General features: G+C 49.1%; 52 protein-coding genes and 1 pseudogene (1 of these 53 running past the window's edge). 18 read left to right on the top strand and 35 right to left on the bottom strand.

Annotation, left to right across the window (positions count from 1 at the left end; translation table 11 throughout):
* The 6 genes from MJ611_RS20040 to MJ611_RS20015 all read right to left on the bottom strand — a co-directional run.
* Positions 1 to 731, bottom strand: the start of a protein-coding gene (locus MJ611_RS20040) for a complex I subunit 4 family protein (RefSeq protein ID WP_262921729.1). 1,018 nt of this gene lie to the left of the window's left edge; the window shows 731 of its 1,749 coding nt (coding positions 1-731); its start codon is at positions 729 to 731; its stop codon lies beyond the left edge, outside the window.
* Positions 732 to 788: 57 nt separating this feature from the next.
* Positions 789 to 2,969, bottom strand: a complete 2,181-nt coding sequence (gene nuoL, locus MJ611_RS20035) for an NADH-quinone oxidoreductase subunit L (protein WP_250432232.1) — start codon at positions 2,967 to 2,969, stop codon at positions 789 to 791.
* A gap of 888 nt (positions 2,970 to 3,857) precedes the next feature.
* On the bottom strand, positions 3,858 to 4,172 hold the full coding sequence (nuoK, locus tag MJ611_RS20030; protein ID WP_262921728.1) for an NADH-quinone oxidoreductase subunit NuoK: 315 nt from the start codon (positions 4,170 to 4,172) through the stop codon (positions 3,858 to 3,860).
* Positions 4,173 to 4,174: 2 nt separating this feature from the next.
* Positions 4,175 to 4,687 (bottom strand): NADH-quinone oxidoreductase subunit J family protein, encoded by a 513-nt coding sequence (locus MJ611_RS20025; RefSeq protein WP_250432231.1) that lies wholly within the window; start codon positions 4,685 to 4,687, stop codon positions 4,175 to 4,177.
* A gap of 46 nt (positions 4,688 to 4,733) precedes the next feature.
* Entirely contained in the window at positions 4,734 to 5,339 is a 606-nt protein-coding gene (locus MJ611_RS20020; RefSeq protein ID WP_250432230.1) for a NuoI/complex I 23 kDa subunit family protein, read from the bottom strand.
* 102 nt (positions 5,340 to 5,441) lie between these two features.
* Positions 5,442 to 6,545, bottom strand: coding sequence for a complex I subunit 1/NuoH family protein (locus MJ611_RS20015; protein ID WP_250432229.1), 1,104 nt, complete (start codon positions 6,543 to 6,545; stop codon positions 5,442 to 5,444).
* A gap of 311 nt (positions 6,546 to 6,856) precedes the next feature.
* On the opposite strand from MJ611_RS20015, the gene MJ611_RS20010 reads away from it, so the two are divergent.
* Complete coding sequence (locus tag MJ611_RS20010; RefSeq protein WP_250432228.1) at positions 6,857 to 9,166, top strand: patatin-like phospholipase family protein; 2,310 nt, start codon at positions 6,857 to 6,859, stop codon at positions 9,164 to 9,166.
* Positions 9,167 to 9,205: 39 nt separating this feature from the next.
* On the opposite strand, the gene map is transcribed toward MJ611_RS20010, so the two are convergent.
* The 4 genes from map to murI all read right to left on the bottom strand — a co-directional run bounded on the left by map (position 9,206) and on the right by murI (position 13,252).
* Entirely contained in the window at positions 9,206 to 9,964 is a 759-nt protein-coding gene (gene map / locus MJ611_RS20005; RefSeq protein WP_250432227.1) for a type I methionyl aminopeptidase, read from the bottom strand.
* Between the two features lie 24 nt (positions 9,965 to 9,988).
* On the bottom strand, positions 9,989 to 11,176 hold the full coding sequence (locus MJ611_RS20000) for a glutathionylspermidine synthase family protein (protein ID WP_250432226.1): 1,188 nt from the start codon (positions 11,174 to 11,176) through the stop codon (positions 9,989 to 9,991).
* Positions 11,177 to 11,199: 23 nt separating this feature from the next.
* Positions 11,200 to 11,763, bottom strand: a complete 564-nt coding sequence (locus tag MJ611_RS19995; protein ID WP_250432225.1) for a hypothetical protein — start codon at positions 11,761 to 11,763, stop codon at positions 11,200 to 11,202.
* Between the two features lie 673 nt (positions 11,764 to 12,436).
* Complete coding sequence (murI, locus tag MJ611_RS19990; protein ID WP_250432224.1) at positions 12,437 to 13,252, bottom strand: glutamate racemase; 816 nt, start codon at positions 13,250 to 13,252, stop codon at positions 12,437 to 12,439.
* A 336-nt stretch (positions 13,253 to 13,588) separates the two neighbouring features.
* On the opposite strand from murI, the gene MJ611_RS19985 reads away from it, so the two are divergent.
* The 5 genes from MJ611_RS19985 (at position 13,589) to MJ611_RS19965 (ending at position 17,870) form a co-directional block, all read left to right on the top strand.
* Entirely contained in the window at positions 13,589 to 14,104 is a 516-nt protein-coding gene (locus MJ611_RS19985) for an RDD family protein (RefSeq protein ID WP_250432223.1), read from the top strand.
* A gap of 71 nt (positions 14,105 to 14,175) precedes the next feature.
* Positions 14,176 to 14,565: an SPW repeat protein gene (locus tag MJ611_RS19980; protein WP_262921727.1), complete on the top strand. Its 390-nt coding sequence runs from the start codon at positions 14,176 to 14,178 to the stop codon at positions 14,563 to 14,565.
* Positions 14,566 to 14,662: 97 nt separating this feature from the next.
* Positions 14,663 to 16,546, top strand: a complete 1,884-nt coding sequence (locus tag MJ611_RS19975) for an ABC transporter ATP-binding protein (RefSeq protein WP_250432221.1) — start codon at positions 14,663 to 14,665, stop codon at positions 16,544 to 16,546.
* Between the two features lie 85 nt (positions 16,547 to 16,631).
* Positions 16,632 to 17,378, top strand: coding sequence for a DUF6882 domain-containing protein (locus MJ611_RS19970; protein ID WP_250432220.1), 747 nt, complete (start codon positions 16,632 to 16,634; stop codon positions 17,376 to 17,378).
* A gap of 66 nt (positions 17,379 to 17,444) precedes the next feature.
* Entirely contained in the window at positions 17,445 to 17,870 is a 426-nt protein-coding gene (locus MJ611_RS19965; protein WP_250432219.1) for a hypothetical protein, read from the top strand.
* A 51-nt stretch (positions 17,871 to 17,921) separates the two neighbouring features.
* On the opposite strand, the gene MJ611_RS19960 is transcribed toward MJ611_RS19965, so the two are convergent.
* Together MJ611_RS19960 and MJ611_RS19955 are read right to left on the bottom strand one after the other, a co-directional pair.
* Positions 17,922 to 19,043 carry a hypothetical protein gene (locus MJ611_RS19960; RefSeq protein WP_250432218.1) on the bottom strand — a complete coding sequence of 374 codons (1,122 nt, stop codon included), beginning with the start codon at positions 19,041 to 19,043 and terminating at the stop codon, positions 17,922 to 17,924.
* 65 nt (positions 19,044 to 19,108) lie between these two features.
* The gene (locus MJ611_RS19955; protein ID WP_250432217.1) at positions 19,109 to 20,122 is read right to left on the bottom strand and encodes a sulfatase-like hydrolase/transferase; all 1,014 of its coding nucleotides are present in this window, start codon (positions 20,120 to 20,122) and stop codon (positions 19,109 to 19,111) included.
* A gap of 527 nt (positions 20,123 to 20,649) precedes the next feature.
* Between MJ611_RS19955 and MJ611_RS19950 the strand changes: the two genes are divergently transcribed.
* Positions 20,650 to 21,393: a phenylalanine 4-monooxygenase gene (locus MJ611_RS19950; protein WP_250432216.1), complete on the top strand. Its 744-nt coding sequence runs from the start codon at positions 20,650 to 20,652 to the stop codon at positions 21,391 to 21,393.
* A gap of 57 nt (positions 21,394 to 21,450) precedes the next feature.
* Here MJ611_RS19950 and MJ611_RS19945 read toward each other — a convergent pair whose 3' ends face one another.
* The 3 genes from MJ611_RS19945 to MJ611_RS19935 all read right to left on the bottom strand — a co-directional run bounded on the left by MJ611_RS19945 (position 21,451) and on the right by MJ611_RS19935 (position 24,279).
* The gene (locus MJ611_RS19945; RefSeq protein ID WP_250432215.1) at positions 21,451 to 22,122 is read right to left on the bottom strand and encodes a hypothetical protein; all 672 of its coding nucleotides are present in this window, start codon (positions 22,120 to 22,122) and stop codon (positions 21,451 to 21,453) included.
* An 88-nt stretch (positions 22,123 to 22,210) separates the two neighbouring features.
* On the bottom strand, positions 22,211 to 23,416 hold the full coding sequence (locus MJ611_RS19940) for a CaiB/BaiF CoA transferase family protein (RefSeq protein ID WP_250432214.1): 1,206 nt from the start codon (positions 23,414 to 23,416) through the stop codon (positions 22,211 to 22,213).
* A 107-nt stretch (positions 23,417 to 23,523) separates the two neighbouring features.
* Positions 23,524 to 24,279, bottom strand: a complete 756-nt coding sequence (locus MJ611_RS19935; protein WP_250432213.1) for a YebC/PmpR family DNA-binding transcriptional regulator — start codon at positions 24,277 to 24,279, stop codon at positions 23,524 to 23,526.
* A gap of 695 nt (positions 24,280 to 24,974) precedes the next feature.
* On the opposite strand from MJ611_RS19935, the gene MJ611_RS19930 reads away from it, so the two are divergent.
* From MJ611_RS19930 to pncA, 3 genes are all read left to right on the top strand, one after another.
* Positions 24,975 to 26,378, top strand: coding sequence for a DEAD/DEAH box helicase (locus tag MJ611_RS19930; RefSeq protein WP_250432320.1), 1,404 nt, complete (start codon positions 24,975 to 24,977; stop codon positions 26,376 to 26,378).
* Positions 26,379 to 26,579: 201 nt separating this feature from the next.
* A complete protein-coding gene (locus tag MJ611_RS19925; RefSeq protein ID WP_250432212.1) occupies positions 26,580 to 27,128 on the top strand; it encodes a hypothetical protein in 549 nt (182 codons plus the stop codon).
* 218 nt (positions 27,129 to 27,346) lie between these two features.
* Complete coding sequence (gene pncA, locus MJ611_RS19920; RefSeq protein WP_250432211.1) at positions 27,347 to 27,967, top strand: bifunctional nicotinamidase/pyrazinamidase; 621 nt, start codon at positions 27,347 to 27,349, stop codon at positions 27,965 to 27,967.
* A gap of 307 nt (positions 27,968 to 28,274) precedes the next feature.
* On the opposite strand, the gene MJ611_RS19915 is transcribed toward pncA, so the two are convergent.
* The 6 genes from MJ611_RS19915 to rocF all read right to left on the bottom strand — a co-directional run bounded on the left by MJ611_RS19915 (position 28,275) and on the right by rocF (position 34,251).
* Positions 28,275 to 29,225 (bottom strand): aldo/keto reductase, encoded by a 951-nt coding sequence (locus MJ611_RS19915; protein WP_250432210.1) that lies wholly within the window; start codon positions 29,223 to 29,225, stop codon positions 28,275 to 28,277.
* A gap of 77 nt (positions 29,226 to 29,302) precedes the next feature.
* Positions 29,303 to 30,235: a 1,4-dihydroxy-2-naphthoate polyprenyltransferase gene (locus tag MJ611_RS19910; protein ID WP_250432209.1), complete on the bottom strand. Its 933-nt coding sequence runs from the start codon at positions 30,233 to 30,235 to the stop codon at positions 29,303 to 29,305.
* A 24-nt stretch (positions 30,236 to 30,259) separates the two neighbouring features.
* Entirely contained in the window at positions 30,260 to 30,847 is a 588-nt protein-coding gene (locus tag MJ611_RS19905; protein ID WP_377496622.1) for a glutathione peroxidase, read from the bottom strand.
* Between the two features lie 113 nt (positions 30,848 to 30,960).
* A complete protein-coding gene (locus tag MJ611_RS19900) occupies positions 30,961 to 31,326 on the bottom strand; it encodes an endonuclease domain-containing protein (RefSeq protein WP_250432208.1) in 366 nt (121 codons plus the stop codon).
* 162 nt (positions 31,327 to 31,488) lie between these two features.
* Positions 31,489 to 33,279 (bottom strand): arginine--tRNA ligase, encoded by a 1,791-nt coding sequence (gene argS / locus MJ611_RS19895; protein WP_250432207.1) that lies wholly within the window; start codon positions 33,277 to 33,279, stop codon positions 31,489 to 31,491.
* Positions 33,280 to 34,251: an arginase gene (rocF, locus tag MJ611_RS19890; protein ID WP_250432206.1), complete on the bottom strand. Its 972-nt coding sequence runs from the start codon at positions 34,249 to 34,251 to the stop codon at positions 33,280 to 33,282.
* Positions 34,252 to 34,332: 81 nt separating this feature from the next.
* Between rocF and MJ611_RS19885 the strand changes: the two genes are divergently transcribed.
* Positions 34,333 to 35,727, top strand: a complete 1,395-nt coding sequence (locus MJ611_RS19885; RefSeq protein WP_250432205.1) for a type III PLP-dependent enzyme domain-containing protein — start codon at positions 34,333 to 34,335, stop codon at positions 35,725 to 35,727.
* A 92-nt stretch (positions 35,728 to 35,819) separates the two neighbouring features.
* Positions 35,820 to 35,978, top strand: coding sequence for a hypothetical protein (locus MJ611_RS19880; RefSeq protein WP_250432204.1), 159 nt, complete (start codon positions 35,820 to 35,822; stop codon positions 35,976 to 35,978).
* A gap of 139 nt (positions 35,979 to 36,117) precedes the next feature.
* On the opposite strand, the gene MJ611_RS19875 is transcribed toward MJ611_RS19880, so the two are convergent.
* From MJ611_RS19875 to MJ611_RS19860, 4 genes are all read right to left on the bottom strand, one after another.
* A complete protein-coding gene (locus MJ611_RS19875) occupies positions 36,118 to 37,131 on the bottom strand; it encodes a hypothetical protein (protein WP_250432203.1) in 1,014 nt (337 codons plus the stop codon).
* A 79-nt stretch (positions 37,132 to 37,210) separates the two neighbouring features.
* Entirely contained in the window at positions 37,211 to 37,600 is a 390-nt protein-coding gene (locus MJ611_RS19870) for an ankyrin repeat domain-containing protein (protein ID WP_250432202.1), read from the bottom strand.
* A 98-nt stretch (positions 37,601 to 37,698) separates the two neighbouring features.
* On the bottom strand, positions 37,699 to 38,268 hold the full coding sequence (locus tag MJ611_RS19865; protein ID WP_250432201.1) for a hypothetical protein: 570 nt from the start codon (positions 38,266 to 38,268) through the stop codon (positions 37,699 to 37,701).
* 133 nt (positions 38,269 to 38,401) lie between these two features.
* Positions 38,402 to 38,926 (bottom strand): D-glycero-alpha-D-manno-heptose-1,7-bisphosphate 7-phosphatase, encoded by a 525-nt coding sequence (locus MJ611_RS19860; protein WP_250432200.1) that lies wholly within the window; start codon positions 38,924 to 38,926, stop codon positions 38,402 to 38,404.
* Between the two features lie 132 nt (positions 38,927 to 39,058).
* Here MJ611_RS19860 and hemG point away from each other — a divergent pair, with 132 nt between their 5' ends.
* The 5 genes from hemG to MJ611_RS19835 all read left to right on the top strand — a co-directional run bounded on the left by hemG (position 39,059) and on the right by MJ611_RS19835 (position 44,169).
* The gene (gene hemG / locus MJ611_RS19855; protein ID WP_250432199.1) at positions 39,059 to 40,405 is read left to right on the top strand and encodes a protoporphyrinogen oxidase; all 1,347 of its coding nucleotides are present in this window, start codon (positions 39,059 to 39,061) and stop codon (positions 40,403 to 40,405) included.
* A gap of 13 nt (positions 40,406 to 40,418) precedes the next feature.
* Complete coding sequence (locus MJ611_RS19850) at positions 40,419 to 41,153, top strand: polyprenol monophosphomannose synthase (protein ID WP_250432198.1); 735 nt, start codon at positions 40,419 to 40,421, stop codon at positions 41,151 to 41,153.
* 173 nt (positions 41,154 to 41,326) lie between these two features.
* Positions 41,327 to 42,286 carry a TerC family protein gene (locus tag MJ611_RS19845; RefSeq protein WP_250432197.1) on the top strand — a complete coding sequence of 320 codons (960 nt, stop codon included), beginning with the start codon at positions 41,327 to 41,329 and terminating at the stop codon, positions 42,284 to 42,286.
* A gap of 298 nt (positions 42,287 to 42,584) precedes the next feature.
* A complete protein-coding gene (locus MJ611_RS19840) occupies positions 42,585 to 43,682 on the top strand; it encodes a bifunctional 3-deoxy-7-phosphoheptulonate synthase/chorismate mutase type II (RefSeq protein WP_250432196.1) in 1,098 nt (365 codons plus the stop codon).
* 154 nt (positions 43,683 to 43,836) lie between these two features.
* The gene (locus MJ611_RS19835; RefSeq protein ID WP_317233158.1) at positions 43,837 to 44,169 is read left to right on the top strand and encodes a DUF3817 domain-containing protein; all 333 of its coding nucleotides are present in this window, start codon (positions 43,837 to 43,839) and stop codon (positions 44,167 to 44,169) included.
* Positions 44,170 to 45,078: 909 nt separating this feature from the next.
* On the opposite strand, the gene MJ611_RS19830 is transcribed toward MJ611_RS19835, so the two are convergent.
* Positions 45,079 to 46,113, bottom strand: coding sequence for a bile acid:sodium symporter family protein (locus MJ611_RS19830; protein ID WP_250432195.1), 1,035 nt, complete (start codon positions 46,111 to 46,113; stop codon positions 45,079 to 45,081).
* Positions 46,114 to 46,230: 117 nt separating this feature from the next.
* Positions 46,231 to 48,204 carry a biosynthetic peptidoglycan transglycosylase gene (locus MJ611_RS19825; RefSeq protein ID WP_250432194.1) on the bottom strand — a complete coding sequence of 658 codons (1,974 nt, stop codon included), beginning with the start codon at positions 48,202 to 48,204 and terminating at the stop codon, positions 46,231 to 46,233.
* Between the two features lie 373 nt (positions 48,205 to 48,577).
* Here MJ611_RS19825 and purB point away from each other — a divergent pair, with 373 nt between their 5' ends.
* Positions 48,578 to 49,930, top strand: a complete 1,353-nt coding sequence (purB, locus tag MJ611_RS19820) for an adenylosuccinate lyase (RefSeq protein WP_250432193.1) — start codon at positions 48,578 to 48,580, stop codon at positions 49,928 to 49,930.
* 83 nt (positions 49,931 to 50,013) lie between these two features.
* Here the strand turns inward: purB and MJ611_RS19815 are convergent, their stop codons facing one another.
* From MJ611_RS19815 to MJ611_RS20705, 8 genes and pseudogenes are all read right to left on the bottom strand, one after another.
* A complete protein-coding gene (locus tag MJ611_RS19815; RefSeq protein WP_250432192.1) occupies positions 50,014 to 50,802 on the bottom strand; it encodes an NAD(P)H-binding protein in 789 nt (262 codons plus the stop codon).
* 93 nt (positions 50,803 to 50,895) lie between these two features.
* Positions 50,896 to 52,044 (bottom strand): glycosyltransferase, encoded by a 1,149-nt coding sequence (locus MJ611_RS19810; protein ID WP_250432191.1) that lies wholly within the window; start codon positions 52,042 to 52,044, stop codon positions 50,896 to 50,898.
* The gene (locus MJ611_RS19805; RefSeq protein WP_250432190.1) at positions 52,044 to 53,018 is read right to left on the bottom strand and encodes a glycosyltransferase family 2 protein; all 975 of its coding nucleotides are present in this window, start codon (positions 53,016 to 53,018) and stop codon (positions 52,044 to 52,046) included. Before MJ611_RS19805 ends, MJ611_RS19810 begins: the two co-directional genes overlap by 1 nt.
* A 4-nt stretch (positions 53,019 to 53,022) precedes the next feature.
* Positions 53,023 to 53,541, bottom strand: a complete 519-nt coding sequence (locus tag MJ611_RS19800; RefSeq protein ID WP_250432189.1) for a DUF4199 domain-containing protein — start codon at positions 53,539 to 53,541, stop codon at positions 53,023 to 53,025.
* Between the two features lie 26 nt (positions 53,542 to 53,567).
* Complete coding sequence (locus MJ611_RS19795) at positions 53,568 to 54,077, bottom strand: DUF4199 domain-containing protein (protein WP_250432188.1); 510 nt, start codon at positions 54,075 to 54,077, stop codon at positions 53,568 to 53,570.
* Between the two features lie 57 nt (positions 54,078 to 54,134).
* Positions 54,135 to 55,406 carry a dihydroorotase gene (locus MJ611_RS19790; RefSeq protein WP_250432187.1) on the bottom strand — a complete coding sequence of 424 codons (1,272 nt, stop codon included), beginning with the start codon at positions 55,404 to 55,406 and terminating at the stop codon, positions 54,135 to 54,137.
* A 1-nt stretch (position 55,407) separates the two neighbouring features.
* Positions 55,408 to 57,117 carry a hypothetical protein gene (locus tag MJ611_RS19785; RefSeq protein ID WP_250432186.1) on the bottom strand — a complete coding sequence of 570 codons (1,710 nt, stop codon included), beginning with the start codon at positions 57,115 to 57,117 and terminating at the stop codon, positions 55,408 to 55,410.
* Between the two features lie 75 nt (positions 57,118 to 57,192).
* A pseudogene (locus MJ611_RS20705) lies at positions 57,193 to 57,420 on the bottom strand (BatA domain-containing protein); the annotation flags it as partial.
* Between the last annotated feature and the right edge of the window lie 251 nt (positions 57,421 to 57,671).

Here is a 57,671-nt window from a genome sequence, read left to right as displayed (position 1 = left end):
AAGGTGCGCACCATTTCGGCGCTGTTGATGGTATTCTGCTGCAGCAGTTGCTGTACCTGTGCGATCGCATTGGCATTTATAGCCGTTCCTTTTTCAAGCAAGCCTAACTGTGCAGCCGTCGCCGCCGGATCGATCACCGAAGTATACAGCCCGATCATCACGATCAGTATGAAGAGCGAACCTACTAAAGTATAAATGAAGAACTTAATAGCTGCGTATTCGCGTTTCGGGCCGCCCCAGATACCGATCAGGAAATACATTGGCAGGAGCATGAACTCGAAGAACAGGTAGAACAGGAAGAAATCCAGTGCCAGGAAACAACCCATCACGCTCGTCATGAGCAGCAGGTAGAGCAGGAAATATCCTTTTACATTCTTTTTGATGGTCCAGGAAGAGATAACGCCGATAACCCCGATAATGCCCGTGAGCAGCACCATACTGATGCTTACACCATCCACCCCTACAAAATACTCGATCTGAAACCGCCCCAGCGTGCCCAGCGAAAAATTGATCCAGTTTAGCTTCTCCACAAACTGGTAGCCCTGCTGCCCGTTGGAAAGCGCAGCGCCATCGAACCGGAAGTATAAAAGTATGGCCAGCCCCATTTGCACCAGCGTACCCAGCAGCGCCACCGCCTTCATCGGCTTTTGCAGGCGTATGGGCATCAGCAGCACAACAAGCGCCGCCAGCAAAGGTGTAAAAATAAGGCCAGAGAGTATAAAGTCGTTCAAGAGTTCTGAGTTACGAATTACGAGTTCTTTTTCTGTAACACCCTGCGAAATTAACTATCAAAACAGGACGATGTATAGGATAATCAAAATAAATCCGAAAAGGGAATAGGCGTAGTAGCTCTGCACTTTGCCGTTCTGCAGGTTGCGGCCAAACCGCCCGATCACCTTTGCCAGTGCCCCGATCAACCACACCGTTCCGTCTACCACCAGCCTGTCGAACCAGCCTATGATCTTCGAGAGCACGACCAGCCACTTGCTCCCGTAGTTCAGGGTAAAGTCGATCACCCGCTTGTCCACACGGTAAAGCGTAGTGGCCGTCCACAGGGCTGGCTTTACAAATATCGTGTTAAAGAAAGTATCGAGGTAAAAGTGGTTGAAAGAGATCCTGCCAAAAGCACCGCGCGGTTCTTCATGCAGCAGCGCTTCCGCAGGCTTGTTTTTATACTTGCCCACTGCCAAACCTACACCTGCTACTCCAAGTAAGGCTGAAAGAACACCGATCATCAGATGTGCGGTATGATTGACCTCGTCCCGCGCGGCTACAGCCTGCAATAACTTGTCGGAGAGCAGAGCACCTTGCGTGGCCAACGCCTCTAATCCAACGCCACGCATCACCCAACTACTGTTAAAGCTAAGCGGGTTGAGCGAGAAGAAAATTCCTAAAGAAAGTATAGCCAGCAGAACCACCGGCACCGCCATCACGCTTTCTATCTCTTTTTTAGCGGATACCCGTACGGCCTGCGCCTCGAAAGGAGCCCGGAAGCTGCCGAAGAACATAAACCACATGTGGCGGCCCATGTAAAAAGCCGTAAGCAACACCACTGTAAAACCTGTAAGTGGAACAGCAAAGTATAAACTGTTGCCGTTGGCACTCATGGTCTGCGCCCAGGCCCAGCTGCCGGAAAGGATGGCATCTTTGGAAAGGAACCCGGAAAACAAGGGCAAACCTACGAGCGCGGCTGCCGCCAGCAGGTACGTATAAAAGGTAAGCGGCATCACCTTGCGCAGCCCACCCATATTGCGGATGTCCTGCGGATTGACGTAGTCGTGCCCGTGGGTGTGGTGTGCCGCGTGATGCATGGCATGTATGATGATACCGGCATTGAGGAACAGGGCAGCCTTGAAGAACGCGTGCGTGGTGAGGTGAAAAAGCGACGCATCGTGTGCGCCTGTGCCCATGCCCATCACCATATAACCCAATTGCGAGATGGTAGAGAAAGCCAGCACCGCTTTGATGTCGTGCTGCGTGAGCGCTGCCAATGCACCGATTAGGGCCGTAATGGCGCCCACAATGGCAATAACGGTAAGCGCATCAATGGTAAAGAATGCATAGCAACGCGCCAGCAGGTACACGCCTGCCGCCACCATGGTAGCCGCATGTATGAGCGCCGACACCGGCGTAGGTCCCTGCATGGCATCGGGTAACCAGATCTGCAACGGAAACTGCGCTGACTTGCCCACACAACCCATAAACAAACCTAATCCGGCCAAAGTCAGCAGCAGCGGAGTCAACTCCAGCAGCCAAGGCTGTCCGTTTAAAGTATAATCAAGTATAAAGTTATTGGCTGTCCATTCACCGGCTCCGATCAGTGTGCGCAGTACTTCCAGGTCGAAGGTGCGGAAGTAGGTATAAAAGGCAAACAGCCCCAGCAGCAGGCCGATGTCCCCTACCCTGTTCACGAGGAATGCTTTTTTGCTGGCAGCAACTGCAGTTGGACGGTCGCACCAAAATCCGATCAGCAGGTAAGACGAGAAGCCCACCAGCTCCCAAAAAACAAACAGCAGGAGCAGGTTATCCACCAGCACAATTCCCAGCATGCTAAAGGTAAACAGCCCGAGGTAAGCAAAGTAGCGGTTGTAGCCTTCATCGCCGTGCATATAGCCCACCGAAAACAGCTGCACCAGCAAAGAAATGAAGGTGACAATCACCAGCATCAGCACTGTGAGGTTATCCAGCAGGACACCGGCCGTAAAATCAGCAACTATACTAGAGGGCAGGCTAAACCAAATGCTGCGGCTATGAAAGGTAGTGGTATTCCAGATTTGAGAGAAGAGGTAAACGGATAAAGCAAGTGCCACTCCCGTTACCCCAATGGCCAGCCAATCACCCTGTCGCGGCAGGCGCTTACCGAAGAAGTATAAAACCAGAAAAGCCAGCAGGGGCAGCAGCAGCACTACCAGGGCAGTAGTGGTTTCGGGCGTGCCAGCCAGCGGCTTTAATAGTTGGGTAAGCTCCAAGTTTGGTTGTTGTTTCAGTTCTGTGCCTTAACAGGAGCCAAAGTTAAGTATATTGGTTAAATTTTATACTTATAGTTTTGCTTCAATCCGTTGCTGTAAATAAAGCGACAGCAGTTCTTCTGTCATTTCGAACGGTAGTGAGAAATCTTACTCTCTAGGCGAGGTTTACACTTACAGCAAGCTTTTGCTATCATAGCTACCTTTCTTCCTCAGTCTTACAAAGGCTATTGTTTCATTTCATACTTTGGTGCGCTCACGGCCGCGGGGCCTCGTCCTCGGGCATCGCGCTGTCTAGCTTTCCTTTGCTACCCTTCGGTCGCAATGCCTTGCAGGCACCGGAAACCCAGAAGGCGCTCAACCCAAGGACTGGAAACAGTTCGATAGCTGCTGACTATGCAACTGGAACCGAGTCCCCCTTTGAAGGGGGCAGGGGGATGACCAACAGCAGCTATGAAATTTATACTTCCATGTAAAGCAGTGTCAGAGCTCCCCTCCTTAGACTAGCGAGAACGCGAGTTAGAAGCTAGCGAGCGTAGCTCTGAGGGGTAAGGGGTGGTTGGATCACAGCAAATATGAAAGTATAACCTTATCTATACCAAAGGCCAATTCCCCTCTTGAGAGGGGTAGGGGTGTGTTTATACGTTGCCTGTATCAGATTTCTCACAGCTACGCCTGCTCTTTTCGGCTCTCGCCTCAAGAGTAGTCAAAATGACAGTAAGAGATGGTAAACTCTCCTGTCCCTGCAGGCCAGTAGAGCTAGAGCCCCAACAACACTGTAAGTCATGAAACTGGAGATTCGCGCCAGGAATATACTTTAGCAATTAAAGTGTATGGGTTCTGGAGAAACAAACCCAACTCGAGACTCAGAACTCGAGACTCAGAACTCTATTACCTGTTCTCCTCGCTTACAATTTCGCTCAAGTTGGCCGTTTTGAAATGCTGGTACACGCGCAGCACGATGGCCAGGGCGACGGCAGCTTCGGCAGCGGCGACTACAATGACAAACAGTGAGAAAAGCTGCCCCTGTAAGAGCGATGGATCATAGCGGCTGAAGGCGACCAGGTTCAGGTTGGCAGCGTTAAAAATCAATTCAATACCCATCAGCACCACCACTGCATGGCGTTTAGTAATCACAGCCAGTATGCCCAGACTAAAAAGGGCGGCACTCAGGAGTAAAATATGCTCTAACGGAATCTGCTCCATACTTATACTTTCTGGTTATCTGTGGCGATGTAGGCTGCTCCCATCAAGGCGATCAGCAGCAAAAGCGAGGCAATCTCGAAGGGCAGCACAAAGTCCGTCATCAGTTTAACGCCTATACTTTGAACCGTACTTTTCTGCTGAGCAAGCACATCGGTTTCCGCTTCTTGCAGCCACGGTAAAGAGCTGATATTGGCTTTCAGGATGGTGTAACTGAGACCAACCAGTATAAGCCCGGCTACCAGTGTGCCCCATACTTTGTTTACATTCTCTGACAGCACGGACTTATCGTGCACGCGGCTGCTGAGCATGATACCAAAAAGTATAAGAACCAGCACACCACCCACATACACCATCAGCTGGGTTACCGCAATAAAATCAGCAAACAGCAGCACGTAAATACCAGCTATACTTAGTAAGGTGATCAGCAGCGAGAAACCCGCATACAGCAGATTGCGCGTCAGCACCATGTAAGCTCCCGAAAGTATAGCCAGTACGGCGAAGATGTAGAAAAGCATTTCTTTCAGTTATCAGTTAACAATAAGCAGTTATCAGTATTCTTCTCTATCCCTGCTTTTTTGCCGCCAGTGCAGCTGCTTTGGCGGCGGCCATTTCCTCCTGCTGCTTTTCGTAGAGCAGCTGTTTTTCTTTGGCCTGCTCCGGCGTCAGATCGCTGAAGTGGTAGATCATGTTCCTGATATCTATTTCGGCGAAATCGTATACAGGCGTCATGGTGAGGCAGTCGGTTGGGCAGACGGTGGTGCAAAGGCCGCAGTAGCAGCACTTGGCCATGTCGATGTTGAATACCGGTGCGTACAGGCGCTTCTTGGTTCCATCTGAAGTTACGCCAATGTCTTCTGTAACTTTTATCGATTCGATGGCAATGCAGTTGACAGGGCAGATCTTGGCACAAAGGTCGCAGACAATACAGTCTTCGATCTCGTTGTGCAGGCGGTAACGGCCGTTGTCGGGCACAGGTAGGGCTTCGTACGGATACGTGAGCGTTACCAATCCCTCCGGCTGCTTGAAGTAGTTCTCATCCGAGACGTACTCCGGCGTCCTACGATTTTTAGCATTCCGGAAATGCCGCCACGTAAGGCTCAGGCCACTCAGCAGCGACTTCACTACATCCCAGAATCCGGATTTATGTTTTATGGCTTTTTGCTCCATATTCATTTTGACACAGTACATAAGACAAAAGACTTTTACATACCCCTCCATGGTGGGAATATAAAGCCTTATATCATGCGTCTAACGTCTTACGTCCTAAAGTTAAATCATCAACAGTCGCCAGATACCTGCAATCAACACTACCCCTAAAGCTATTGGTGTAAGCACTTTCCAGCAGAGGTGCATGAGCTGATCTACGCGCAGGCGCGGGTACGTCCAACGGATCTGTAACTGCAGAAACAGTAACACAAACGTCTTCGAGAGCAGCCAGAAGCCGCCCCAAAGTATACCCGATACACTTCCTACGGTGCCGGTAGTCCAGTAAGCTAGACTTACAGGGCCAATGTTCGGGAGAGGCGTATTCCAGCTGCCCAGGAAAAGGATAACGGCCACCAGGCAAACCAGCACCATCATACTGTACTCGGCCAGAAACAACACAGCAAACCGGAAGCCCGAATATTCTACGTGGAAACCCGCCACCAGCTCCGACTCCGCTTCCGGAATATCAAATGGGGCACGGTTACTTTCTGCCAGCGATGCAATAAAGTAGATTACAAATGCTACCAGCAGCATCGGCGCCCGAAAAATGTTCCAGGTGGTGATGCCGCCAATGGTAGTCGTGTTTATACCTAAGGCTTCAAGACCAAAAAGCCAGTTTATCTCGTACTCCAGCCCCGGAAACTGGTTCATGAGCGCGCCCTGCTGATAACTGATCTCCTGGAAATCCAGCGACTGGCATATCATCACAACAGAAAGTATGGCCAGCCCTGCCGGAATCTCATACGACACGATCTGCGCTACCGAGCGCATGGCACCCAGCATGGCATACTTGTTATTCGAGCCCCAGCCCGCCATCAGCAATCCCACCACATCCAGTGAGATAATGGCCAGCAGGTAAAACACACCAATGCCAATGCCGGCAGGCACCAGGTCCGGGGTGAACGGGATAACGGCAAAACCAGCGAAAACAGCAGCAAAAATGAGGATGGGCGCCAGCTTGAAAAGGCTTTTGTCGGCAGCGGCAGGCACAATATCTTCTTTCTGCAGCAGTTTCAGTACGTCGAGCACCGATTGCAACGAGCCATACGGACCAGCCTCGGTTGGGCCAAGGCGGTCCTGCATAAAAGCTGCCACCTTCCGCTCTGCATACGCCAGCACGATCACTATTCCGAGCAATAGCACAAGTGTGAGCACGAAAGCGAGCATAGGCAGTTAGCGTTTGTTAACAGGCAAAGGTAGTTGTTTAATTTGGAAATTTGGAGATGTGAGAATTTGAAGATAAGTATGGCAACTCCCCACCTGATAATTTATACTATAACAACAACCTCTTGCACAGGATAAAAATATTTCAGTGCTGATTTTGGTATGATACTAAGCTCCTTAACTTTACTTTTTATAATCTTTCGGAAAAGGCGCTTTCTGCCTGAAACTGAGGATAAAATTATACTTGCTATCGCTATCGTACCCTACTGGCCCTGCGGCAAAACCGCCGGCCTCGTTCACTGAAACTAACTTACATGACAAACCTGCACCTGAAATATTGGTTAAAGTCCCTGCTGCTGCTCATCTGCTGTTGCCTGATCGGTAGCAGCCTGCAGGCTCAGTCGCTGGAAGCTACGGGTAAAAGGCCCCGCATCGGGCTGGTGCTGAGCGGGGGCGGTGCAAAAGGGATGGCGCACATCGGGTTCCTGAAGGTGATGGAACAAGCCGGTATCAAACCCGATTACATCACAGGCACCAGCATGGGCGCTTTAGTAGGTGCTTTGTATGCCATTGGCTATACCCCGGATGAGATCGAAAAAATTGCCATCGACCTGAAGTGGGACCTGCTGCTGAGCAACCAGGTAACGCTGAACCAGATCGCCATCGAGGACAAAGATTACTACGGCCGTTACCTGCTCGAACTACCAGTAAACAAACTAAAGATTGGTTTCCCGAGTGGGATGATCGAAGGGCAGGTGCTCACCCGAACGCTTACCGGCCTTACCCGCAGCGCCCACGGCATCAGCAATTTCAATAAACTCCCGGTTCCTTTTGCCTGCGTTGCCACCGACCTGGTGACCGGCGAAAAGGTAGTGCTCAACAGCGGTTTCCTGGCCGAAGCCATGCGGGCAAGTATGGCGATTCCATCGGCCTTCACGCCGGTGCAGCTTAACGGACGCCTGCTGATAGACGGAGGCCTGGTGCAGAATTTCCCGGTGCAGGAAGCGCTGGATATGGGGGCTGATTACATCATCGGGGTGAACGTTGGGGGTGCACTGGAGCCAAAGCAAAACCTGCGCACCATGGTAGATGTGCTGGTGCAGACAACTTTTTTCACGGCAGCGGCTAACTCGGAGAAAGAGAAAGAAAAATGTGATTTCCTGCTGGATATGGTGGACAGCCTGGGCACTTTTAGCAACGGAAGCTTCAACGAGACCAAAGCCATCATCGAGCTCGGCGAAAAATCAGCCCGCCCGTACCTCGACAGCCTGAAGACCATTGCCAGCCAAATGAACGCCTACGGAGAGCCGATGCGCAACGTGAAACGCATCAACCACCTCGATTCGGTTTTTGTGGAGAAGGTAGTGATTCAGGGTGCGGAGAAAGTGTCCGATCAGTTGATTGAAAGAAAGCTACGGATCAGGGAAACCCAGCAGATAGCACTGGACGACATCGACGACCGGATTGAAGTGCTCTACGGCACAGGCCTGTTCAATAAAGTATCTTATGCCATTGTGCCCGGCGAGCAGCATTTCACGCTGGAAGTAAACGTAGTGGAGGCACAAAACGCTTTTCTGAAAGCTGCGCTGTATTACGATTCGGAGAACCGGGCTGGCGCTACCCTCAACTATACCCACCGCAACTTACTGTTTCAGGGTTCGCGGTTTGTGGCCGAGGCCGACCTGGGGCAGAACATCCGCTCTGATCTAAATTACCTCAAATACATGGGCTACCGGCAGAATTTCGCAGCCAGGTTGGGGCACATCTACTATAAGAACGAGCTTCCGCTCTTTAGTGGCAACGGCCGGAAAATTGCCGTTCTCAGCCAGGACAGGTACAGCACGATTGCAGGTTGGCAAACCACTACCAACAACAGCTGGACCATCGGGCAGCAGGTAGAATATAACAAGGCTGGTTTGTCGCCGGAAGTAGGCGACCAGATCGACCTGGACTCTACCCTACTTGACATCAGCCAGGTAGAGCGCCTGCGTATCCGCAACCTGAGCTTCAGTACTTATTTCAAATCAAATAAATTTAATCGGCAGGTATACCCGACCAAAGGCTGGAGAACAGAAGCTACTGCCCAACTGGTAACCGGTAACAAGTTCAGCGCCAGAACGGCTTCGGAAGAGTCGAAACAGGAAGTTACACAGACACTGGATAAACGAGAGCCGTTCATGCGCTTCTCGGCACAGGCTATCGGTATATTTCCTGTCAGGCCCAAGCTAAGTATCATCATGCGACAGGGCATGGTCGTTTACACCGAAAAAGAGCTGCCACTGGGCTCCGAAACACTGGTAGGCGGCTACCGGCCTGTGCTGCCTAATGCGGTGGAGTACTGGGCAGTAGAGCCCTACGCTTATTCTGTAGATAATTTATTGTATGCCAACGCAGGGCTGCAGTACCAGGCACGACAGAATTTATACTTCCAGCTCCAGTCGAGTGTGCTGAACACCAATCTGCTTAACGGTACCCGCACGCTCCGGGGCGAGACCACGCGCCTGGGCTTTGGCGCCTCAGTAGGCTATATCTCTCGCCTGGGCCCGCTTACCGCTGGCATAGCCCGCGAAGCTGGCACCTCTTTCCGGGGTTTCCTGAGCCTGGGGTTCCGGTTGCCGATGTAAGGACGAGCTTGGTGTAGCTGGTGGCAGCACCGGTTAAGATCAGATCCCGTTTGCCATTGTAAGTATAATGGGCTCGCCATCCGTGATAAGGATGGTGTGCTCGTGCTGCGCCACAAAGCCTCCTTTATCGGCTAGTAGGGTCCAGCCATCGCCTTTGTCGCGGGTATAACTTCCTTTTGTAGAGATAAAGGTTTCTACAGCAACGACCGTGTTCTTCCGGAACCGCTGCGTGTTGAAACGGTCGTAAAAGCAGGGGATTTCGTGCGGCTCTTCGTGCAGGCTTCGGCCCACTCCATGGCCAACCAGGTTCTTGATCACTTTAAAGCCATTCTTTTTGGCTTCGGCCTCGATGATCTTTCCAATGTCGGCGATTCGCCTGCCGCCTCTTATCTCTTTCAGGGCTTTATGAAGCGCACTGACGGAGGCATCCACTAACTTGTTCAATCCCTGGATGTCCTCGCCCAGCACAAACGAGCCACCGTTATCAGCAAAGTATCCGTTTAGCTCCGCCGAAACGTCTATGTTCACCAGATCGCCTTCTTTCAGGATGGTGTTATCAGAAGGAATGCCGTGTGCCGCTTCGTTGTTAACGCTTATACACGTATAGCCAGGGAAGTTGTAGGTAACTTTAGGCGCCGATTTAGCACCATACGACTGCAGGATCTCAAAACCATACTCATCCAACGCTTTGGTCGACATGCCGGCCCTGGCATGTTCCCGCATGCGCTTCAGGGTAATGGCTACCACTTCGCTTATCCTTTTGATCCCTGCCAGATCTGCCTCTGATTCGATTGACATATTGCTAAAGTATAAATATCATGATCATCCTTCTACCAAATGCGGCACAAACTGCGACAGGTTGGTGATGATGCCTTTCTCGCGACGAAAACCGATGGCGCAGCCTTCTCCGGCCCAGAACACGCCTGCCTGGTAGGTATACCCTTTGTTGTCTTCGGGCAACTCGCACCAGCGCTGGTATACCTGCTGCTGCTGGTCGTATTCGCCCTCCATCTTCGTTACCTGTACCTTGTCCACCACTTCTATGCTTTGCCCTTCGCGGCCGAAGTATGGCTTCCGGATATACTTTCCACTCAGAGGCGTCAGGTCGGCCTCGAGCAGCAGCGGGTGGTACGGGAACGCTTTCCAGAGCCAGGCCAGCATGCCTTTGCTCTGAAACAACAAGGAATAAGCCGGGTTGGCGATAACCACTGTGCGGCTGCGGGATAACTGCGTCAGGCTCTCAAGCAGCTCCGGCTCTTCCCAGGCGATCTGCTCCCAGGGCAGTAGCTTGAACAGGAACGGAAACTGTTGCCACTGCTCCGCTCCTACCTGTGCCCAAACGCCTTTTTCAGTGCCTTCGGTTGAAATGTTCACGTTCTCTATCGGGCAGAGGTGGGCATCAAAGCCGGCATCCTTGGCAGCCTCTGCCAGCACAGCGCAATTTGTTTCGTCTTCGGCACTTACCCCCAGGTAGGTCAGCAGCAAAGCAGGCGGCAGGTCGTCATTGAGCATGCGCCAGGTCTTAAACTGCTCTACCAGCGCCTCGTACAAACCAGAGTACTGATTGGCACTGTGCTTACCGGCCGCAGCCAGGCTGGCCCACTGCACTACTGCCGTTTCAGGAATCGAAGTAGCGGTATCGGCATTGAACTCCAGCAGCTTCGGCCCCTCGGGTGTTTGTGCCAGGTCGAAGCGGCCGTACAGGTGCCACTGCCGGTCATCGTTCCACGTCTGGCGTACCAGGCGCCACAGGTTCTCCGGAATGCCCAGCACTTTCAGAAAAGCATCCGGCAAATCGTCCGGCACGGCCTGCACCATCATATCGTACAGCGTATCGGCAGCCTCCAACAGTGCGTCAGCTTCATTCTCGTTTACAACCACTGCCTCACCGGGCACATAGTTGGCGCAACCATCCTCCACGCACCACTCCCAGCCAAGTCCGCGCACAGCTGTCTCCACATCGCCTGCGTGTGGCTCCAGGCGAACCGTATTCTTTCCTTTATTCAGCATGAAATAATATCGCGAAGTATAACTTAACCGCCAAACCCGCTGCTACGGCCACTGCTGCGTCCTCGGAAGTAACCGCTTCTGCCGGAACTTGGGGCTGTACTTCGCTGACGGTAGGTTTGCACGTTCTGGCGCCATGCTTCGGTGCGCTGCATTACGCCCGGGTTGGCATAGTAACCTGCACGCGGAGCCATCATACGGCCTGCCATGTAGCCCATGCCACTCCACCAAAGCACACTGCCCAGGCCAAAGCCGCCTTGCTGGTAAGTTGACTGATTGTTTGCGATGTCACGCATCCGGTTCTCGAGTGCCAGCCCTTGTAGCGTATCAACCCTGCCGTCGTTATATTTGAGAATGGCCATACTTTGCCCCGGCGCTGTGGTGCGCTCATCGGTGATCTTCCATTGGTCCGGCGCCTCTTCTGTAAGCTCTGTGATGATGCCATCCGGAGTAGCTACGGTTTCGCCGCTGCCCCAGTCGTTGTTGGTACGGTTGTTATTATCACAACTGGTGAGTCCCATGCAGGCGGCAGCCGCTACAATAAAAGCATTGCGCTTGAAGTCGCCGATGGTCAGGTATCGCTTTTTCATGAGTTCTTGTGCTAGTATGGTAAAGGTACGCTTTTTATGGCAAAGAAGATTGTAGGTATGAGTTCCGGGTCACGAGTTCCGAGTCACGAGTTATCCAACCACCCCTGACCCCTCAGAGCTACGCTCGCTACCTTCGAACTCGCGTTCTTGCTAGTCTAAGGAGGGGAGCTTTACGGCTGTTACTACACTTTGAAGTATGAGTTTCATCGCACAAGTATAAACACACCCTTACCCCTATCAAGGAGGGAGTTTCTGCTTTACATGGAAGTATAAATTTCATAGCTGCTGTTGGTCATCCCCCTACCCCCTTCAAAGGGGGGCTAGGTTCCAGTTCCATGGCAGCTTACGAAGCGGTGTCAACAGCAGTCCTTGGGTAGAGCGCCTTCTATTGTTGCGGTGCCCGCAAGGGCAGCCTACAGGCGCAGCCGATGGCAGCTTCAATAGACAGCGCGATGCCCGAGGACGAGGCCCCGCGGCCCTGAGCGCACCAATAGAGACTATGAAAGTATAGGCAAGTAAGACTGAGGGGTAAAGCCAGCTACGATAGTAACAGACTTGTTTGCTACAAGTATAAACTTCAGCTATAAAACTGAAGCAGATTTCTCGCTCTGCTCGAAATGACAGTTTATACCCTGCTGCCTCAATTCGTCATTAGTAATTCGTAATTACCCACCTACTCCCATAACGGGTACTGCTCCAGGTGGACTTCGCGTTTGAAGAAGATCCGGGTACTTTCCTCGAACGACTCGGTATAGTCTGACACATAGAACTTGTGGTCGCCGGAAAGCTTTTCAGCGGCTATACCATTCTGCTCCAGAAAATGCTTTACATGCAGCGCCACAATATGGCTGGCGTCGAGCACATCCACTTTGCCTTTGTAAAAATTCTCTATCTGTTTTTTGATGAGCGGGTAATGCGTACAGCCCAGGATCAGTGCCTCTATACCTTTCAGGTCCGGATCCGACAGGTAAGTATGAATGACACTCTCCGAAATGGAATCATTAAAGAAACCTTCTTCGATCATGGCTGCTAACAAAGGTGTAGCATGCGATTTCAGGGTGATGTCGAGCCCCAGTTCGTCTATCTTTTTGCGGTAGACATTGGAGTTTACGGTCTGTTTCGTACCGATCAGTCCAATGGTTTGGGCGGGGTACGTTTCCCCGATATACTTCACGATCGGATCGATCACATTCAGCACCTTGGCTTTGCTGCCAACATATTCCTTTACCAGTTCGTATGCAGCCGCTGAAGCAGAGTTGCACGCAATCAAAATTACTTTGCAGTGTTGTTTTATCAGTAGGTCGCAAATTTTCACGGAATACGCCTGTATGGCTGCCGTCGATTTGTCGCCGTAAGGCAGGTGTGCCGTGTCGCCAAAATAAACTATACGCTCGTTGGGCAGCACGTTCGTAATAGCCTGCGCTACTGTAAGGCCACCTATGCCACTGTCGAAAATGCCGATTGGCTGCTCTCTTCTCTCCTTAACCATAATGAGCGAAGTTAAGGTAAAAACGACTAAATGGAATGTTCACCATCAAAATAAGGCTGTTTACCCGATTTATATTTTGTGTTGGATTTTTAACTTCTAGATTTAAGTTATAAACCAAGCCGACATAATCACATTTTATATCTGAGATATAAAATATGTTTAAAAATTTGTTAGTTTAAAAATAAATACTATCTTTAAACTACTTTAAAACAATGCCTTCCATAGTAATACGTATGGTTGTTTTGCCAGTAGTAGTTTGAAGTAACAGACAACGCGTAGGCTTTACCCGATCGGTTGGTAAAGCAGTTTTATCAACATCTAAAACGAGATGCCCTTATGCAAACTGCTACAACTTTCCCTATTGAGCCTGTTATAAAACGATCGTCCCTGTACGGCTCCCTGGCAACCCGTTTTGTTGCGTTTCTGGTAGACACCACCCTGCTGGTGTTCTGGTATTCCCTGATTTTTTATTCAACCTCTGGCCAGGGTCAGCATCTGCAGACCTGGGAAAATGTGATGGTAAACAACACCATCAATACTGCAGCTATCACCTTTATCCTGAAAACTCTTTTTGTGAACGCCTACTTCCCGGTGTTGCACTGGTTGTATTATACGTTGCTGGAGGCCTCTCCCAAACAGGCTACTATTGGCAAATTCACCATCGGACTGAAGGTAACCGACCTACGCGGAAAGCGCATCAGTTTTGCACAGGCCAACCTGCGTTATTTCTCTAAAATTGCATCCATTATACCTTTCTTCCTGGGTTTTTTGCTGATGCTGACCACACGGCGCAGCCAGATGTTGCACGATTATCTGGCACGAACAGTAGTAGTAACAGGACAACAAATTTGAACAAATCTTAGAACCACCCCTCTCTTCCGCCGTATAGATGGTAGTATAACAAATGTGAAAGGAGGACAGAGATGAGATTTATACCAACCCGTTTTCACGGTATTTTGGATTATGTAGTCGGACTACTGATGATAGCTTCACCATGGTTATTTGGTTTTGCAGATAATGCGTACGCCACCTGGACAATTGTAATTGCTGGTGTGCTGGCATTGATTCAGACAGTGTTCACCGATTTTGAAGTAGGTATCATTAAAAAGATACCAATGCAGTCACACCTGATGGTAGACTTTGGACTTGGCGTAATCCTGGCGCTGTCGCCGTGGATGTTTGGATTTGCTGATTATGTATACACACCGCATGTAATTTTTGGTGTGTTCTCTATACTCGCCTCGCTTACAACGCACCGTGTGCCAAGCAGGTCTTATAGAACTACTACAGCACATGAAGAACCGCTAAGATAAGCACGATAAACAAACGCATTGAACAGGCTGGCCTTTTATAGACCAGCCTGTTTTTATTTTGCCTGTACCTAAGCGCAGAAATGCCTAAATTTGTAGTATGAATTACCTATCAGCAGAAAATATCTCTAAAAGCTTCGGCGACCGCTGGCTCTTTAAAAACCTGAACTTCGGCATCAGCCAGGGGCAACGCGTAGCCTTGGTTGGCGTTAACGGCTCTGGCAAAACTACCCTGCTCAATGTACTTGCCGGCAAACTGCCGCCCGACGAAGGCAGTGTAAGTCTTCGCAAAGAAGTTTCGATCGGATTTCTGGGCCAGAACCCCGAAATGAACGAGGAGCTTACCGTGCAACAGACTATTTTCTCAGGACAGAGTGAGGTATTGGACCTGATCCGGGAATACGAAGTTGCCCTGGAGAACCCAAACACAAGCGCCGACAAAATGCAGAAGCTTATGGAGCGCATGGACGAGCTGCAGGCCTGGGATTTTGAACTGAAAGTAAAGCAGATCTTATCAAAACTGGGTATCCATAACCTGGAGCAGCAGATAAAGCAATTGTCGGGTGGGCAGCGCAAGCGCGTGGCCATGGCCCGCGTACTGATCGAGGAGCCCAGCATGCTGATACTGGACGAGCCTACCAACCACCTGGACCTGGACACGATTGAGTGGCTGGAAAACCTGCTATCGACCCAGAATACCACCCTCCTGATGGTGACGCACGACCGTTACTTTCTGGACAAAGTGGCCAACGAGATTGCCGAGCTGGACGGAGGTAAAATTTATACTTACAAAGGCAATTACACATACTTTATCGAGAAGAAAGCAGAGCGCGAAGAAATTGCAGCCGCCGAGACAGACAAGGCGCGCAACCTGATGCGCAAAGAGCTCGAGTGGATCCGTCGTCAGCCAAAAGCACGTGGCACCAAGGCCAAGTATAGAGTAGATGCTTTTGAGGAGCTGAAAGAGAAAGCGGCAAAGAAAACGGCTGCCCCACAACTGGAGCTGTCTGTAAAGACCACCCGCCAGGGCAGCAAGATCATCGAAGTGGACCATATCTCGAAACGGTTTGGCCCGAAAGTGATCGTGGACGACTTCTCGTACGTGTTCAAGAAAAAAGACAGGATAGGCATTGTTGGTCCGAATGGCGCCGGCAAATCTACGTTCCTGAACATGCTCATAGGCAAATTACAGCCTGATAGCGGAACGATTGATGCCGGACAGACTACTGTTTTTGGATACTATACCCAGGAAGAGCTCACGTACAAAGAAGATCAGCGTGTAATCGATATTGTGAAGGAGATCGCTGAAGTGGTGGAAATGGCAAACGGCGAAGTAATCACTGCCAGCCAATTTCTGCAGCACTTCCAGTTTGCGCCGCCGCAACAGTATACCATGGTTAGCAAGCTGAGCGGAGGCGAAAAGCGCCGTTTACAGCTGCTGCGCGTGCTCATCAAAAACCCGAACTTCCTGATCCTGGATGAGCCTACCAACGACCTGGACATCATCACCCTGAATATTCTCGAAGATTTCCTGATGAACTTCGGCGGCTGTTTACTGATTGTGAGCCACGACCGCTACTTCATGGACCGGCTGGTAGACCATCTGTTTGTGTTTGAGGGGAATGGCAAGATCCGCAACTTCCCGGGCAACTACACCGACTACCGCGAATGGCAGCAGGAACAGGAGCGCAGCCAGGTACAGGAAGAGAAAAAGGTAGTGGCACCGGTAGCCGAGAAAAAGCAGGAACAGCCTGCTGTCGCCAACAAGCGCAAAGCCACTTACAACGAGAAAAAGGAGTACGAGCAGCTGGAAAAAGACATTGCAGCCATGGAGGTGCGCAAGGAGGAGATAACAGGGTTAATGAACGCCGGTACTACCACCGACCATACGCAGCTTACCGCCTGGGCCACCGAACTGGAACGTATAAACGAACAGCTGGAAGAAAAGGAATTCCGCTGGCTAGAGTTAGCAGAGATCATGTAGTATAAAAGGCAGCTGGAAGGCTGCCTTTTATACTTACTTTTATTGAGTTTCTGATCATAATAATGATAATTAAACAATATAAGGAATGACTTACTCGGACTTAGCGTACGAGGCGCTTGAAAACCTTAAGACTTTGCAAGAATCGTTTAGAAAAGATTACCATATAGACGATTATTCCCACTGGTTTTATAATCAGTCAACCGAACTCTTGAGGCTGTACAATGCATCTGAAGAAGCCTATTTTAAATATATTCCCGTTGGCACCTATTCAAAGAGTTCTAAGACATGGATGTGGGCATGGGATAATGAGGACTCAGTTGAACAAAGTAAATATGATACATTGGTTCTTCAACATTATGGTGTAGATAACGATTTTGAGAAACTGTCAAATGGATACTTCGATAGTGATGAGTGCGATGGATGGAAATTTACCGCCCTTGCCCATCAATTCTTAGGTGGAATTGGAGGTTATAAAGTAACCTCAGACCACTTAGAAATATATTTTTTAATCATGGAGAAAAAGGAGCTTCATGAGGTCAAAGCTATAGAGGCTAAATTAATAGAATGTGAAGTACACGGGGAAATAAGAAGAGCATTTATTTGTCAGCACTTAAACCGAGAAGTGAAAACAGGATTTGAGGAGGCTTTTCCAACGTATAGAGGCATGGTCTTGGAAGAAGACGATGATTTTCAGGCATGGTGTGATGAATGTGAGAAAATAAGGATTCAGCATGATGGTTGGAGTGATGAATTAATGGAATTTGCCGAAATTAAGTTGGTTTGCGAAAGGTGCTACTTTGAAATAAAAGAGTTTAATACTGAAGAAGAATAACTTAGCCCAGCAACACCTAAACCACACTAAAGCATGGTTTAGCTACATCCTTTATGCCTCAGTGAAGTGAATTATAAGAAGCTAAATATTGATTGGAATGCTGACCCAAACGCTCCCGAGCCTTACCTATCGGTGAGCGGTAAACAAGTAAGCCTCCGCTTTTATCTCAACCCATTCCTTTTCGACCAAATTGAAAAAGATGGAGAGGGTGAATTAATATTTTTAAACTGCCATAAGTACAGCTTTAATAATTGTAATGATGAAGGGTACCTACACGGGCAGTATAGATACTCAAATGAGCAACCGCCTTGGGGGGAATTCTACCTACTGCAAACTGATTGGAAGTATGATTTCCCGATGGAGTGTACAATCTTAGAAGAGAAATTTTCAGAAGATCAAATGAAGCACTTCATCTTCTTCTTTCGAGATAATACTTTTGAGTGTGTTGCAGAAGACTATGTATTTAGCTACTTAAATAAAACAATACCATAGGCACCACAAAATCTATAGTGTAAGTGCACCATTGTTGGTTTGTATACCCACCTACTCCAACCCCCTCACCACCACATAATTCCGCTGGTTCCGCTGCGCTACCTTCACTATTCTGTTCTGGAAATCTTTAGGGTCATTGATGGTTTTATAAAAGCCGTCTAAGTACTTCAGCGTCCGTTTCAGGTAGCCCCTGTCCAGGAGGTCGCATTGGCGGTACACGGCATATATGGCGGTGCGGCGGGCGTTAAACGTATTCACCGTTTCGCGGTACGTGTTTTCTGAATAAGCATACCCCCGGAACAATCGTTGCCGCACAGAAGAGATCCCTAGCTCCGGTGGCGGCACTGCATAAGGCGTACCAACAATGCCGGAATAATCAAAATCAAAAGGCACAGGAAACGGAGCAGCCAGCGAGTCAGTGGAGACAAGGTCGATATTGTGGCGGTAAGGCACCGACCAGTCGGTGTTGCCGATCAGGTACTGAAAAAAGGCCATCAGGGCCATCGAACGCTCCTCTGTTTTATCCATCGTGATAATGAGCTTTTCCGGCAGCACCTTTCCTTTGTGGCGCCTGGCCATCTCATCGTCATCCTCTATCATAAAAGCATACTTCTGCTCCGGCTTCTTTTTGCCATTTATGTCGACGTAGTCGATGCGGCACAGCCTTACCCGGAAGCTTCGGTCGGTAAGCACATTGTACAGCTTGTACACCAGGTACTCGCGCACTACATAGTCTTCGTTGAGGCAGTGGGTAACCAGCTTTATTTTGTTCACCTTCCGGAAGATGGTGTGCTGGGAAGTTTTGCGGGAAATATTTAGCAGGAGAGGCGGGAAACCACATACGCTGGGGTCGCGGCGGCGCTTGCCCCGCACCATTACTTTCAGGTTTACGTCTACAGGTGCACCCGTGGAATCTTTGTAGGTCAGCAGCGCCTGGTGATACCCACGTTCTTCGCCCCGGTCTTTCAGCAGCGCCTCGTAATCCAGGGTCAGCTTAAATTCGAGTACTTTCTCGTCTGCAAAAATGGGGGGATCTTCTGATATCTGTTCCTTAAGAGTTGGAGCGTTGCCCTCGAAAAGTATAGCCTCCCCTGCTTCAGCGGGCACAGGCAGTACCAGGCTGAGAACCCATACGAGCTGAAGGATAAAAATCCGGGATAGCTTCCTTATCATGTGTTGCTATACTTTCCTGTGCCCATGCGTTTTATACTTGCAGTCCGGCACAAATAATTTTCGGCTTAAAGAGCCAGCTCCTTCTGTCTCTTCCTGGAAAACAATTCTTTCATCACCTTCCCCTGCGACTGCTCAAACTTAAAGCCCATCAGTTTTGCCACCGTAGCCGAAATATCAACCAGGGTATACCGGGTATCTACAAACTGCCCCTTGGCAAAATCTGGTCCGATCGCCAGCAGAAAAATACGCTGGCAGCCTTCGCAGTTATCCCCATGATCTATCCAACCGCCGTCTATACCATCGAGGTGGCGACCATGGTCAGTGGTGATCAGCAGCGTGGTTTTCTTTTTATAGTGCTTGTCTTTGCGCAGAAAATCGTACAGCTGCTGCACGTACCTGTCGTCCCGGGCAATGCCCCGGATGTAGTAGTTCCAGTTTTCGGCATGGGCATACCCATCGGGTTCCATAAAATTGATGAGCATCAGGTTTGGTTTGTCTGTGCTTAGTACCCGCTTCACTTCAACCAGGGTGAGCGAATCGGCGCGGTAACCGGTTCCCGGGCCGTTTACACCACAGTTTAAGGATGGCACAAACTGGTTTTGCCACAGCGAGTCGCGGGTGTTGGCCAGTATATCCAGCTTGTCTTTGCTGCTGACGATCCAGGCAGCGGATGCAGGTTTTCCGGTTTGCTTGCGCCACAGCTGGAAAAAAGAAGGATGAGCCGGAAGCTCTTTGCCATAGTTATCAATGGGCTGGTTTATGCCTGTGGTAATGGCGGTATGACCGGAGTTGGTATACGTATAAGCATCGTTCAGAAAGCCGTTGAAGAACACACCCTTTCCCAGCAGCCGGGTAGACATGTTCGGGATAACTCCGGGCACGGCTCCCCAGGTTTCGGAGTAACGCACCCCGTCGATCACTACAATGATGACATTCTTGGTGCGAAGCGGCTTTGGTTTGGGAGGAGGCGAGGCAAAGGTCGTAAGCGAAGGAAGTGCTAAGAAAAGAACAGCCAGAAATAGCCGGCAGGTATACTTGTTTATACTTCTTGCCTTACCCCAATAGTAGAATGCTTCCATAACTTCCGATTTTATACTTAAGTATACGAGAACCGGCAAGAACAGAAACATACTTAATCTCTGTATATCAATATTTTACAGCGTCATAATTTACAGTTTAAGTTTTTTTGGGAAACCAGGTATAAAGCTGCCCTGATCTACAATACACAATGGGGTAAGCAGGTCTTCTTAGCAAATAATATTTGAAAACCTTCCGTTTATACTTGCGTTTAAACACAAACTTTGCCACTTTGCGGTACACAATTACTTAATGCAACACGCAGCCTCCATAGCAACCACACTTTCTTTGCCAGCTACTACTGGCCAGGGGCTGCTGCATTCTCTCTATTCTTATTGCCTGAGCATCTATAGCTATTATTGCTATTATTATCGCTATTACCGCTCCTGCTAAGGCAATCACCAACAAAGTATAAAGTATAAACGGGCAGCACAGATGCTCCCCCATACAGGTGAACCTGCCAAAGCAGCGGCTCAAGGCCCTGCTTTTTTCATTTCTACCGATCTGTAAACCATAAAACCATAAAGACATGAACATTACCCAGAACTACAACAGCTATACCCAGGAAAACCACAACGTATGGGCCATCCTGTTCGACCGCCAGCTCAAAAACTTACCCGACAAAGCGATACCGGAATTTCTGGAAGGGCTGGAGAAAGTAGGTTTCAGCCGCGACCGCATTCCGGATTTCGAGGAAGTGAACCAGCGCCTGAAGCCGCTGACGGGCTTTGAGGTAGTACCCGCACCCGGCATCGTGGACGATGCGCTGTTTTTTGAACTGATCGCCAATAAGCAGTTTCCGGCCACGGTGTGGGTGCGCCGCATGGACCAGCTCGATTACCTCGAAGAGCCTGACATGTTTCATGATGTGTTCGGCCACGTACCGCTGCTTACCATACCGGTTTACTGCGAGTTTCTGGCCAGGCTCTCCTCCCTTGCGCTGCAGTACCTCGACCGCCCTGACATCATCGACCGCCTGACACGCATCTACTGGTACACGATCGAGTTTGGCCTGTTCCGCGACAAGGAAGGCAAAGCAAAGATTTACGGCGCAGGTATACTTTCGTCGGTGGGCGAAAGCAAATTGTCTGTTTCGGAAGAAAGTATAAAGTATGATTTTGACGTGCAGCACATCCTGGATACCGGCTACATCAAAGAAACCTTCCAGAGTCAGTACTTCTGCATCAGCAGCTTTGAGGAGTTGCTGGAGAGTTTGCCACAGGTACAGGAGGCGCTGGAGCAGCTACGTTTAGTAGAGGAGTCTGCTGCCTGAGTATAACTAAAACACCAGCGCCTGAGAGTTGTCTCAGGCGCTGGTTTATACTTGCTGTTAATGCGTCAGTTCGGAATTGATGAGGAAGCCTAGTTTGCGTGGCTTGGTCAGGTGTGCGTTTTCCAGTTTCTGCTTCAGCGTGATCTTTTCAATGTCGGTTACGTCCTGCCCCATCAGGTCGTTGTTCACGGCCGCGATCATGGCACTCTCAACAACCAGGCGTAAACGTTTGTCGTTGATCTTGTCTTTGGCAATTCGGTCATAAGCCAGCTCAAGCTGCTTTACACCCTCAATACAGAAGTGCTTTTCGATGTTGATCAGCATACGCCCCACCAGGTAACCCTGGTCATCGAGGCGGTTATACTTGATGGTATCAGCCATAAAGTTGTAGGCCATGATGTGGCCGAAGAACCTGCGCCGGAAGTCTTCTTCCACGTAATCGTTGCGCATGATCTCGTAATCATCCGGGAACGTGATCACGTTGGAGTGCATCACGAACACCAGCAGGTCGCCGGAGAACTTGATGTGAAACTCGTGTTCGCTCACATTTTTGTACTCGATCACCACATCCGCATTATACTTGGTGATACGTTCGGTAAGCTCGGCCACGATCTCCACGGAGATCTCTTTCATGCGATCGAAGGTTTCTTTGGTGTTGCGGTATATGGCTTGTTTGGTTGCAGATTTCTGTTGCAGCCCTTTTACAATATCATCTAATCTGTCTTCCATAATGGATCGGTAAAGCTATTTTCGAATTATTCAGACTTGTTTTTACCGAAGATAAACCCAAATAGTTGTTCTGGCAGCAGCTTCCCTTTTATACTTTACCTTCTATCTGCCGCAGTGCCTGTACCTGGCTCTCACTAAATCCTGCCAGTTGCTGCAGCACTTCCGCGGTATGTTGCCCATAATAAGGCGGTGCGTCAAATCCCTGAATACTTTCCTGCTGATCTGTGCTGAGGTGAAAGGCAACCTGCTTTACTCCTGGCTTTACCTGCTCCCGGTGCAGGAGCATGCCTTGCGCCTGTGGCAGTGCAAACACTTCTTCTATTGTATTGATTGCACCCGCCGGCACGTGCTGCAGGTGCAGCTGCTGCAATAGTTCTTCCCGGTCCTGCTGTGCGATCAGTTGCTTAAGTTGCTGGTTTATACGTTGCCGGTTCTGTACCCGGGCTGCATTGGTGGCAAATGCCGGATCATCGGCCAGCTCTGGTGCACCTAAAATCTGGCACAGACGCCTGAACTGCCGGTCGTCGCCGACGGCCAGCACCAGTTGCTTGTTATCGCGGCTGGTGAACACGCTGCCATAGGGTACAATGTTCGGGTGGCTGGAGCCCATGCGCTGCGGGTTGTGACCGGCTACCAGGTAGTTGGTTGCCTGGTTAACCAGCGCTGAAACAGCAGCCTGCATCAGCGACACCGTGATATAATGCCCTTTGCCTGTTCGCTCACGCAGGTAAAGTGCGGTTAGTAATCCTTCTTTTAATTGGTGCGCAGCCAGTACATCTACCAGGGCAACCGGCATTTTGGTTGGCTCAGATTCCGACTCTCCGTTCAGGTACATAAACCCGCTTTCGGCCTGCACCACGGCATCGTACCCGGCCCGGCTGTCGTCGGGTCCGTAACCGGTGATGTGCCCATAGATCAGGCGCGGATTCAGCTGCTGCAGCGAAGTATAATCAACACCTAGTTTTTCGGCATCGCCGGGTTTGTAGCTGGCAATCACCACATCGGCCTGCGCCACCAGTTTATACAAAGCCTGCAGGGCAGCCGGCTGCGTAATATCAAGCGCCACCGATTTTTTCCCCCAGTTAGCTGCAGAAAAGTATGCAGAGATATCCGAAGCCTTATCTTCAGTTTCCAGTTTCCAGCGGCGGGTCACATCGCCTTGTGTAGCCGCGTTCTCTATCTTGATAACCGTGGCCCCGAGCTCCCCAAAAAACTGCCCCACGCTTGGCCCTGCCAGCACACTGGCCAGCTCCAGTACCAGCAGCCCCTCAAATGCCCCTTTGTTCTGATTCATAGTTTCTAATTCAGCTAACCATACTTTCTACCCTGGCAGAAAGCAATGCTTAAGTAAACAAAAAAGCGGTGCTGTTCAGCCACCGCCTTTAATTTTATAGTTACCTATCAGCTTTCCAGTTCGGCCATCGCCTCTTCGTTCAGCTCCAGGTTATGGTATACTTTCTGCACATCGTCGTCGTCCTCCAGCGTGTCGATCAGCTTTAATATTCTGCGGAGTGCTTCCGGGTCCTGAACTGCCACCGTTGTATTGGGGATGCGCTGCAGTTCGGCACTTTCCACATCCAGCTTCAGCTCTTCTACTTTTTTCTGAAGTGCTCCGAAGTCTTCCATGGCACAATAGACGGTAATGTATTCTTCTTCAAACTCCACGTCGTCGGCACCAGCCTCTATCATATCCAGCGTAAACGCTTCTTCGTCCAGCGGTTTGGCTTCATCCTTCCTGATCACGAAAACACCTTTGCGGTCGAAGATGAACTCCAGCGATCCTTTCGTACCCAGGCTGCCACCGTTCTTGTTAAACGTATTGCGGACGTTTTGCAAGGTACGGTTAAGGTTGTCGGTCATGCACTCTACAAACACGGCCACTCCGTTGGTGGCATAGCCCTCGTAGTTTACTTCGCTGTAGTTGCCTTCGCTGCCTTCGCCTTTTTTAATAGCCCGCTCCATGTTGTCTTTGGGCATGTTGGCGGCTTTGCTCATCTGGATTGCCAGTCGCAGGCGCGGGTTACCTGCCGGATCAGGGCCACCCTCTTTCACGGCTACCGTTATTTCTTTAATCAGCTTTGTGAAGATCTTGGAGCGCCTGGCGTCCAGAGCACCTTTTTTGCGCTTGATCTGAGTCCATTTATTGTGTCCTGCCATGTACTGCTTTTTCTTTGGGTGTTACGTAAAGTTTTGGGCGTATCTGACAGCACAAATTAACTTAAAAATTAAAAGAACTACATAAAAAAGCAGCCCCGCACAAGTGCAGGGCTGCCTATGTATTTATCCAGCTTATCTAAAACCGCTCTACTACAGCAGCATGAAGATAGCGTTGATGATGTTCAGTCCTAAAAGGAGGTAAAAATTTGGTGATTCTTGTATAGCTTTTTTCATAAAAGTAATGCAATGCAATTCTAAAGTTTATGGAATGATGACCTAAGCCATTTAAAAGCTATTACGCCCGACTTTTCTTTAGGTTACATATAAAATATAATTTTATATGTATTAGCAAAATTAAATATAGTTTTAGTTATATTTTTATTCTCATTAATCTTTATCTTTTTAGAAAACAACGGCTTACCTCTAAATATTACCAAAACAATATATTTGCACTTTTCCATATTTACTATGATAGATCCATATCCTGAAAATGATCTGAAGGAGAGGTAAATCCTGCTACAAATGACACTCTTATGCAGGCTATTGTGTTATATAAACAGATTTAGTTTATCTTTATACCTGTTAACATCGGCTGGCAACTGGCCTAGCTGTTGAAAAAACCATTCAAAACTATTTGTCCATTGAATTTTCGTTCATTTAACTTACACGACGACGTACTTACCGGTATAGAATCGATGGGGTACAACACCCCTACTCCTGTGCAACAGCTGGCCATACCGCTTATACTCGAGCGTAAAGACATGATTGCCTGTGCCCAAACCGGTACCGGCAAAACGGCAGCTTACCTGTTGCCACTCATCGACCGTATTTCACACGCTAACTATAACTTCACCAGCACGCTTATACTGGTGCCTACCCGCGAACTGGCCAAGCAGATCGACGAGCAGGTGGAAGGCCTTGGCTACTTTGCCCCTGTCAGCTCTATTGCCATTTACGGCGGTAACAAAGGCGACGAATGGGAGCAGCAGAAACGTGCTCTTACCAGCGGTGCTGATATTATCATTGCAACGCCTGGCCGCCTGATGTCGCACATGGCGCTTGGCTACGTGAAGCTGGACCAGTTGCAGTACCTGGTGCTGGACGAGGCAGACAAAATGCTGGACATGGGCTTTATGGATGACATCCTGAAGATCGTGCGTGCCCTGCCACAGGAAAACCGCCAGACACTGCTGTTCTCGGCTACCATGCCAAAGAAGATCCGCGACCTGGCCCAGCAGATCCTGAAAGATCCGGAGCAGATAAACCTGGCGATTTCGAAGCCTGCTGAAGGCATAGACCAGCGCCTGTACCTGACTTACGACAACCAGAAGTTGCCTTTGCTGGAGCACATCCTGCGCGAACTGGAGGTACAGAACATGATCATCTTCACCTCGCGTAAGTCGAACGTGAACCAGATCGTGCGCTCGCTCCGCAAAATGGGCTTTGGCGCCGAAGGCATTCAGTCGGACATGACGCAGGAAGAGCGCGAAAAGGCGCTGCAGGGCTTTAAGAACAAGCAGTACCAGATCCTGGTGGCAACGGATATCCTTTCCCGCGGCATCGACATCGACAGCCTGAGCCACGTGGTGAACTTTGATATGCCGCAGGACGCTGAGGATTACGTGCACCGCGTAGGCCGTACGGCTCGTGCTGCCTCCACGGGTATGGCCATCACGTTTGTGAACGAGAACGACATGTACCGCGTGCACAAAGTAGAGCGCCTGATAGAGCGCGAGCTGCCTAAGCTGCCATTGCCGGAAGGCTTTGGTGCAGCACCTGTATACGACCCGACCCGCCGCGACTTTGGTAAAGGAGGTGGTCGTGGTGGCAATCGCCCGGGAGGCGGTGGCGGAAGAGACCGCAATAAACGCAGAGGCCCGAGACCGGAAGGTGCAGGCGAGCCACGGCGAGAAGGTGGTTCACGTCCTCCGAGATCAGCCAATCACGCTCCACGCCCTGAGGGTGAAAGAGCTCCCCGACCGGAAGGCGTAACAGCAGAAGGCACCAAGCCGAGCCGTAATCGTAACAGAAACCGCAACCGAAACAAGTCTGCTAACCCGAAGCCACAAGGCACCCCGCAGGCGCCGGCTCAGGAGTAAAAGTATAAAGTATAAAATGAACAAAGGCCGCTAAGTATAGCGGCCTTTGTTCGTTTTAGATAATTTCAGTTATATTAGAAAGAGTAAATACTTAAGAACTTCAGCACATAAAATTATACCTGTCAAGCTGAAACGACTTCGTACATAGTGCAGATAAGCGTATGTTGACGTTTATATAGTAGTTGCCCGTAATTTATTAAGATGGAGAAAGACCAACTCATCATAAAAATTCTAAAATACTTTGAAAGTGTTCATGGTAGCTCGAATGTTAATGGAATACCAAAATTTAGCCAACCGAAAGAGTTAATTGATGAGGCTATAAACACTTGTATCGAAAAAAACTACATAAAAAGGGCTGGATCTCACACTATAGATTTCCAAGATCTTGATCTAACCGAGGCAGGTTTATCATTTTTAAATAATGCTCTTGTGATGGCTGATAAGAATGATCTAATTGATAAATATTCAAGTCACTTTGGCAACAAAGAACAAGAGTTCTTACAGTTTGCGCATGAACATGAGATTGCGAATGCCGCAATGATGGTAAAAGAGTTTCAAGCAATACAACATGACCTTTATTCTCACATATATGAAATAACGGAGCCAAACGTGACTCTGACAGAAACCGAACTGGAGCTAGCTTCTATAATCTACCTGAAGAATAAATATGATTGGATAAATAGTAAAGGAATAAGCGCACTCAATCGGTGGTTGGTTTGGATGTGCTGGCACGAAGGAATAATTAAATAAAACTTCTGGCAACAAGGCATATAAGCCATACTTCGGCTACGCCTCGTCCGCCTTCTACACAAGACGTTATAAAGATGCTTATCCTCTCCAAATAACATGCTACGTAACTTACCCAGACCTTCCGTAAAGTATAAACTGTAACTTTCAGCCTGTCATTTGCTACATTCGCGTATACCTAAGCCAAACCCAAAGTATAAGACTATACTTTAAGCATTACCATGAGAGCATTACTTTTAATTGACATACAAAACGATTTTTTACCCGGCGGCGCACTGGCTGTGCCCGAAGGTGATCAGATCATACCCATCGTAAACCAACTGCAGGAGCATTTCGACCTGGTGGTGGCTACGCAGGATTGGCATCCGCAGGAACACAAAAGCTTTGCCTCTAACCACGAAGGCAAACAGCCATTCGAGCATACAGAATTGCTGGGCCTGCCGCAGGTGCTCTGGCCCGACCACTGCCTGCAGGGCACTCCCGGCGCTGATCTGGCCCCTGCACTATATACCAATAAAATAGAGGCGATCTTCCGTAAAGGCACCAACCCCGAGATCGACAGCTACAGCGGCTTCTATGATAATGATCGCCTCAAATCAACAGGTCTGGCAGACTTCCTGCGCGGCAAAGGTATAAAGCAAGTATACATAGCAGGCTTGGCCGGCGACTATTGTGTTTATTATTCGGCCAAGGATGCCCTACAGGAAGGCTTTGACAAATACCTGATTGAGGATGCCTGCCGCCCTATCAGTCCGGAAGGTTTTGAAGCTGCCAAACGGGATATGCTGGAGAGAGGCGGCAAGATCATCCAGAGCAGCGATATACTTGCTGATCGTGCTTAAGAAAACATACTTGAAAGTATAAACCTGTGACGCGGGACTAGTAGCTGGCGCGTATGAGATATCTTGTGGCGTACCGCCACAGTACGGATGATTATCATCCTTTGCCCACTTTGAAGGGAGACTCTTCCTTCTCCATTTGCTGGCGCGGGTTTGCAACCCGTGTCTTCGTATAATGTCGGATTTGTAATCCGACTGGGCCAGAGGCCTACTCGATAGCTCACACTCGCGGGATGCGAGCGAGTGCACTAATCATAAACAACAAGAGCCGCTAGAAGTAGCGGCTCTTGTTGTTTATAAAGAACTTAATTTAATAAGCGCTTGCCTGATTCAGTTTCTCAATGGCAGCCTGATCAAGGTTAAGCTGAGCTGCCTTCGCCAGATCATGAAGCTGTTCCAATTTGGTAGCACTGGCGATAGGTGCCGTTATACTTGGCCTGCCCATCAGCCAGGCAATCGACACACTAGCCGGTGTGGTGTTATACTGTTCGGCTACTTCATCCAAGGCTTTCAGTATGCGGAAGCCGCGCTCGTTCAGGTAATTCTTTACCCCTTGGCCACGCGGGCTTTTACCCAGGTCGTCTTCTGAACGGTATTTGCCCGTTAAAAAGCCGCTGGCCAGCGCATAGTAGCTGATCACGCCCAATCCATAACGGGTGCATATAGGTTCGATCTCTCTTTCGTAGTCTTCGCGGTCGTAGAGGTTGTACTCCGGCTGAAAGCTTTCGTAGCGCGGCAGGCCATTTTGCTCGCTTGCCTTCAGAGCCTGCTCCAGCCTCTCTCCGCTGAAATTGGAAGCACCAATGGCTCGCACTTTTCCCTCACGGATCAGTTGGCCGTATGCTTCCAGGGTTTCTTCAATAGGCGTTGAGGGATCGTCGTAGTGCGACTGGTACAAATCAATGTAATCTGTCTGCAGGCGCTTTAAGGAGGCTTCTACTTCCTGCCGGATATAATCCTTCGCTAGGCCCTTTTTACCGTCTCCCATTTGCCCCCCTACTTTGGTGGCAATGATGATGCGGTCGCGGTCGCTGCGGTTCCGTAGCCATTTGCCGATGATGGTTTCTGACTCGCCTCCTTTGTTGCCTGGTGCCCAGACAGAGTACACATTGGCTGTATCGATGCAGTTAAAACCGGCCTCTACAAAAGCATCCAGCAGCCGGAAAGAAGTTTGTTCGTCGGCTGTCCAGCCAAACACGTTTCCGCCAAAAACCAGTGGTGCTATCTCGATGCCGGACTTACCTAATTTGCGTTTCTCCATGTAATCAGAATTTGAAATCTAAATTCCTTCTTTACGGGAGCAAGCAGATCAGGGTATAGCAGGCCGGCAAGTATAAACTAGACTACCTGGCCAATGCCAAAAAGCAGCACAAACAACAAGGTGGTCATGGCCATTTGCTTCAGGAAAGGGTCTAGTTCGGCAGAGGTTTGTTTGCGCCAAACGTTGATGGCATTTACCAGCACCAGCGGCAGGGTGAGCAGAAACAGCAGCTGCCAATAGCTATAGAAGTTGAGCGCTACATAGGCAACTGCGCTCAGCACACCTCCTGCCAGCAGAAACAGGTGGTAAATACGGGCCCGTTTCGGTCCCAGTCGCACCGGTATGGAGTGCTTGCCCGCCAGTACATCGGACTTGATGTCGCGGATGTTGTTCACGTTAAGCACTGCGGTGGCAAAAAAGCCGCAGATCAGCGCCGGAAGTATAACCAGGGTATCCATCTGTTTGGCCTGCAGAAAGTAAGTACCCAGCACACCCACCAAGCCAAAGAAAATAAACACAAACATATCGCCCAGGCCTGCATAGCCATACGGTTTGGAACCTGCGGTATAGTTAATGGCAGCCCAGATGGAAGCCAGCCCCAGCCCCAGGAACAACAGGAACAGGTATAAACCTTCCCTTCCGAAAGCCACCCACAGCAGCAGCAAACCCGACACCAGCGAGAGCAGGCTGAATACCGCCATTCCCTTTTTCATCTGGCTGGCCTGTATGTGCCCCGCCTGTACAGCCCGCTTTGGTCCTTCGCGGTGCACGCTGTCGGCACCGTGTACCGAGTCGCCGTAGTCGTTGGCCAGGTTCGAGAGGATCTGCAGGAACAAGGTGGTGAGCACGCACAGCCCTACAATGGTGCCGTTAAAAGCGTTGTTGGCAGCCGCCATAAAACCGCCCATGCCAATACAGGACAAAGCCAGCGGTAGCGTGCGCGGCCTAAAAGCCGAAATCCAGGCCTTTACCAGACCTGGATTTGCAGCAGTTTGATCTATTTGATTCAATGTGGTAATCTAAAACTATACTTATTATTTCTGGATGGCAGCCAGTATCTCCTCTCCCATCGGCTTTACTTTGGAAGGGTAGAAAGCCACTACGTTGCCGTTCTCATCTACCAGGTATTTGCAGAAGTTCCAGGTAGGCTCGTCGCCGTTCGGGCTGTTTTTGGTCAGCCACTGGTAAAGCGGGTGCTGGTCGTCGCCTTTCACCGAGATCTTCTCAAACATCTGGAAATTCACGCCATAGTTCTTCTGGCAAAACGAAGCGATTTCCTGGTTCGAACCGGGCTCCTGTCCACCAAAATTATTAGCCGGAAAACCAAGTATAACTACCTTGTCGCCATACTTCTCGTTGAGTTGCTGCAGGTCTTCGTACTGCGGCGTGTAACCGCACTCGGAAGCTGTGTTTACCAGCAATACCTTCTTGCCCTTGTACTTCGAGAAATCAATTTCTTTGCCATCAAGGGAGTTCATTTTGAAGCTGTAGAAATCGGTAGCCTGCGCTGTTTGAGGTGTTTCTGTTGCCATAGTTTCTGTTTTAGTGTTTGATCCGCCGGAGCAGGATGTTGCTACACCTAATACCAGCACCAAGGCTAAAAGTTTAACGATTCGTTTCATTTTGGTTTTTATGAGGTATAAGTACAGGCGGATAACCTGTATTTGGTAGTTTTGTTTTGCGGTTATTTCACACTCTCCCCAAAGTCCCCCTTTGAAGGGGGCAGGGGGATGACCTACTTTTGCAGCCCCTCTATAAAGGCATCAATTTCACGCTGAACATTGGGTAAATTCTTCATCACCTCTTCGTCAGAGAACCTTAAGGTTGTAAAGCCTAATGCGCTTACTTCCTCATCCCGCTTCGCGTCCTCTGCTGTTTTAAAGTTATGCGAATATCCGTCTACTTCAATTACAAGCCGCAGTTCTTTACACATAAAGTCTGCGATATACTTGCCAATTGGTCGTTGCCGTAAGAAGGTGTAGCCTGTTTTACCTTTGCTCAGTACCTCACTCCACAACCTAACCTCAGCCTTAGTTGAAACTTTGCGGAGCGCTTTGGCAAGCGGTTTAAGCTGTTGGTTGTAGTGGTTATTATGCGGCATAGCTAAGTCTCTCTATCAACTGTGTCATCCCCCTACCCCCTTCAAAGGGGGACTTTTCCTCAATATGTATAAAATAAAAGTGCACATATTGAGTGGCCCCTAAATGGGAAGGATAACCACCACACCATTCGTAATTCTGAATTCGTAATTCGTAATTAAAAACTACATTCTCTCCGGCACTTCTATACCAAGCAGGCTCATGCTCTCGCGCACGAAGCGGGCTACCATCGCGGACAACGCAATACGGAAGCTACGGGCCTGCTCATCGGTTTCGTTAAAGATCGAGATCTCCTGGTAGAAGCGGTTGTAGGCTTTGGCCAGCTCGTAGGCATAGTTGGCAATAACCGATGGCGCGTATAGCTTGCCAGCTTCCTGCACCACTTCCGAGTACGCAACCAGCTGTATGATCACGTCCTGCTCCGCCTCGTGCAGGTTCTCGAAGTTATCAAACGATGCAGCTTCTACAGCTATGCCCATTTCAGCGGCTTTGCGAAGTATAGCCGAGATACGGGCGTGCGTGTACTGAACAAACGGACCGGTGTTGCCACGGAAGTCGATGGACTCCTGCGGGTTGAACAGCATGCGCTTCTTTGGATCTACTTTCAGCAGGAAGTATTTAAGCGCGCCCATTGCCAGGGTATGGTACAGTTGCGTTGCCTCTTCCGGCGTAAAGCCTTCGATCTTGCCCAGTTCCTCGGTTTGCTGACGGGCTGTGTCGATCATTTCGGCAACCAGTTCATCGGCATCCACCACGGTACCTTCTCTTGATTTCATTTTGCCGGATGGCAGGTCCACCATGCCATAAGACAGGTGATAGATTCCTTCCGCATATGGTTTGCCCAGTTTCTTGAGCACCGCCTTCAGTACCTGGAAGTGGTAATTCTGCTCGTCGGCCACCACGTACACCGACTGATCGTACGGGAAGTCATTATACTTCAGCTCAGCCGTGCCCATGTCTTGGGTAATGTATACCGATGTTCCGTCGGCTCTCAGCAGCAGTTTTTCATCCAGTCCGTCGTCGGTCAGGTCTACCCACACCGAGCCGTCCGGCTTTTTAAAGAACACGCCTTTCTGAAGTCCTTCCTCCACGCGCTCCTTGCCTAAAGTATAGGTTTCGGATTCGTAGTAATATTTGTCAAAGTCAACGCCGATGTTACGGTAGGTCTGGTCGAAGCCGGCGTACACCCAGGTGTTCATCAGTCTCCAGAGATTTACCACGTGTTCGTCGCCCTGCTCCCACTTCAGCAGCATTTCCTGTGCCTCGAGCATCCATGGTGCTTTTTTCTTGGCTTCCTCCCTGTCCATGCCCTGCTCTACCAGCGCATCGATCTGCTCTTTGTAAGCCCTGTCGAACAGCACGTAGTATTTACCCACCAGGTGGTCGCCTTTCAGGCCGCTGGTCTCAGGCGTCTCGTTGTGGCCGAATTTCTCGTAGGCCAGCATCGACTTGCAGATGTGGATGCCACGGTCGTTTACCAGGTTCGCCTTCATCACGTTGTGCCCGTTGGCTTTCATGATCTCGGCTACCGAATAGCCCAGGAAGTTATTGCGCAGGTGGCCCAGGTGCAGCGGTTTGTTCGTGTTTGGCGAGGAGTACTCCACCATCACATTCCTCCCGGAGCTAGTGCCCTGCCCGTGGTTCGGGTTGGTCATCAGTTCGCGGAACAGTTGCAGCCATACCTCCTCCTGAATCTCGAGGTTCAGGAAGCCTTTAACAACGTTGTAGTTCTTTATTTCCGGGGCATTCTCTTTCAGGTAGGTTCCCAGGGCCTCCCCGATCTGCTCGGGGCCTTTGCCTATACTTTTGGTATAAGGGAAGGTAACGAAGGTAAAGCTGCCGGCAAACTCTTTGCGGGTGGGTTGCAGGCTGATCTGAGAAGCGTCAACAGAAAGTCCGAACAAAGCATGAAGCGCTTGGCTTATACTTTGGCTAATAGCGTATTGAAGTTGCATTTAGTGTATGGCTGTACTTTTTAATTCTCTTTGTATAATGGCGTCGGTGGCTGTCTCCAGTATTTCGAAGGCGTTCTCGGCCATGGTGTTTTCGGTATCTAATGTCGGGTTGATCTCGGTCATCTCGTAGCACACAACGCGCGGGTCCTGCAACAGGCAGAAATTCAGATCCTTGGCCTCCTCTACGGTCAGGCCGATCTCTACCGGTGTGCCGGTGCCTTTCGAAAATTTAGAGTCGAGGCTGTCTACGTCGAACGATACATAAAGTATATCGCAATCGCGCAGGCGCTCCAGGGTTTCCGCAGCTACCCGCTTGGCTCCCTTTGTGGCAAATTCGGCATACGTAAAATTCTTGATGCCATACTTCTCCATCAGGTAATCTTCCGGCTCTTCGGTGTCGCGCACCACAATGTATACCAGGTGCTCCGGCTTCAGTTTTGGGCCGTCGTAGCCCAGTTTCTTGAGCGAATTCCAGAAAAAAACGGTTTCCGGCTCGGGGTCGTTGATCTGGCGCTCCAGGTTATCGATGTTTGTGGCCATGGCCAGTGGCATGCCGTGCACGTTGCCCGACGGCGACGTATAAGGCGAATGGATATCAGCATGGGCGTCGATCCAGATCACGCCTAGTTCTTTGTCAGGATATGCGGCCTTGATGCCGGCAATGGTACCATGGGCATTGGAGTGGTCGCCGGAAAGCACCAACGGGAACATGCCCAGCTCTATTGTTTGCTCCACCGCATTGGCAATGTTTTTCTGCACCGTCAGGATGCTGTCGATGTGGTGGGCGTGCGGGAAGAGGTCTTTGTCAAAAAGCGTATAGTTGAGATCAGGAACACTGACAGAGTTAAAGCGCTTGAAATAATCGGATCCTTTGTCCCAACCGGCCACTTTCAGCGCATCAATCCCCATACTTGCTCCGCGCGTTCCGGCGCCAAGCTCCGACCTCACTTCTATCAGCTTTACTTTTTTCATATAATTTGAACAAAGTTTTTGCAAAGATTGTAAAATACAGACAATATTGCACAGGTTCTTAAAGACAATATCATCTATTAAATGGATAAATACACCGATCTAATACACCAAACGTTTGATTTTCCTACCGATGAATTTCAAGTAGAAAATAACGAATTATACTTTAACGGTATTCCCTTGATGGACATTATCAAGGAATACGGTACTCCTCTTAAATTAACATACCTCCCTAAAATAAGTTCGCAGATCCAGAAAGCAAAGCGCCTGTTTAACGATGCGATCGAGAAACTGGACTATCAGGGGACGTATACTTACTGCTATTGCACGAAGGCCTCGCACTTTTCTTTTGTGTTGGAAGAAGCCCTGAAGAACGATATCCATATCGAAACTTCGTCGGGCTACGACATGCAGATTGTGCGGGCACTTTATAAAAAAGGCAAGATAAACAAGAATACCTACATTGTCTGCAACGGCTTTAAGCGCAAGCGCTACCGCGAGTGGATCTCAGAATTGATCAATGAAGGATTCGTGAACTGCATGCCAATACTCGACCACTTGGGCGAGATTGATTATTATAAAGAGAACGTAAAGAATAAAACCAAAGTAGGCATACGCCTTGCGTCAGACGAGGAGCCTAAGTTCGAGTTTTATACTTCGCGCCTCGGGGTTCGCTACAACGACGTAATCGACCTGTACGAGCAGCAGATAAAGCCGGACGACAGGTTCGAGCTGAAGATGCTGCACTACTTTATCAACACAGGTATTAAAGATACTTCATACTATTGGTCAGAGCTTAGCCGTTTTGTACATAAGTACTGCGAGGTAAAGAAAGTATGCCCTGAGTTGGATACCATTGACATTGGCGGTGGCTTCCCGATCAAGACCTCGATCCAGGCAGATTACGATTACGCTTACATGACCCAGGAGATCCTGCGTACCATCAAGCGTATCTGCAAGGAGGAGGGCGTGCCGGAGCCAAACATCTTTACCGAGTTCGGTATCTTTACGGTAGGCGAAAGTGCTGCCAACATCTACTCTATTCTGGACGAAAAACTTCAGAACGACAAGGAGTTGTGGTACATGATCGATGGCTCGTTTATCACGAACCTGCCGGATGCCTGGGCCCTGAACCAGCGCTGGCCGCTATTGGCGGTAAACCATTGGGACAAGGAATACCGTAAGATTCAGCTCGGCGGCATGACCTGCGACAGCCAGGACTATTACAACTCGGAGATGCACTCGTTCCAGGTGTTCCTTCCGAAGATTCCGAAGAACGAGCCGCTCTACATCGGCTTCTTCCATACAGGCGCTTACCAGGAGCAGCTGAGCGGATACGGTGGCATCAAGCACTGCCTGATCCCGTCGCCGCAGCACATCCTGGTAGACCGCGATGAAGAAGGCAACGTAAAAACGTGGCAGTTTGCTCCGGAACAGACCTACGAGTCGATGCTGAACATACTTGGGTACGAGATTTAAGACAGAGCCTGTAAATTTCCGTATACTAGTTTTGCAATTATAGGAAAAACTGTATTTTTGATTTACATTTGGCTCCATAACATATTACCATCATGAAGAAATTATTTGTATTCGGTGCGCTCGGCCTAGCACTCGGCATGTCATCATGCAAAACGTATTGCCCAGCTTACAACTATGTAAAGGTGGATGTAAAGCCTGAGCAGAACGCTACAGCTACAGCCTTTACAACTGCAGAAAAAGCAAACAGCTAATGCCCTTCTAAAGCGCATCAGGCTTCAGATATAAAAAAACCGGCTTTGAGCCGGTTTTTTTGTTTTTGGGTGTATCTGGTTGAAATAACGTGCTAGGCTATAGTGCATTTATGCTCTATAGGTTTTGTTAGAAGACAGGTTACTTTTGGGATGTTAATAGCACATAGATACCAATCCCGCTAAAAAACACACACAACAAGCTGAATGCCCAAATGCCGACCTTATCATCATCTTTTTTTTCTTCACCATAAGCATAAGTGCTTAAATAAGATTGATGATTATCTTGCAAGCCATACACCTGAATGAAACTATAATTTACAGTTTTATCCCAAAAACCTAGTTCTTCTTCTTTTGTTAGCTTCTTTCTATATTGATCTGTGGGAATACTCAACGATACCCTATCTCCAACTTTTACCCTGCTCACAAATTCATCAGCATCAGTAGCAGCATAAGCAACGCCATTTATATCAAAGGAAAAACCGGGATACTCTTTCAATTCAATTTGGATGTATCTACTGCTTTTAGCACCAGAAGAAATTTCAACTGGGCTAGTAATTTCACCTGTAATAGTTGTAAGACTGTCTGAACTTAAAGTTGAATCTTTGTCTGCATAAAAATGGTAGGCACTCCAAAAGCAAAGACCTCCCATGATGAACGCTCCGATTGCCCAATAAAGGTTATTCCGTTTATGCCATATTTTCTCGATTTCAAGATCTCTAGGTTTGCCTTTGATAAGTCTGTTCCGGATTTCAGAATAGTTGCTGTAAAGAGATGAGGAAATTTTATACTTGTTACTTACTGTATAAATGGTTAAGTCTTTCCACTTCTGATGTTTGTTTTCTTTCTCAATTTCTGTCCATGTGACTATCTCGCTTAGATAAATTACCTTTTTGGTTTTTCCTGTGATAGACTTTAAAACCAAGCGATCTCTGTAGACTTCTAGGTTGTCAATTAGAAATACTGCAATCAAACCATAAAGTCCAAAAAGTCCAAACAAAGCCCCAAGAACTAAGCCCCAGATTTGAGGATAATCATCACTTAAAGAAGCATTTATCAGGTAAAAGGCTATGGCACTAGAACCAAGACCACCAATTACAAGAATAATGAATATACTCAGATATTTTTCAGATATTATTTCCGGCTCTTCTTTCATTATGCAATAAATTGACTTGATTCTAACGGACTTGCCTATAATATGGCGTAGCTAAATTATAGGCGTGGTTGGCACTGCGTTATTTTTCAAAATACTGTTTGACATTATAGTTGCTTATAGTGTTAGCTAACTCAACAGGGCTTATTCCGCTATTATTCTTAGCAAGCCTGTCCGCACCGTTACTTAAAAGTAATTCAATAAACTCACCCTTACCTTGTGATGAAAAGGTTGCTCTCCACAACACGTTATTCCCGAAGTCATCTTTCGCATTGACATCAGCACCTTTTGAAATCAGTATCTGACCTATTTCAACAGCTAAGCATTGGGCTGCATAATGAAGTAAAGTCCAACCTTTGATGTCTCTGGTGTTTATGTTTATTGGGCTTGCTTCCAATACATCAATAAATTCTTGAGTATTACTATTTACAATACAGGAAATCAATTTATCAAAAGCTGGATTCTTCTTCATCTATGCTTTTCTTCTATGATTGTAATGTGTGCCAACGTCTAGTACAGGCTGCGAACGAGGCATAGCCGAGTATTGAGCCTGTACCGTGTTAGGTAAGGTTATTCTTCTATTTTTCTTTTCTCGCACTTATCATTTAGTTCTTCAGGGAGTTCATTTCCTTTGTGGAATAACACGAAGAAACCAACTGCGTCTGTGTAAAGAGAAAGCCAAATTCCATTAACAGTCTCTACTTGTATACCCAGAGTTGCTCTGTAAAGCCCATCATTACCGTGTGTTGTCGATTTATAGATGTTATTATTCCAGCCCAAACCTCTAGGAACCTTGACACCAGCTATCAACTCACTTTCTTCTACTTGTCTTGGATTCTCTATTTCTACTGAACTTTCAAGGATCCATACATTTCTTACCATACCGCAATCTTGAAGAACAGAATACTCAGATGGAATCACACTATCGCTTCTACTGTATACTCTTATAGTTACTATATCACCATAAGGATTGCCTTCAGTAGGAATATCTATCTCGTCAGGTGTAAGCGATAGCGCAATGGCTTTGAACAACAATTCCGCTGACCAGCTATCATACCTTACCTCTAATAGCTCTTGCCCAATAATCGATGACAAAGCTTTTACTTCATCTGGTCTAAAGGTTAGCTGATCTAAATTCATAATGTTAATCTTACCTAACTACTGGATAAACGACAACATACGCTTATCTGCACTATGTGTGGAGTAATTGTGATCTGTTATTAACTTAAGATCTATCAAATATAGAATTTATACTTTATACCCTTCTGGTATTCTAAAAATTCTTAGATTCTACTATTGCCTGTGCTGCTTCCCACAGATCTTTAACCTCAGAAACATGCGCACCTGCTTCATACTTGTCTCCTACAAGTATAGACCGCACCCCCACTTTCTCGGCAGCTTCCAGGTCGCGTTTTGAGTCGCCTACCATCCAGCTTAGGGCAGGGTCTATGTTATACTTTGCAATGGCGCGCTCCAGCATCAGGCTGTCCGGTTTGCGCGAGAGCGACTCTGAATAGTTTGGGTGCGATGGGGCATAGTACAAGGCATCGATCAGCGATTCACACTCATTTTGAAGTTTTTGATGACAGGCCAACACGTCTTCTTTTTTGTACAATCCTTTGGCCACTCCTCCCTGGTTCGTAACCACTATCAGCAAAAACCCGTTGTGTTTTAGCAACTTAAGTGCGTCCAATACGCCCGGCAGAACTTCGAAGTCTTCCAGGGCATAGGTATAATCGCCGCGCTCGCGGTTCAGAACCCCATCGCGGTCCAGGAAAACGCATTTTTGCTTTTGCATTGGTATATTTTTTGTAACCATGCGCTAAAATTACAATTTCTGCGTTTGTGTTACACGCCCTGATGCATTGATAATCAGTACAATTTTCATATCGCATCAAAGGGAGCGTACCTGTAGCAAAGAATAGGACAGATGAAAGTAGCGATTATAGGAGCAGGCATATCGGGATTGGCGCTGGCGTACTACCTTCAGAAACTGGGTGTACCCTACGACCTGTTTGAGGCAGGGGAGCACGTGGGCGGCAACATCCGGACGGTACACCAGAAAGGCTACCTGCTTGAACTGGGCCCAAATTCGCTGCAGTTGTCCGATGAGCTACAGGAACTGATAACGGAACTGAAACTGGAGCACGAGGTGGTACCGACTGCCGATGTGAGTAACAACCGCTTTGTGCTGCGCGATGGCACGTATCAGAAACTTCCCTCCTCTCCTTTCTCCTTTGTTACCAACACCTTCTTCTCCTGGAAAACAAAAAAACGCATCCTGCAGGAGCGCGAGGTGCCCCCTGCGCAGGTGCCCAACGAAACCGTCAGCCAGTTTTTTGAGCGCCGCTTCGGCCGTGAAGTAGTAGATTATGCGGTGGATCCTTTTGTGACAGGCATCTATGGCGGCGATCCGGATAAATTGCTGGTAGAGAAAGCGCTTCCTAAGCTAAAGGAGTTTGAAACAAAGTATGGCTCTGTGCTGAAAGGGCTTGTAAAACACAATACGGCCGCACGGCAAAAGACTTTTTCCTTTGCCAATGGCATGAGCACCCTGCCCAATGCCATTGCCGAAAAACTGATATCGCTGCATACTGAGTGCCGGGTTGATATTGTAACCCGCAGCCAGGGCAAGTATATCATCTGTTGCGACACTGCCGGCGAACACGACAACGAAGAGTACGACCTGCTGGTGCTGGCTCTGCCCGCTCATCATGCCGCCGATTTGTTGCATCATACTTTCCCGGGTATGTCGGCCGCTTTGCAGAACATCAACTACCCGCCTATGGCAGTGGTGCACTCGGTGTACAACCGCAGCGAGGTTGGCCATTCACTCAACGGCTTCGGTGCCCTTAACCCGAAGGCAGAAGATTCCTTTACCGCAGGCTCTATCTGGACAAGCTCGCTCTTCGACGGGCGTTGTCGGCCACACGAAGTAATGTTTACCACCTTTGTTGGCGGTGCTCAGTATGAACAACACGCTCACACGGAAACCGAAACCTTGCTGCAGAACGTGCACAACGAGCTGCGCGAAAAGTATGATATCAAATCCGAAGAGCCTGTTTTCCAGCACGCGCATGTCTGGCAACAGGCTATACCTCAGTATGATCTGTACATAGAAGACGCCCACCTGATGGCCCAGATGCTTGAAAAGGAAGGCGTATATTCAGCTGCCAACTGGCAGGCCGGGGTGTCAGTTACCAGTTGCATTCGCTATGCCAAAGAGCTCGCTTACAAAATTAATTTAAGATCGCCCTCGTCCAGAATAGCCGATTAGCTATATTTGGAGCATGAAAGATGCGTTGGTGATCATCCCAACTTACAACGAGCGGGAAAACATAGAGGCAATGGTCAGGAAAGTAATGTCCCTGAGCCACCCTTTTCACCTTCTGATCATAGACGATGGGTCACCGGACGGCACGGCAGACATTGTGCGCCAGCTGCAGCAGGAGTTTCCGGAACGCCTGCTGCTTGAGACCCGAAAAGGGAAACTCGGCTTAGGTACCGCCTACATCCACGGCTTTAAGTATGCGCTGCGCCACGGCTATGAGTACATCTTCGAGATGGACTGCGACTTCTCGCACAACCCTGATGATCTTATCCGGTTATACCAGGCCTGTGCTGTGGAAGGCTACGACGTAGCCATCGGCAGCCGTTACATACAAGGCGTAAACGTCGTGAACTGGCCCATGAGCCGCGTGCTGATGTCGTGGTTTGCCAGCTGGTATGTGCGCCTGATCACGGGCATGCCCATTGCCGACACCACGGCCGGCTTCAAATGCTACCGCCGCAAAGTGCTCGAAACCATCCAGCTCAACAAGATCCGCTTTGTGGGCTACGCCTTCCAGATCGAGATGAAGTTTCTCGCCTACAAGTATGGCTTCAAGATCAAAGAGGTGCCCATCATTTTCACAGACCGCACCAAAGGCCAGTCTAAAATGTCGAAAGGTATTTTTAAGGAAGCTGTTTTCGGTGTGCTCAAGATGAAGATCGGAAGCTTTTTCCGCCACTTCGACCGTTACTAATAAAGTTGCCGTTCAGGTGGCTGGCACTGCTTTATATCGTGCAGGCAGTGGTTTCCTTCAATTTATACTTTCCGATGCTGTGTAACTAAAGCAATTTCGGGTTAACTTTACCAACTTTGAAAGCAGCTGAAACATACGTGCTGTAACACACAAGCGTCTCTTGCAACAGTAACATGGAAGAATACAACATCACTTTTTGGATCTTATTTAACGTTTTTGTGCTGATCCTGCTCGGCCTGGATCTGTTCGTATTTCACCGGAAAGAGCACGAAGTAAAGATCAAAGAGGCTCTCTTATTCAGTGCTTTCTGGATACTGTTGTCGCTGGCATTCAACGTCGGAATATACTACTGGAAAGGGCCTGCTCCTGCCCTCGAATTCCTGACCGCTTACCTGATCGAGAAGTCCTTGAGCGTCGATAACCTCTTTGTTTTCATCCTCATCTTTAACTTCTTTAAAGTCCCTACCCAGTACCAGCACAAGATCCTGTTCTGGGGCGTTTTTGGTGCGCTCGTCTTCCGGGCAATCTTCATTCTGGTAGGCGTGGCGCTTATTGCCAAGTTCCACTTTATCATCTACATCCTGGGAGCCTTCCTGGTGTATACCGGTATCAAGATGGCGTTCACGAAGAACGATGAGGAACTGCACCCGGAACAAAATCCTTTCATTGTCTGGATCAGCCAGAAGCTGCCTTTCACAAAGACGGCTGTAGGCGGTAAATTCTTTACCAAAATTGACGGAAAGCTTTTTGCAACGCCTCTGTTGCTGGTGCTGATCATGGTAGAAACCACCGACATTGTGTTTGCTGCCGACTCTATACCTGCTATCCTGGCTATCTCGAAAGATCCTTTTATCGTTTATACTTCCAACGTGTTTGCGCTCTTGGGTCTGCGGTCGTTATACTTTGCACTGGCAGGTATCATGCAGCTGTTCCATTACCTGCACTACGGTCTCTCGCTTATACTTGCGTTCATTGGGGTTAAGCTGCTGCTTAGCGATATTTACCACCTGGATATGCGCATTGCGCTGGGCGTAGTAGGCACTATACTTGCGGTGTCGGTTATTGCGTCGCTGCTGTTCCCTAAAAAGGACAAAGATCTACCTGTTCCACAGGACTTTAAACAGCCCGAGTAACAGGCGACTAAGAAAATACATTCACTAAAATTAAGTTCTGAGATTTGGAATTGTAAAATATAATTCCGTCCATTGCACTGAAGTTAAGACAAGACCATGCGTTTATCTATTACCATGCTATTTGCCAATTCCATTAAGGTACCTCATCCGGGGCTCCCATGGTAGCGCATTGTGCATAGTTTGATGATGACTATAACATACCAGAGGAGCCCCGCTAAAAGCGGGGCTTTTTTGTTTTAGCAGTATACCACAGTAACCTTTAAAGCAGTTTAGTAAAAAACAGTAAGTATGTACAGCCATGAGAGCAAGTAAAACAACCATCAATGTAGCACCACAGTCAAGCTTCCGTAACGAAAGCGGCAAGCCGGTGCTGATTGCTGGACCATGCAGTGCCGAAAGTGAAGAACAGATGTTACAAACCGCCCAGCTCCTGAAGAAAAACCAGGACATCACGATATTTAAAGCGGGTATCTGGAAATCGCGTACACGCCCCAATAATTTTGAGGGTGTCGGCCTGCCAGGATTGCTGTGGCTGGATATGGTTAAAAAAGAAACAGGCCTGCGCACAGCCTGCGACGTGGCAAACGCGCAGCAAACCGACGAAGCTTTGCGCCAGGGAGTAGACATTCTTTGCATCAGCGGACGCGCAACCGTTAACCCGTTTGCAGTGCAGGAAATAGCAGAAGCGCTGCGGGGCACCGACACGCCTGTACTGGTAAACAACCCGGTGTACCCTGACCTGCGCCTGTGGGTAGGTGCTTTCGAGCGCCTGGAGCAGGCAAACCTGAGCGATCTGGGTGCTATACACCGGGGTTATTCCGGCGAGGACCACGACCTGTACCGCAGCCACCCGAAGTGGGAACACATGCTGCAGTTACGCCGCGAGTTACCGGAGCTGCCTGTGTTATGCGACTCCAGCCACATTGCCGGCAAGCGCAGCCTTTTGTACCCGGTAAGCCAGCGCGCACTGGACTTAGGTGTAGACGGCCTGCTCTTCGAATCGCATGTGAGCCCTGCCGAGGCCCTGAGCAGCCAGCAGCAACAACTCATGCCACAGGAACTGGAATTGCTGATAAATGCACTGGCAACCAGAGTAAAGCTGTCTGAAACCGCAGAGCTGGTAGACCAACTGGATATACTGCGCCAGCAGGTAGAGAGCCTGGACAACGAACTGATGGAGCTGCTACTGCGCCGCTCGGCAGTTACCAGGCAACTCAGCACAAACGGGCTGGGCTCGAGCATGCAGCCGCTGCAGGCAAACCGCTGGCAAGGGCAGCTCGAAAGCCTGCTGCAGCAGACAGGAAATAACAACCTTGCTGCTTCAGTTGTGAAAGCCATAGGGCAGCCTGCCCGCAGCGCTTCAGAAAATAGCCTGGGCACCTCAGCAGTAGCCTAAGTACAGACAGAAAGCGCCCACTCCTCGTCAGAAAGAGCGGGCGCTTTCTGTTTTGGTGCCTATCTTTGTAAATAGATTACTGCTGCTATGGCACATTTATACTTTAAGTGTTGTTAGTAGCTGAAAACTCAGATTTTATACTTTTAACCTCTTTATGATGAATACACCCCTCTCCCGTCTCCGCACCATCGGCATCTATGAAGGTTTTTCTTCGCTGGTACTGTTTGGCATTGCCATGCCACTTAAGTATATGGCCGGTATGCCTGAGGCAGTAAAATACGTAGGCTGGGCACACGGTGTGCTATTTATACTTTACATACTGGCCGTAGTGCAGGTAACATTTGTGCATAAGTGGTCGCTGGTGAAAGTGGCGGGTGCTTTCTTTGCCTCGCTTATTCCCTTAGGTCCTTTTATATTTGACAAGAAATTTCTGAAGCCGGAAGAAGAGCGACTGGCTGCTGAAAAAGCAGCTAAACAGCTAGCCTAAGCTTAGATTTTCTCTTTTGGAGAAGGCCATAAAAGAGCCATGCCGTTTTAGTACGCGCATGGCTCTTTTGTTTTTGCTAAGGTTTATACTTGTGGCTAACAACCTTTTGCTATCGTAGCTACTTTTCTTCCCCAGTCTTACTTTCCTATACTTTCATAGTTACTATTGGTGCGCTCTGAGGCCGCGAGGCCTCGTCCTGGGGGTAGGGGCCCTCGATGAAGGGCATCGCGCTTTTGATTTGAAGCTGCCATCGGCTGCGCCTGCAGGCTGCCTTAAAGAGCACCGCAACAAATCAAAGGCGCTCTTTAAAGAGGGCCCCTACCCCCACCCAAGGACTGGAAACAGGTTCGATAGCAGAAGGCTATGCAAATTTTTCCCATTGTAGGGACAGGTCGCGACCTGTCCGTGCTATACCTGCAGCAATGAAAGTATTACCGCAGCCATAACTAGAACAGAGTTCCCCTCCTTAGACTACCGAGAACGCGATTTCGAAGGTAGCGAGCGTAGCTCTGAGGGGCTGGGGTGGTTGGATAAGGCAACGATGAAAGTATAACTCCAGCTACACTAAAGGCTAATTCCCCTCTCGGGAGGGGTGGGTTTATACTTTAGCTGAACAACATATCACCATGGCGCGAGCGTCCTCGCTCGTGATGAACTATAGAGGGGCCCCTGGCCCAGTCGGATTAAAAATCCGACATTATCCTAAGACACTGAAATTTTTTCCGTGCCAGAAAAGAGAATGCGGTTAACGCCAGTTACAAACTGGCCTCATAACAAGCCACAAGTTGCGCTGCCGCTAAACTTGCGGCATGGGGAGGTATAAAATGAAAACCTCGTCTATACTTTCAAAGGAAAAGCTTAGCACGACTAGTTAGTTCACGACTAGTTAGTTGAAAAGAACAAAACGCTCTACTCCCCCTCTGCCGCTACCCCCGCCTTTCTGGCCATACTTTGTGCGATAACACTGGCAGCCAGCAACTGAAGCGCATGGTATATCATGATAGGCAGCAGCATGATCCCGACCATGTTGGCATCCGGGAACAGTACCTTCGACATCACCGTGCCATGCACCAGCGACTTCTTAGAGCCACAGAAAAGAGCCGTGATCCTGTCTTCGCGTTTAAAGCCCAGCATCCGGCTGATGAGGTGAATTATGCCGTACACCAGAAAGAACAAGCAGATCATGGTCAGCCCCAGCAGCAGCAGGTCCGGAATGCTGTACCCCCTGAACATGTTGCGGGCAAACGATTCGCAGAAGGAAGTATAAACAATGAGCAGGATGATAGACTGATCGAAATAACGCAGCTTCTGGCGGTGTTTTTCGGCAAACGCACCCCAGTAGCGGTGCAGCACAATGCCCAGCACCACCGGCAGCAAGACCTGCAGCACCAGCTTGCCCATCACCTGCCAGATATCAAACCCCTCGGTGCTGGCCGACAGGAACAGGCCCATCCACAGAGGTGTCACAAAAATGCCAATCAGGCTGGAGATGCTGGCGTTGAAGATGGCCGCCGGTATATTACCTCCCGCTATCGATACCATCACCACCGATGAGGAAACTGTAGAAGGAAGCGCCGCCAGGTAGAAAGTACCCAGCCAAAGCAGTTCATTGCTGCCGCCCTTAAACAAAGCATGCCAGGGGAGCGCCAGCAACGGGAAGAGCAGAAACGTACTGAACTGCACCACCAGGTGCAGGCGCCAGCTGCTCAGGCCAGCCTGAAGCTTTTCAGGACTCAGCCGCAAGCCGTAAAAAAAGAAGATCAGTGACACGCCATAGTTGGCCAACTCACCCAGTGACAGCGGCCCTTCCTGCACGCCCGGAGCAGGCCACAGGTAGGCCAGCAGGATCATGCCGATCAGCGCACCCAGGAACCAGTCGAAGCCGGCACGGGCCAGGAGCTCTTTCAAACGGTCAAGTGCTGATGGTGTCTGCTTCTGCTGCATAATGTTCTGATAGAGTCAAGTATAAAATAGCTTCTAACGTAGTCTTTGCTGTAGCTTTAAAACAGCGGCGGCCCCAGTAATATACTGTGGGCCGCCATAATTACTTATTTATCGATCTTAAAAATCCAGCAAGTCGATTGTTTCCAATTCGAACTCTGTGGAGTCCTCCAGGTTCGCATCCGGCGCGGTTACGATCAGATCGCGGGCACGGCCATAGAGGCGTACGTTCGGGTACAGGTTGTCGTATTCCTCCTGCGAGATCAGGCCACGGCGGCGCATGATGCCTCCGATCAGACGGAAGTAGCCCCCCTTCCAACTCTTGAGGTTACCATAGCTGTCGAAAGAAGACTTGTACGCTTTCGGTTTCGGGATGATGCTGGTCAGGAAAATTGCCTCGGCCAAGTTAAGCTCCGAAGGTTGCTTACCGAAGTAGAAGCGGGATGCATCTTTGGCGCCGTATACATTGGGTCCCCACTCAATGATGTTCAGGTATATCTCAAACATGCGGTTCTTCGATACCAGGTCCAGGTTCTCGATCAGCCATACAATAATGGCCTCCTCTACCTTGCGCGTTACGGTTTTCTGACGGGTCAGGAACACGTTCTTTACCAGCTGCATCGAGATGGTACTACCGCCCCGCACAAACTCTCCTTTTTCCAGGTTTGTGATGATTGCCTGCCGGAAAGCCTCCTCATGAAAACCGTTGTGGCTGTAAAAACCAGCGTCTTCTGCGGTCAGGATGGCATTGCGCAGGTACCTGGATATCTGGTTGATTGGGCTGTAGAATGGATTTGCCGGACCAACCGTAAACGTACGTACCGGCTTGCCATACTCGTACATGGTGTGCACAAACGATCGGTTTATCTTCTCAATGTTTGTTTTGCCATACTGCACGATCTTAAAGTCTTTGGATGCGTCAAGGTCCGAGTCGAATACCAGGTTCTCTACGCTGTCCATGTTCACATGAAACTTCAGCTTATACTGCAGGTTGCCCTGTGTGCGGATACCCTCCAGGTTCTCGAACAGGCCGGTTGGCAGCGATTCAAAAACATCATTCCCCGGTATGGGCTTCGTCTTTACATTCAGGTCAATGATCTTGGAGCCGGCATTCCGGAACACTGCATGCAGGTTGGCTTTGGCTTTGTTTACGCGCACTTCCGTCAGGCTGTCGATAGAGTAGTAATTCGGTCCGATCGTTACAACATAGTTCACGGCGCCTTCCTTTACCAGGATGTCCTCGTCGGCCAGTTTCGGGTGGTTTACAACAAGATCGTTTATGCTGGCCTGACCGCGTACTGTCAGCATATCGCTCCGGAACTTCTTGTCCTTCAGGCTTAGGTGCAGTGTATCAAAAGCGATGGTGCCGTTATACTTTTCTTTCACATAAGGCAAGCGTATGCCCTGGTTATCGGAAGCATACAGGCTGGCGTCGATGTTATAGTCACCCGGATCAATGGTGCCATGCACGCGCATGTTGTTTACCAGCGAATCGGTACGGACAGCCACCTGCGCATCTATATCGCCATCTTCAACGGTAAGGTAGGGCATGCGCAGGTCTACGGTGCGGTTATCCGACACATAGGAAACGTTCAGGTTCTTGAAATCTACCTGGTCCGGTACGTTATCAAAAGTGGTTTCGATGAGGCGGTTCAGCAGTTCGCCGTAGTTGCGCGACTTTCGGTTGGTCGTATCTACAGGCTGTGTTCCCTCTTTTTTGATCAGGAAAGAGAAGTTATCACGCCCGTTGTGTTTGGTAGCAGTCAGGTAGCCATTGGCCACTTCCAGGCGATTGAATACTATCCTCCCCTTAAAAATAGAGCGCAAACTAACTGAGGCACGCACGCTGTCGGTGGTGAAAAGCGTATCGCGGTTGTGCGGCACAAAGGAAATATCGCTCAGCACAACAGAGGTCAGGTCGGTGAAGCGGGCTCTGCCAATGTTCAGATCAGCGGGGTACCTGCTTTCTACTTTGGTAACAACACGCTCGATGGTATATTCCAGTAACCTGCTTCGGAAAATAAATAGAAAGATGAGTAAGATCAGGAAAAAGGCCAGCAGACCGCCGAGGCCCCAAAGTATCTTAGTTTTCAAATGTCGGTTCAAAATATTTAAGGTGCGAATTACGCGATAATGATTCAGTATCTAAATATGGAGGCGCGTAATTTACTATTTATAACGCATACACAACTTACTATAGTTTCTGTTACCACTCCATTACGGAATATAGCCTGATTTAGATATAAACAGCTGTTCAACTTTTGCTTACAGGTGCAAGCATCATGCCATGGGCAATGCGCAGTAACAGCGCCCATACCTGTTACGGATATTTCTGTTTTATACTTACCTTCTCATACTTTATTTCATTCGCCACACAGGCAAAGCATACTTTCAAAGTATAAATCAGCCGCATCTCCTTTGGCTTCCTTCCGTAAACCTGCTTATCTTTGAACAAATAACAACCCGCATGAACTTAACATCCCTTACTGCCCTATCGCCGGTGGATGGCCGCTATCGCCGTCATACGTCCGAACTGGCTGGTTATTTTTCAGAGTTTGGCCTGATCCGCTACCGTGTTCTGGTGGAAGTAGAATATTTCATTGCCCTTTGCGAGATTCCGCTTCCTTCGCTTGCACAGGTACCTACCGGTGTTTTTGCCCAGCTGCGCGCGATTTACGAGCAGTTCTCGGAGCAGGATGCGCTGGTTATTAAAGAAACCGAGAAGACTACCAACCATGATGTTAAAGCGGTAGAATATTTTATAAAAGACAAGTTCGATCAGCTGGGACTGGGAGAGTACAAGGAGTTCATTCACTTTGGGCTTACCTCGCAGGATGTGAACAACACGGCCATCCCGATGTCGTTGCGCGAAGCAGACGAGCGAGTGCTGATGCCTGCTTACCAGAACCTGCACCAGACGCTAACTGAGCTGGCACAGCAGTGGAAAGATATCCCTATGCTGGCCCATACGCACGGACAGCCTGCCTCCCCTACCCGTTTGGGCAAGGAGATCATGGTATTTGCCGAGCGCCTTAGCGCACAGATGGACTTGATACGCCAGGTACCTTTTTCAGCTAAGTTTGGTGGGGCTACCGGAAATTTCAATGCACACTACGTAGCTTACCCAAGTATAAACTGGCCGGAGTTTGGCAACCGTTTCGTACAGCAGGTTCTTGGCCTCCGCCGCAGCCAATATACTACCCAAATAGAACATTACGACAACCTTGCCGCTTACTTCGACGGACTGAAACGTCTCAACACCATCCTGATCGACTTCTCGCGCGACGTGTGGCAGTATGTATCGATGGGGTATTTCAAGCAAAAGATCAAGGCGGGTGAGGTAGGCTCATCGGCCATGCCGCACAAAGTAAATCCGATCGATTTTGAAAATGCGGAAGGCAACCTGGGCATAGCCAACGCCCTGCTCGAGCACCTGTCGGCAAAGCTGCCTATATCCAGGCTGCAGCGCGACCTGACCGACTCAACTGTACTTCGCAACATAGGCGTGCCGCTGGCACACACGCTTATCGCGCTTAAGTCTTTGGAAAAAGGAATCGGAAAGCTGGAGCTGAACGAGGCTGCCCTTCATCATCACCTGGAAGAAAACTGGGCCGTGGTGGCAGAAGGTATCCAAACGGTACTGCGCCGCGAGGGGTATCCGCAGCCTTATGAGGCGCTGAAAGCCCTCACCCGCACCAACGAGAAGATCACAGAGCATACCATCAGCAACTTTATCGATACGCTGGAAGTGAGCAGCGAAGTAAAGGCAGAGCTGAAGAAGATCACGCCGTTTAACTACACTGGTGTGGATCTGATATGACAGCTCATTAGTCGTTGAATTTATAACAAAGGCCTCTGACAGTGATCTGTCAGAGGCCTTTTGTTTAACCCTGGAGCTGCTTCTTATTCTACAGGCTGCACAAGCTCATTCCTTAAAAAATACTCCAGCGTAAACCGATCCTCTGTTCCTGCAGAAGTGTTGGCGGACGTTCGTTCAGTAACTTTGAAGTCACCGTCGTTAAAGCCTTTGTAGAAATGCCGGTTACCATCGGTATAAGGTAGTTGATTGTACTTCTCCCCGGCGGCAGCAGCAAGCTCCGCCATGGTGTAATCGCGCGCACCCATCAGTTCCTGTACCGTAATACCGCTAAAATCTCGTGTTGCAAGATGCTGTGCAGCAACAGCAGCTACTTCGTACGATGAGATATAAGGCAGCGCCAGGTCGGGTCTGTAAGGCGTGTGCAGGCCCCAGTTCAGGTTCTCGAAGAAGTTGGCGCAACGCAAATGCAGCAGGTTCATACTTGCCGCTTTATTCAGTTCCTGCTCAAATGCTACCAGCCTTGTCGGCGCACCATACTTTTCGGTAATGCAGTTGCTGATGTTTACTACATGACTTATAGAGCTGTTTTGAATGAGCCTGATCAGGCGCTGAGCGGTGGCCGCAGGAGTTAAGAGTGCTTCGTCTGGTACAGTCAGGAAGAGTGTGGTTGCCTTGGTAAAGGCCTGCTTCAGAAATTCATCGCTGTTAAAATCTCCTTGCCATACTTCGGCTTTTCCTTCAAAGGCTGCCAGTTTGCTGCGGCTGCGGCCAACTACGCCTACTTTTACATTTTTATAAAGAAGTTCCTGTGCAATCTTTCCGCCGATGTTGCCGGTGACGCCAAGTATAAGTACATAATTTTCTTTGTTCATAGTTTTAGATAAGTGGGATTGTAAAAGCAAAGAAAGTATAGCTAGAGAACAGAAAGAAAAGTACAGGATAAAAAGCAGGTATAACCTGTTATACTACAGCTTTACCCTCTCGGCAAGTTTATACACTGCCTCCACAAAACTGCTCCAGCTAAAGCGCTTTTTATACTTGCTGATGTTCTGCTCATAAATTGGTGCGTTAGCCGAAGTATAAAAGTCTGCAATAGCCGTGGCAATTGCTTCAGGTTCCGGCTCCACCACATACCCCACTTCTCCATTTGGTACAAGTTCGGCCAGGCCACCTACGTTTGTTACCACCATCGGCTTGTCGAAATGATAGGCTACCTGCGTTACCCCGCTTTGCGTGGCATGCCTGTACGGCTGCACCACCAGGTCAGCAGCGCAGAAGTAGTGCCGCACTTCGGCGTTAGGTATGAAGTCGGTACGAAGCTCCAAGCGCTCCTGCAAACCCAACTGGTGAATTAACTCATGATAAGGGGCTGCATCTTCGTAGAATTCGCCTGCCACGATCAGCTTCAGGTTCGGCATCTGCTTTAACCGTTCGTCGTTCAGCGCGTGCAGCAGCAGCGTCAGGCCTTTGTAGGCCCGGATAAAGCCGAAAAAGAGCAAGTAGTTATACTTCGGGTCCAGGTCCAGCGCCGCACAGGCTTCTGCCTTGGGTTCAGGGGCACCAAAGTTATCGTAGAGCGGGTGCGGCAGGTATACGTTGGGCTTCTGAGGCTCAAAATACTCCAGGTCCTGCTGTACTGATCGGGACATGGTCAGGAAACCATGGCAGGCGCTAAGAAAGTATTTTGTGAAAGGGATATCACCCGGGCGCCTTTCGTGCGGAACCACGTTATCTGTAATAGCCAGAATACGGCTGTGCTTGTTGCTGCGGATGATACGGGCAATCGTACCCAAACAAGGGCTCATGAACGGCAACCAGTAACGGAAAATTACGATGTCGGGACGCTGCCTGCGGATGTAGTTGCCCGTGCTGATCCAATTCAGCGGATTAACCGAGTTAATGAGCACGCGGATGTTCAGGCCCTGCGGGGCAGGTTCATCAGAGTACTGGCTTTTGCCCGGAAACAAAAAGGACGGATACTGCAGCCGGAAGGTAACGATCTCCACCTCATCGCCCTGCTCCTGAAAAGCGTACGCCAGCCGCTCGTTAAACGTAGCCATGCCGCCGCCGCGTAACGGGTAAGCAGGCCCAACGATGACAACGCGCCGTGCCATTATTTTTTAATCAGACCAACCCGGTCCCTGATCAGGTATTCATTCTTCTTGCTCGAGGTCATGGAGACCATCTCCGCTAAAAAGCCAGCCAGGAAAAGCTGCACGCCAATCACCACTGCCACCAGCGATAAGTAGAACAACGGCTGGTCCACAACATCGCGCACGCGCCCCTCCGGGTACAGCCTGAAGATCTTCTGAAGTATAAGCCAGAGCGTAATACCCAAACCTACCACAAAAGATAAAGTGCCCATCGTACCAAAAAAGTGCATCGGGCGCTTTTTAAAGCGGCTCACGAAGGTGATGGACAGCAGGTCCAGAAATCCGTACACAAAGCGCTCCAGCCCGAATTTGGTAGTGCCATACTTCCGTTCCTGATGCTGTACCACTTTCTCGCCGATACGCGTAAAGCCATTCCATTTGGCAATAACAGGTATGTAGCGGTGCATCTCGCCGTGTACTTCAATGCTTTTTACCACCAGCTGCCGATAAGCTTTCAGTCCGCAATTAAAGTCATGTAATTTGATGCCCGAAAGCTTGCGGGTTGCGGCATTGAACAGCTTGGTAGGTATGGTTTTGCTCAGAGGATCATAGCGTTTCTGCTTCCAGCCGCTTACCAGGTCATACTTCTGATGCTTGATCATGTCGTACAGGGCCGGTATTTCTTCCGGGCTGTCCTGCAGGTCGGCATCCATGGTAATAACCACTTCGCCCGAGCAACGCTGGAACCCCTCGTTCAGGGCTGCCGATTTGCCATAGTTACGGTTAAAGCTAATGCCTTTTACTGTATTGTCTTCGGCACCCAGTTCGCTTACTACTTCCCAGGAACGGTCGGTGCTGCCGTCATCAACAAGTATAATTTCGTAAGAAAACCCGTTCGCGTGCATCACACGTTTGATCCAGCGAATAAGTTCAGGCAACGATTCCTCTTCATTAAAAAGAGGCACCACTACCGAGATATCATAAGGGTATTGCATTTTATTATATGAACTCCGGTCGCTTGTTCTTCATTATCGCGGAGATAATGAGCGACAGGATAAAGCCAATAATTACGTATCCGATCAGGGCTGACAGAATGGTCATTACAGGTCCCTGGAAGCTTTCGCCCATTGCCATGGCCTGATCTATCTGCTCGTCACTGAAGCCTCTTTCTTCCAGTTCCATGCGCTGCTGATCCATGATGCCAGCCATGTAATTCGGATCGATGAAGGTGGTATAAACAAACATAAACAAGCCACCCAATAAACCGAATATCAGCGATACCAGGGTGCCTATCCCTAAGCCCTGCCCATAAGACATGAAGCCGGCATTCTGCTTTTTATACTGCTGCATAGCCACAAAGATGGCAACTATCAGAATCAGATAGCCCAAGCCACCCAGCCATTTGTTGGTGCCTGCTCCCGCTATCATCAGAACAGCGGTGTATACTATTGATACGAGGGCGCCCACAAACCCGTATTTAAGGGCAACAGAAGTCACAGAAGGTTGATTCTCAGTCATTGTTCTTGTCTTATAGTAGTTGAGTGTTATTTACGGAAAAACACGGCTGCTACCAATGAAAACACCGCTCCTGCCAAAATCCGTCTCACAAAATCATCGGCTGCCAGCATACTTGGGGTAATCGTATCCAGCGCTTTGTATCCTTGTTCATATAACTGCTCGCCCATTATCCGGATCTGCTCTTCCCTGCTTTCCTCCAGCAACAGTTTCATCTCTGCCACATGCCGCTGCACCATCTCAGGGCCTACCAGGTATATGAGCAGAAAAACCAGCATGGCTGTGCACAAAGCAGTATAAAAAGAGATCGAAAGCCCTACACGGAGCCCGCGCAGGAAACCTAACTCGGTCTCGTTGAACCGCTTATAATACCGTAAGCCCAGAAAAATAAATATCGGGATCGGGAGGAAGCTCGCTCGCCCCAGGTCTCCGAAGGGATTGTAGCCGAGCAGGTGCAACACCACTACTATAACAAAACAGGCAAGGCCACAGATTACGCCGTAACGTACGCCTACCCGGATGATCGCTTGATTGAACATGTGCTTTTTTGTCTTCCCGCAACTAAATAGCTGGGAGAGAATATAGCATTAAAGATATTAAAAAGTATGGTTCAGCACTACCTGGCCCTTGTTTATAATGCCAATTACTTTTCCGGAAAGCTCCTGCCCGAAGAAAGGGCTGTTAACAGATTTAGATCTGGAGCTTTCGGGTGCCGGCACCCACTTCATGCCCGGGTTAAAGAGTGTAAGATTGGCCGGCTCTCCAACTGCCAGCCGGGGCAGGGCCAGTTTTAGTATACGGCGCGGGCTGGAGCTGAATTTATCCACCAACACCTCTACCGATAGCGTTCCGGCAAGGGACGTGTTTGCTACTGCAAAAGCTGTTTCGAGGTTGGTGATGCCGAAATCCGCAAGGTCAAATTCGAGTTTCTTCGCTTCGGTATCATGCGGCATATGCGCGGATACAAGCGCATCGATTGTTCCATCCTGTAAACCAAGCCTGATTGCGTCGGCGTCTTCGTTGCTTCTGAATGGTGGCGAAACTTTATAATTGGTGTCGAAAGGCATGATGGTTTCATCGGTAAAGGCTACCTGGTAGCTCGCCACATCGCACGTAACCTGCAGCCCTTCGGCTTTTGCTTTCCGAACGGCTTCTATGGCTCCTGCTGTAGATAATAAAGAGAAATGCAGTCTGCCGCCTGTGTAAGCCAGTAGCTGGAGATCTCGTGTTACCATCACCTCCTCCGCCAATGCTGGTATACCTTTCATGCCCAATCGGGTGCTTGCCTGGCCTTCGTGCATCTGCCCGTACTCTGTCAGGCGCGTATGCTCCGGCCTGTTCATGAGCAAGCCATCAAACAACTGCAGGTATTGCAGCGCTTTTATCAGCACATCGGCTCCCTGCAGGGGCTTTGTACCATCCGTAAATGCGACAGCACCGGCCTGTTGCAGGTCTATCATCTCGGTCAGGTCCTTTCCCTGTGTGTCCACAGTAATGGCTGCCGCCGGATGAAGTATAACCGAGAGTTGCGCGGACCTGCTCCTGAGGTAACTGACAGCTCCTTTTGTTTGCACGACAGGCTGCACATTCGGAAGACAAACTACTTCCGTAAAGCCTCCGGCCGCTGCCGATGCAGCCAGCGATTCTAGGTCTTCTTTGTGCTCAAGGCCTGGTTCACCGGTAAACGCAAACATATCTACCCAACCTGCCGACACGCACAAACCATCCATTGCCAGCACTCGGTCTGCCTCCGGTTTCTCATGCCCGATGTAGCGAATGATGCCGTTCTCGACTAAAATGTTCTGTTGCTGTAGGTGGTACTCTGATTCAGGATTGTAGATACGTACTGCTTCTAAAAGAATTTTCATGTTAGAGGAGTCTGATTAGAGCGATTTCTGCCATCAAGAAAAACAGACACAATATTAGGCAATATTTCCAAAGCTTTACGCCGAAATACCTTTTTTCGAACTCTCCTTTTACTGAAAATTCATCGCTGTAGTCGTACACATGCACGTTGCTCTGGCCTGAGGTTAAAAAAGAACGGAGTTCATCGGGAGTATAGCTTTCCAGAAACGACTCCTTCTTGTCGTAATTAAAAGCCAGGGTTGTTACTGGCTTGTCATTCAGCCGCAGCTCATAAAAGCCGGCCTCGCTCATATCTGCTGGCACGTTAAAGATGAGCCTGCCGCCCCGCATCTGCTGCTCCGGAATATACTCTGCACTGTCTTTAGCTAACTTGTAGATGCCTTCGCGTGTAGTTGTCTGCACAGCAGGTATACTTACTGAACCTCCGGCTAGGCTGTAAGCAAGTTGCTGCTCCTGCTTATACCCTCTGATAGCAAGCTTATACATAACCGGCACAAACAGCGCATGGCTAGGCAATTCGTTGTACTCCTCATCAAGCGGTGCCGCCATCAGGTATACCTGGCCTTCGCCTTTTTCAAACCGCGAAAGGAAGGGCGCGCCTCCTCTATACTTTAAAATATCCTCCGATGATCTAGACCAGGCCATACTTCTTACGGCTGCCGGCATCTTCATTTTCGGATCGTAATCTGAGAATGTATTCCTGAAAAAAGGATTGTCTTTCCCAGGAGCCATCAGGGCAGTTTTAACTGCATTTCCTGAAGAAGCCGTAAAGCTCGCTGGCAAACCTAAGGTCTGGAAAAGTGAAGTATAACTGCTCTTGTCACCATCTGCAGGCGGAATCACCAATACGCTTCCTCCTGCCTTTACATAAGTTGATACAGTAGAAGCCAAAGCTGCAGATATGTCTTTGACTCCATTTAAAATGAGCACATCAGCGGCTGACAAGCGGGCGTAATCTATACTTCCCGTTCCATACCTGGTGGCTTTAAAAAATGTCTCGTTGTTGTATAGCCGTTGCAGTGGGCTATTAGTATCCTCCGTTACTTCAGCTATTGACAGCTGCTTTGAAGGAGCCAATACAAAATGGAAGGTATTGTCAAATTCTACCGGGTAATCTTCGACAGACACATACGCTTTCTTGGTACCCCCTTCGCCTAAAGCAAAGCCTAAGGTTGCCTCCGTTGCCTGAAGCGGCGCCAGATCAATACTTAATGTAGCAACCTGTCGATCATCGATGATAAGGCGAACCGGGCAATCTTCTACAGGTTCGTTACCGGCATTGTAAACCCGGATGTGCAGAATGTTATCCCCTGAGGGCCGAACAAACTCATCTTCCAGGTACACAGAATCAACAAACACATTCGCAAATGTACCAGGCTTGAGTGGCACCAAATGATATTGCTTCGTACTATCTGCCTTGCTCAGAAAGCCAGGCTGAAAGGACCTCTTCTGGAAATCAGAAAAAACGAAAACGTGTGCAGCTCCTGTGGCGGAAGTATAACTATTGTTGAAAGGATTCCAATCTTTAGCTGTGTAGTCCAGATCATCCAGCGTAGAAGAGGCTTCGGCCCCAGAAATAAATGATACAGCAGACTTAGAGGGAACTGCTATCTGATAGGAAGTGGAAGCAGGAAATAATCGGGTGACAGCTTTTGCCTGATCCACTGCCGCAGTTAACAAAGAAAGGTCCTCCTCGGCATACATATTCTGCATGCTATAAGTGTTATCCAGTTGCAATGTAACCTGCGCATCGTTTGCAGGTACAGCAGACTCCGAAGCCGGAAGAAAGGGTTGAGCAAAGGCCAGTACTAAAAAGATAATAAAAAGTACCCTGCAGATTAAAATAAGTATCTGTTTAAGGTTCCGTTGGCTGGCTGTGAGATCTTTTGATGCCTGTATGAATTTGACATTGCTAAACTCTACACGCTTCGCCCTTCTTAATTGTACCAGATGAAGTATAACGGGTATAGCAGTAGCTATTAACGCAATCAAAAAAGAAGGATAAAGCAAAGCCATAGCTAAATATAATGAAGGAGGGATAGAAAACCAAAGTTAGAGGTTAACACAAAAGATAACGTTGAAACCATAACTATAGTTAATGCCAGAAAGCATTTAAAGGATATGTATAGAAAAGATAAGTAGACAACAGATACTAGATTAGATGCTCAATATATCTGATTACTTTCTCCGCTAAATTCCCTGCTCCTCTTGGGTCAGGGGCTCTTTCATTGCCTTGATGGTGCTGGCTGCCGGCTTTATGCGGGCTG

The organism is Pontibacter ruber (assembly GCF_023630205.1).
Classification (GTDB): Bacteria; Bacteroidota; Bacteroidia; order Cytophagales; family Hymenobacteraceae; genus Pontibacter; species Pontibacter ruber.
This window is presented reverse-complemented; position numbering and strand designations above follow the sequence as displayed.

Excerpts from the sequence above, each read along its gene's own strand:
- nuoK (WP_262921728.1), bottom strand. The coding sequence starts at position 4,172 with ATGGAGCAGATTCCGTTAGAGCATATTTTACTCCTGAGTGCCGCCCTT.
- MJ611_RS20025 (WP_250432231.1), bottom strand. The coding sequence starts at position 4,687 with ATGCTTTTCTACATCTTCGCCGTACTGGCTATACTTTCGGGAGCTTAC.
- MJ611_RS20020 (WP_250432230.1), bottom strand. The coding sequence starts at position 5,339 with ATGGAGCAAAAAGCCATAAAACATAAATCCGGATTCTGGGATGTAGTG.
- MJ611_RS20015 (WP_250432229.1), bottom strand. The coding sequence starts at position 6,545 with ATGCTCGCTTTCGTGCTCACACTTGTGCTATTGCTCGGAATAGTGATC.
- MJ611_RS20010 (WP_250432228.1), top strand. The coding sequence starts at position 6,857 with ATGACAAACCTGCACCTGAAATATTGGTTAAAGTCCCTGCTGCTGCTC.
- map (WP_250432227.1), bottom strand. The coding sequence starts at position 9,964 with ATGTCAATCGAATCAGAGGCAGATCTGGCAGGGATCAAAAGGATAAGC.
- MJ611_RS20000 (WP_250432226.1), bottom strand. The coding sequence starts at position 11,176 with ATGCTGAATAAAGGAAAGAATACGGTTCGCCTGGAGCCACACGCAGGC.
- MJ611_RS19995 (WP_250432225.1), bottom strand. The coding sequence starts at position 11,763 with ATGAAAAAGCGATACCTGACCATCGGCGACTTCAAGCGCAATGCTTTT.
- murI (WP_250432224.1), bottom strand. The coding sequence starts at position 13,252 with ATGGTTAAGGAGAGAAGAGAGCAGCCAATCGGCATTTTCGACAGTGGC.
- MJ611_RS19985 (WP_250432223.1), top strand. The coding sequence starts at position 13,589 with ATGCAAACTGCTACAACTTTCCCTATTGAGCCTGTTATAAAACGATCG.
- MJ611_RS19980 (WP_262921727.1), top strand. The coding sequence starts at position 14,176 with ATGAGATTTATACCAACCCGTTTTCACGGTATTTTGGATTATGTAGTC.
- MJ611_RS19975 (WP_250432221.1), top strand. The coding sequence starts at position 14,663 with ATGAATTACCTATCAGCAGAAAATATCTCTAAAAGCTTCGGCGACCGC.
- MJ611_RS19970 (WP_250432220.1), top strand. The coding sequence starts at position 16,632 with ATGACTTACTCGGACTTAGCGTACGAGGCGCTTGAAAACCTTAAGACT.
- MJ611_RS19960 (WP_250432218.1), bottom strand. The coding sequence starts at position 19,043 with ATGATAAGGAAGCTATCCCGGATTTTTATCCTTCAGCTCGTATGGGTT.
- MJ611_RS19955 (WP_250432217.1), bottom strand. The coding sequence starts at position 20,122 with ATGGAAGCATTCTACTATTGGGGTAAGGCAAGAAGTATAAACAAGTAT.
- MJ611_RS19950 (WP_250432216.1), top strand. The coding sequence starts at position 20,650 with ATGAACATTACCCAGAACTACAACAGCTATACCCAGGAAAACCACAAC.
- MJ611_RS19945 (WP_250432215.1), bottom strand. The coding sequence starts at position 22,122 with ATGGAAGACAGATTAGATGATATTGTAAAAGGGCTGCAACAGAAATCT.
- MJ611_RS19940 (WP_250432214.1), bottom strand. The coding sequence starts at position 23,416 with ATGAATCAGAACAAAGGGGCATTTGAGGGGCTGCTGGTACTGGAGCTG.
- MJ611_RS19935 (WP_250432213.1), bottom strand. The coding sequence starts at position 24,279 with ATGGCAGGACACAATAAATGGACTCAGATCAAGCGCAAAAAAGGTGCT.
- MJ611_RS19930 (WP_250432320.1), top strand. The coding sequence starts at position 24,975 with ATGGGGTACAACACCCCTACTCCTGTGCAACAGCTGGCCATACCGCTT.
- MJ611_RS19925 (WP_250432212.1), top strand. The coding sequence starts at position 26,580 with ATGGAGAAAGACCAACTCATCATAAAAATTCTAAAATACTTTGAAAGT.
- pncA (WP_250432211.1), top strand. The coding sequence starts at position 27,347 with ATGAGAGCATTACTTTTAATTGACATACAAAACGATTTTTTACCCGGC.
- MJ611_RS19915 (WP_250432210.1), bottom strand. The coding sequence starts at position 29,225 with ATGGAGAAACGCAAATTAGGTAAGTCCGGCATCGAGATAGCACCACTG.
- MJ611_RS19905 (WP_377496622.1), bottom strand. The coding sequence starts at position 30,847 with ATGAAACGAATCGTTAAACTTTTAGCCTTGGTGCTGGTATTAGGTGTA.
- MJ611_RS19900 (WP_250432208.1), bottom strand. The coding sequence starts at position 31,326 with ATGCCGCATAATAACCACTACAACCAACAGCTTAAACCGCTTGCCAAA.
- argS (WP_250432207.1), bottom strand. The coding sequence starts at position 33,279 with ATGCAACTTCAATACGCTATTAGCCAAAGTATAAGCCAAGCGCTTCAT.
- rocF (WP_250432206.1), bottom strand. The coding sequence starts at position 34,251 with ATGAAAAAAGTAAAGCTGATAGAAGTGAGGTCGGAGCTTGGCGCCGGA.
- MJ611_RS19885 (WP_250432205.1), top strand. The coding sequence starts at position 34,333 with ATGGATAAATACACCGATCTAATACACCAAACGTTTGATTTTCCTACC.
- MJ611_RS19880 (WP_250432204.1), top strand. The coding sequence starts at position 35,820 with ATGAAGAAATTATTTGTATTCGGTGCGCTCGGCCTAGCACTCGGCATG.
- MJ611_RS19875 (WP_250432203.1), bottom strand. The coding sequence starts at position 37,131 with ATGAAAGAAGAGCCGGAAATAATATCTGAAAAATATCTGAGTATATTC.
- MJ611_RS19870 (WP_250432202.1), bottom strand. The coding sequence starts at position 37,600 with ATGAAGAAGAATCCAGCTTTTGATAAATTGATTTCCTGTATTGTAAAT.
- MJ611_RS19865 (WP_250432201.1), bottom strand. The coding sequence starts at position 38,268 with ATGAATTTAGATCAGCTAACCTTTAGACCAGATGAAGTAAAAGCTTTG.
- MJ611_RS19860 (WP_250432200.1), bottom strand. The coding sequence starts at position 38,926 with ATGCAAAAGCAAAAATGCGTTTTCCTGGACCGCGATGGGGTTCTGAAC.
- hemG (WP_250432199.1), top strand. The coding sequence starts at position 39,059 with ATGAAAGTAGCGATTATAGGAGCAGGCATATCGGGATTGGCGCTGGCG.
- MJ611_RS19850 (WP_250432198.1), top strand. The coding sequence starts at position 40,419 with ATGAAAGATGCGTTGGTGATCATCCCAACTTACAACGAGCGGGAAAAC.
- MJ611_RS19845 (WP_250432197.1), top strand. The coding sequence starts at position 41,327 with ATGGAAGAATACAACATCACTTTTTGGATCTTATTTAACGTTTTTGTG.
- MJ611_RS19840 (WP_250432196.1), top strand. The coding sequence starts at position 42,585 with ATGAGAGCAAGTAAAACAACCATCAATGTAGCACCACAGTCAAGCTTC.
- MJ611_RS19835 (WP_317233158.1), top strand. The coding sequence starts at position 43,837 with ATGATGAATACACCCCTCTCCCGTCTCCGCACCATCGGCATCTATGAA.
- MJ611_RS19830 (WP_250432195.1), bottom strand. The coding sequence starts at position 46,113 with ATGCAGCAGAAGCAGACACCATCAGCACTTGACCGTTTGAAAGAGCTC.
- purB (WP_250432193.1), top strand. The coding sequence starts at position 48,578 with ATGAACTTAACATCCCTTACTGCCCTATCGCCGGTGGATGGCCGCTAT.
- MJ611_RS19815 (WP_250432192.1), bottom strand. The coding sequence starts at position 50,802 with ATGAACAAAGAAAATTATGTACTTATACTTGGCGTCACCGGCAACATC.
- MJ611_RS19810 (WP_250432191.1), bottom strand. The coding sequence starts at position 52,044 with ATGGCACGGCGCGTTGTCATCGTTGGGCCTGCTTACCCGTTACGCGGC.
- MJ611_RS19805 (WP_250432190.1), bottom strand. The coding sequence starts at position 53,018 with ATGCAATACCCTTATGATATCTCGGTAGTGGTGCCTCTTTTTAATGAA.
- MJ611_RS19800 (WP_250432189.1), bottom strand. The coding sequence starts at position 53,541 with ATGACTGAGAATCAACCTTCTGTGACTTCTGTTGCCCTTAAATACGGG.
- MJ611_RS19795 (WP_250432188.1), bottom strand. The coding sequence starts at position 54,077 with ATGTTCAATCAAGCGATCATCCGGGTAGGCGTACGTTACGGCGTAATC.
- MJ611_RS19790 (WP_250432187.1), bottom strand. The coding sequence starts at position 55,406 with ATGAAAATTCTTTTAGAAGCAGTACGTATCTACAATCCTGAATCAGAG.
- MJ611_RS19785 (WP_250432186.1), bottom strand. The coding sequence starts at position 57,117 with ATGCAGAATATGTATGCCGAGGAGGACCTTTCTTTGTTAACTGCGGCA.